Here is a 55,146-nt window from a genome sequence, read left to right as displayed (position 1 = left end):
ATCGCGGTGATCGAACGGCATGGCCGGAACGGCAACCGCGCCACGGGGTTCGTGCGGGGATTCGGTCTGAAACGGGGGGCGATCGGCTCGACCGTCTGCCATGATCACCACAATATCGCGGTGGTCGGCGCGGATTATGCCGACATGGCGCTTGCGGCAAACCGCCTGGGCCAGATCGAGGGTGGCTTCGTCGTGGTGGAGGGTGGAAAGGTCCTGGCAGAACTCGCCCTGCCGGTCGCCGGCCTGATGAGCCTGAAGCCCTTCGAAGCCGTACGCGACGACCTGACCGCCCTTCGGGCCGCCGCGCGGTCGCTCGGTGTGACCCTGGAGGAACCCTTCCTGCAACTGGCCTTCCTTGCGCTACCGGTGATTCCCCATCTGAAGATCACTGATCACGGCATGGTCGACGTGGACCGGTTCGAGGTGATCCCCTGATGCGTTCCGGCGGATGGGAAAGGGGGGCTGTCTGCCCCCCTCTTTGGCTGCGCCAAATTCACCCCCCGAGGGTATTTTCGCCAGGTTGAAAGACAATTTGAGCCAAACTTGCTTCACTTTGGCGCAAATATCCCGGGGGTGAGCCGCCTCAGGCGGCGAGGGGGCAGTGCCCCCTTGTTCCGGAAACGCCTTCGCGGTCGGAAATGACGAAGGCCGCCCCGAGGGGCGGCCTTTCGTGGTGGAATTTGGTGGAGCCAGGCGGGATCGAACCGCCGACCTCTTGAATGCCATTCAAGCGCTCTCCCAACTGAGCTATGACCCCACCGGAGAAGCGCGCCGTTCCCGGTGCGCGAAGGCTATTTAGGGTAGGTGGCAGGGGGCTGCAAGCGGAAAGTTGCGGCCCCCTCCGAAAAGATCAGACGTCTTCCTCGTCGCCCGCGACATCGGCCAGATCGTCCAGCGAGACGTTGTCGTCGGCATCGTCTTCCAGCAGATCGTCATCGATATCCGAATCGTCGGCGACGTCGGCCTCGAGCAGATCGTCATCGGTATCCAGATCGTCGACCAGCACGTCGTCGTCCTTGACGCTGGCGGCGCGGCTTACGACCGAGGCGGCCAGTTTCCGGCGGGCGCTTTCGATATCCACGATCTCGCCCGTGTAGGGGCTGACGATCGGGGTCCGGTTCAGGTCGTAGAACCGCTTTCCGGTGGTCGGGCAAACGCGCTTGGTGCCCCATTCTTCCTTGGGCATGGTCTTCCCCTTGGCTGATCGGATGTCTTGAGTCGTGGTCGCTTGCCACAAGCCGTTTCGGCTGTCAAAGCCTTTCGCACCCATTGTGGCGAAGCGCAAGGTGGCTATTCTGGCCCCGCAAATCAAGAACCGTCCATGCCCGTCATTCCCGGAAGCCCGCCTGTCGAGATCACCCTGCGCCGTTCGCCCCGTGCGCGGCGGTTTTCGCTGCGTGTGTCGCGGCTTGACGGCCGTGTGACGTTGTCGATGCCGGCCCGCGCCTCGGAGCGTGAGGCGTTTCAGTTCGCCTTGTCGCAGGAGGACTGGATCCGCCGCGCGCTTAAGTCCCTGCCCGATGTTCCGCCCGTCGCGCCGGGGGCCTGGCTTCCGGTCGAAGGTGTGCCGCGGCTGATCATGCCCGGAGAGGGGCGGTCGGTGCGGCTCGAGGGCGAATCGCTGGCCGTGCCGGGGCATGCCGATCAGGTGCCCGCGCGGCTTGCCGCCTTTCTGAAGGTGCGCGCCCGCGACAGGTTGGCCGAAGCCACGGACCGGCATGCCGCGGTGCTGGGCCTGGGGTATCGGTCGATCACGCTGCGCGACACCCGTTCGCGCTGGGGGTCCTGCACTGCCGAGGGCGGATTGATGTACAACTGGCGCCTGATCATGGCGCCCTTGCCGGTGCTGGATTACGTCGCCGCCCATGAAGTCGCCCATCTGGCCGAGATGAACCATTCTCCTGCCTTCTGGGCGGTGGTGGCCCGGCTTTATCCCGGCTACCAGACGCCGCGCCGCTGGCTGAAGACGCGGGGGACCGAACTGCATGCCTTCCGGTTCGGTTCCTGACCGGTCGGGGATTGACCCGGCCCCGGTCGCAATGATCAGGTGCGGGCTGTCATGCTGAAACCTGCACGCACCCCTGATGCCAATGCCTCCGCGCATGAACGCGTCTACCGCAGCCTGCGCACGCAGGTCATGCATGGCGAACTTGCCCCCGGGCAGGCGCTGACGCTGCGTGGCATCGGCAAGACTTTCGGCGTGTCGATGACCCCCGCGCGCGAGGCGGTGCGCCGCCTGGTTGCCGAGGGCGCGCTGACCCTGTCGGCCTCGGGCCGGGTCACCACGCCGGAACTGTCACCCGAACGGATCGAGGAACTGGCGGCGATTCGCGCGCTGCTGGAGCCGGAACTGGCCGCCCGTGCCCTGCCGCGGGCCCATTTCGCGCTGATCGACCGACTGGCCGCGATCAATGCCCTGAACGCCGAGGCCGTGGCAAAGCAGGATGCGGTCGCCTATGTGCGGACGAACCTGGAGTTTCACCGCACGCTTTATCTGCGCGCCCAGGCACCGGCGATGCTGGCCATCCTGGAAACCGTCTGGCTGCAACTGGGGCCGACGATGCGGGCGCTCTATTCCCGGCTTCGCCGCAACGAACCGCCCCAGCATCACCGCCTGATCCTTGCCGCGCTGCGCGCCGGGGACGAGCCGGGATTGCGGCTGGCGGTGCGAACCGATGTGACGCAGGGTCTGCGATATCTGGCGGGATGACGGATTTTCGTCGCGATGACGAATTCTGACGAAGAATTCGGCCACTTCGCGTGGGGCCGTCACCCTGTCTTGATCCCGATCAAGTCGATGGCCCGTGCCCGGGAATAGGCGAAGGGGGAACGCATCCGAGGAGGACCCCCATGTTCGATTTCCTTTCCGCCCTTTCCGCCCGTCGGCGCCAGCTTGGCGAGGTGCGCGCGCTGTCCGAGGCCGATCTGGCCGATCTGGGGATGACGCGGGCGCAACTGGAATTCTTCGTCACGGTTCCGCAAGAAATCCCCGACCGCATGGACCGGATGGCAGCGGTCTTCGGTCTGTCCCATGCCGATCTGCAGGCATCGGCGGCGGACTATGCGGCGATGATGCGGGCCTGCGCGGGTTGCGGCAGCCTCGGGCCGTGCCGGGCGTTCCTGTCGGGCGCCGAGGGCGGGCCGGAAGAGGCGCGCGGCTTCTGCCCGAACGCCGACGCCCTTGCCGCGCGCGCCGCGGTTTGACCCTTTCGCAGCGTCGCGCCGCCGACTAGGCTTCTGCAAGAAAACGCGGAGGCCCCCATGACCTTTCACATCGGTGCGAAACCTGGCGAGATTGCCGAAACCGTTCTTCTGCCGGGCGATCCCTACCGGGCCCGATGGGCGGCGCAGACCTTCCTGAAGGACGCAGTCTGCGTGAACGAGGTGCGGGGCATGCTGGCCTATACGGGCACCTGGAACGGGCATCGCGTGACGATCCACGGCACCGGCATGGGCATGCCCTCGCTGTCGATCTATGTGAACGAACTGATCCGGGATTATGGCGCGCAGACGCTGATCCGGATCGGGTCGGCAGGGGCGCTTCAGCCGCATGTGAAGGTCCGCGACGTGGTTCTGGCGCAGGCCTGCTGCACGGCGGGAAGCCCTTCGCGCACGATCTTTCGCGAACTGAACTTTGCGCCCACTGCGGATTTCGGTCTGCTGAAGGCCGCGTGGGAGGCCGGGCAGGGGCGCAGCATCGGCATCCATGCGGGGGCGATCTATTCCTCGGACACGTTCTATGACGAACGGCAGGACTTGTCCGACCAGATGCAGCGCCATGGCGTTCTTGCGGTCGAGATGGAAGCGGCCGAGCTTTACACGCTTGCCCGCCGCTACGGACGGCGCGCCTTGGCGGTGCTGACGATCTCGGATCACATCCTGACGCATGAAGCCCTGCCAGCCGAAGATCGCGAACGGTCTTTCGGTGACATGGTCGATATTGCCCTGACGGCGGCTTTCGCCTGAGGTCGCGCCATGCCCCGTCTTGCCCCCCGCCCCTGGGTGCCCGCCCGATGCGAGACCCGCGTGCAGCAGATTGCCGCCGCCGTCGCCGCGCCATCGTCAAAGATCGCAAACCGGATCGACACGCTGATCCGGCGCAATCTGGAAATCCACGATGCCGAATGCTTCAACCTGAACCCCGCGGCCAATGTAATGAACCCTGCGGCCGAGGCGGCGCTGGCGCGGGGTCTGGGTTCGCGCCCCTCGCTGGGTTATCCGGGCGACAAGTATGAAATGGGCCTTGAGGCGATCGAGGAAATCGAGGTGATCGCCGCCGAACTGGCGGCCGAGGCCTTTGCTGCCAGCCATGCCGAAATCCGGGTCGGATCGGGTGCTTTGGCCAATCTTTACGGCTTCATGGCGCTGGCCAAGCCCGGTGATGCGATCATCGCGCCGCCGCCGGCCGTGGGCGGGCATGTCACCCATCACCGGGCGGGATGCGCGGGGCTTTACGGGCTTGTCATCCATGCCGCGCCGGTCGATGCCGATGGCTATTCCGTCGATCTGGACGGATTGCGCGACCTTGCCCACCGGGTGCGACCGAAGATCATTACCATCGGCGGCAGCCTGAACCTGTTTCCCCATCCGGTTCCGGACATCCGGGCCATCGCCGACGAGGTCGGCGCGAAGGTCCTGTTCGACGCGGCGCATCAATGCGGGATCATCGCGGGCGGCGTCTGGGCCAACCCCTTGGCACAGGGCGCGCACCTGATGACGATGAGCACCTACAAGTCCCTTGGCGGGCCTGCCGGCGGGCTGATCGTGACGAACGATGCCGAAATCGCCGAACGGCTGGACCACATCGCCTTTCCGGGCATGACGGCGAATTTCGACGCGGCGAAATCGGCGGCTCTGGCGATCACGCTGCTGGACTGGCGCGAGCATGGCGCGGCCTATGCACGGGCGATGGTCGATCTGGCGCGCGCGTTGGCCGGGGCATTGGCCGAACAGGGCTTGCCGGTCTTTGCCGCAGATCGGGGCATGACCGACAGCCACCAGTTCGCCATCGAGGCCGCAGGTTTTGGCGGCGGTCAGGCGGCATCGAAACGGCTGCGGCGTGCGGGGTTCCTGGCCTGTGGCATCGGCCTGCCGCTGCCCGAGGTGGAGGGCGACCTGAACGGCCTTCGGATCGGAACGCCCGAACTGGTGCGCCGAGGCGTGACGCCCGCCGACGCGCCCGCCCTTGCCGCGCTGATCGCCGAGGGCCTGCGGTCGAACGACCCGGAAAGCGTGGCGCCGCGCACCCGCGCGATGCGGTCGCGCTTTACGGGCCTGCACTACATGAGGACGGAATGAAGAAACGGAAACTGGGCGCCTCGGGCCCGTCGGTATCGGCCATCGGGCTGGGCTGCCTGTCTTTCGGGGGCATCTTCGGCCCCACGACCACGGCGGAAAGCCTTGCCTGCCTCGATGCGGCGGTGGATCACGGCATCGACCTTCTGGATACGGCCAACATCTATGGCAACGGCATTTCGGAAACGGTGATCGGCGAATGGCTGCGGACGCGGCACCCGCAGGTGTCGATCGCCACCAAGGCCGGGATCGTGTCTGGCCCGCCCCGCGGCGTCGACAATGCGCCCGCCTACCTGCGGGCGGAACTGGAAGGCTCGCTGCGGCGTCTGGGGGTCGATCATGTGGCGCTGTTCTACCTGCACCGTCACGAACAGACCCGCCCGATCGAGGAGGTGGCCGAGACGATGGGCCGCCTGATCGACGAGGGCAAGATCGGCGGCTGGGGGCTTTCGGAAATCGCGCCCTACACGCTGCGCCGCGCCCATGCGGTGACGCCTGTCACGGCGGTGCAGAACGAATATTCGCTGTGGTCGCGGCAGGCCGATCTGGGGATGATCCGCACCTGCGCCGAACTGGGCGTGGCCTTCGTGCCCTTTTCGCCGCTGGCGCGGGGGGCGCTCGGGGTCACGATGCCCGATCCGGCGCTGATGGCGCCCGGCGAATTCCGCCTGAAGATCCCGCGCTTCCTGCCCGAGAACTGGCCGCTGAACCGCGCGATCCTGGAAGGCTTTCGCGCCTATGCCGCCGATCGCGGCGTGACCCCGCCCGCATTGGCCCTGGCCTGGGTGCTGGACCAGGGCGAACACCTGATCCCGATTCCGGGGACGCGGACGGCGGCCCATCTTGCCGATTGGGCCGGGGCTGCCGAAATCACCCTGACCGACGAGGACCGCGCCGCGATTGACCGTCTTTTGCCCGCGGGATGGGCCTATGGCGACCGTTACAGCGACGACCAGGCCTCGACCGTGGAACGTTACTGCTGATCGCCGATCCCGCAAGCGCGGGGGCAGGGCCGGATGCATCCCGCGGGGGCAGGCCGCCCCCCCCTGACCTGTCAAATCCCATGCGTCCGGTCATAGGCATTCGCGCCGGGCGGCACCCATCCGGCGGGCGGCTCCTTGGGCGCGAAGACCTCGACCAGAAGCGGATGGCAGGCCGCCGTGTCCGAGGAATGTTCCGCCGAACAATCCCCGCCCGGGCAGGCCGATAGGGCGCCCAGAAGGTCGATCTCGGCGAAGAATTCCAGATGGTCGCCGGGCCGCACCGGGCTTGCCTTCATGAAATACTGCCCGGTGTCGCGGGTGAATCCGGTGCACATGAAGACGTTCAGAACGTCATGCACATGCACCTCGGCCTGATGCGGCGGAAGGCCCGTCCGCGCGGACAGCGCGCGCGTCAGGTTGGAATGGCAGCAATGATGATACTGGCCGCCCTCGGACAGAAGCGCGTGCGTGTAGGGATCGCAGCGCGTGCCGATCACGTCATGAACCGACCCCCCGAAGGCGTCGAATGCGTACCAGTCCAGCGTGTCGTCGGTGATCGTGGCGATCGGGCGCATGTGCGGCAGGCAGGACCACATCCTGTCGCCCGTCGACAGGTGGGTGCCGTGCAGGGCGCGGGTCTTGCCGGAAAAGAACCGTTCGCCCAGATCATGCGCATTCCAAAGGTTCAGGTCGCCCACCTGCGGCCCTTCGACCGAGGTGATGCGGAAGAAATGCCCGGCGGGCACGTCGAAGGAACGCGCCTCGCGCGGAGGGACAAGGATTTCGGCGGTCCGGGTCCAGCCGTCACGGGCGGCGCGATAGGCGGCAAGGTCCGGCTGCGGAAGGCCTTCGACGGGGTAGCAGATCACCGGGGCGATGGCCTTGCGCGCGGCGGCATCTGCGGGGGCGGGGTGTTCGGGGGCCTGAAGCTTCATGGTCTTTCGTGGCTGAGGATGCACAGCCTACGGTGAAAGCCCGCGCCCCGATGGTCAATCGGCTTTTTCAGGATGATCGCGCAGGCAGTCATTCGGCGCGCGTCCATCGGGTCGGTGCATCAGCGCACCGCAGGCGGCACAGCGCCAGACATCCGCACCCGCCCGCCGATCCTGCCGCCAGCGACAGGACCGGGTCAGCGTCGAGCCACGCCGCGACACCCAGGCAAAGGCCAGCACGGCGATCAGAAGGACGACAAGCAGAATCGGCATCGGGTGGGCTTCCGGGCGGGGGTCGGCGACCGACGGCTTAGGCCCGCCGGTTGCCAAGGTAAAGACGGCGCCGATCTTTACCTGCCTGCGGATCGGGCAATCTGCCCAACAGATGGGCATTTGCGGGTCGCCCGCCCGCGCCCGCATCGCGTTTGCCGCGCGAACCGGTGAACCGTCCCCCGCCATCGCGCAGCATCCTTCGGGAAAGGATGGCCCGCCGGATGCTGCATTGCCCCGACCTCTCGCTGCCTGTCGCCGAACGCAGTCACGGCCGCGCGTCGGTTGCCATCGACCGCCGCGCAGGCCGCAACCGGCTGACCGATCTGGCGCAGCGGGGATCGGGCAAGGCCTTTCTGCCAAGGGTTGCAGGCGATGTTCCCCAGGTCGTATTCCTGAACACCTCGGGCGGGCTGACCGATGGCGACCGGATTGCCTACGACCTGCAGGTCGGTCCCGGCGCTTCCGTGCAGAGCACGACGCAGACCGCAGAACGCGCCTATGCCGGTCGCGGTGCGCCTGCGCGCGCAGAGGTGAATATCACCGTGGGGGCAGGCGCGACGGTCGACTGGCTGCCGCAGGAAACCATCCTGTTCGAGGATGCATGGCTCGACCGCGAGACGCGCGTGACACTTGCCCCCGACGCCGCCTGCCTGATGGCCGAGGCCGTTGTGCTGGGCCGCCGGGCGATGGGCGAGGCGCCCCGCGCCGCGCGGTTGACCGACCGGCGCATGGTCCTTCGCGAGGGCCGGCCCCTTTGGGCCGAGGCGATCCGGATCACGCCGGACTGGCTGCATCGCGCGTCATCCCCCGCGCTACTGGGTCAGGCGCGTGCCTTCGCTGTCATCGCGCTGATCGCGCCGGGGGCCGAAACGGCCGTAAGCCGGTTGCGCGCGGTGCCTGTGCTGGCGGGGGCAACGGTGGCCGTTTCTGGATGGGACGGCCGATGCATCCTGCGGCTGGCGGCTTCGGATGGCTGGCCGATGAAGATCCAGATGGCGCGGATGGTCCGGACGCTGGGGCGATGTGTCCCGCGGGTCTGGCAGGTGACGGGAGACGAGACATGAACCTGACCCCTCGCGAACGCGAAAAGCTGCTGGTCAGCCTTGCCGCGATGGTGGCGCGCGCAAGGCTTGCGCGCGGCGTCAGGCTGAACCACCCCGAGGCGGTCGCGCTGATCACCGATTTCGTGGTGGAAGGCGCGCGTGACGGGCGCAGCGTGGCCGACCTGATGCAGGCGGGCGCGCATGTGATCACCGCTGATCAATGCATGCCCGGCATCCCCGAGATGATCCATTCGGTCCAGGTCGAGGCGACCTTTCCCGACGGAACCAAGCTTGTCACCGTTCACCATCCGATCCGCTGAAAGGTCGTTTCCATGCTGCGTCTTGCCTGCCCCGCCCTTGCCACCCTGCTGTTCCCGGTTCTTGCCCACGCCCATGCCGGGGATCATTCCGAAGGGATGGTGGCAACCCTGATCCACGCGCTTCTGGAACCCGATCATCTGGCCGCCGCGCTGGCGGTTCTGGTGCTGCCCGTGGCGGTGGTGGTCCTTGCCCGGAAGGGGCGGCGCAAATGATCCCCGGTGAAATCCTGCCGGCCTCGAGCGAGATCGAGATCAACGCCGGGCTTCCGGTGATCAGCCTCATGGTGGCCAATACCGGCGACCGTCCGGTGCAGGTGGGCAGCCATTACCACTTTGCCGAAACGAACCCGGCGCTGTCCTTCGACCGGGCGGCGGCGCGTGGGCGGCGGCTGGACATCGCCGCGGGAACCGCCGTGCGGTTCGAGCCGGGCCAGACGCGCGAGGTGCGGCTGGTGCCCTACGGCGGCGCGCGCCGGGTCTTCGGCTTCAACGCGCAGGTGATGGGGGATCTCTGACCGATGGCCACCCGGATTTCCCGCCCCGACTATGCCGCCATGTACGGACCCACCACCGGCGACCGGGTCCGCCTTGGCGATACCGACCTGATCATCGAGGTCGAACGCGACCTGACGACCTATGGCGAAGAGGTCAAGTTCGGGGGCGGCAAGGTCATCCGCGACGGGATGGGGCAAAGCCAGTTCACCCGTGCCGAAGGGGCGATGGATACGGTCATCACCAATGCCCTGATCGTGGATCACAGCGGCATCTACAAGGCCGATGTCGGCCTGAAGGACGGCCGCATCCACAAGATCGGCAAGGCGGGCAATCCGGACACCCAGGGCGGTGTCACGGTCGTCATCGGGCCAGGGACCGAGATCATCGCAGGCGAAGGACGTATCCTGACGGCGGGCGGCTTTGATGCGCATGTGCATTTCATCTGCCCCCAGCAGGTCGAGGATGCGATCCATTCCGGCATCACCACCATGCTGGGCGGTGGCACGGGGCCTGCGCATGGCACGCTTGCCACGACCTGCACGCCGGGGCCCTGGCACATCGGGCGGATGCTTCAGGCTTTCGACAGCCTGCCGGTGAACCTGGGCCTTGCAGGCAAGGGCAACGCCAGCCGGCCCGACGCGCTGGTCGAGATGGTCCGCGCCGGGGCCTGCGCGATGAAACTGCACGAGGACTGGGGCACCACGCCCGCCGCGATCGATTGCTGCCTCGGGGTCGCCGATCAGATGGACGTGCAGGTGATGATCCACACCGACACGCTGAACGAAAGCGGCTTTGTCGAAAACACCCTGGCCGCGATCGGCGGGCGCACGATCCACGCCTTCCACACCGAAGGCGCCGGTGGGGGCCACGCACCCGACATCATCCGCGTGGTCGGGGCGGCGAACGTGATCCCGTCCTCGACCAACCCGACCCGCCCCTACACCGTCAACACGATCGAGGAACACCTCGACATGCTGATGGTCTGCCATCACCTGGACCGGTCGATCCCCGAGGACGTGGCCTTTGCCGAAAGCCGCATCCGGCGCGAGACGATCGCAGCCGAGGACATCCTGCATGACATGGGGGCGTTCTCGATCATCTCGTCGGACAGCCAGGCCATGGGCAGGGTCGGCGAGGTGATCACCCGGACATGGCAGACCGCCCACAAGATGAAGGTGCAGCGCGGGCGGCTTGAGGGCGAACAGGGCCAGAACGACAATCTGCGCGTGCGCCGCTATGTGGCGAAATACACGATCAACCCGGCCATCGCGCACGGGGTATCGGCGCATCTGGGATCGGTCGAGGAAGGCAAGCGCGCCGATCTGGTGCTGTGGTCGCCCGCCTTCTTCGGGGCGAAACCCGAAATGGTCCTGGTCGGGGGGATGATCGCGGTCGCGCAGATGGGCGACCCGAACGGGTCCATCCCCGTGCAGCCGGTCTATTCGCGCCCGATGTTCGGGGCGATGGGCCGCGCGCGCGAGGCGAGCGCCGTGACATTCGTTTCCGCCGCCGCGATGGAGGCGGACGTGCGCGGGCGGCTTGGCCTTGGCAAGGAATGTCTCGCCGTGGCCGGGACGCGCGGGATCGGCAAGGCCGACATGGTGCTGAGCGCCGCGACACCAACGATCGAGGTGAACCCGGAAACCTACGAGGTCCGCGCGGATGGCCAGATCCTGACCTGCGCATCGGCCACCGACCTGCCGCTGGCACAGCGGTATTTCCTGTTCTGAAGGACGACCGAGATGACCACGCCGCCGGTACCGTCACCCATGAGCCTTGCATCCGTCGCAACGGGGCAAGGCAGATATGTCAGTTGTATTGACCCAAGACGCGCATCATCTTCACCGGAGAGGGAGACAGGATTGAACCGGACGACAGGAGTTTGCCGTGGCACATCTGGATATCGCATCCCCATCCCGTCCTTCGCAGGGCGTCATCATGAAGACCCTTTCCGCCATCGGCGCGGCGCTGGTGCGGATGGCAGAGGCCGGCCCGCAGATGGATTCGGTGCGCAGGCTGAACGCGCTTACGGACGCGGAACTTGCCGCGCGCGGAACCAATCGCGCCGAAATGGTTGGCCGGATCTTCGCCAACAGAATCTGACCGCGCACCGCTTGTGCATTCGCGCCACCCTGAAAGGGGAGGACGCGACATGCTGAGGGACAGGTTGCTTCGCGCCCATTCGATCCGACGCGCGCTGGCGCCGGGCGAACCTTTCGACGGGGTCGTGCTTCTGGATTACGACGCGCGGATCCTGCGGCGAAAGCGGCTGCGGGAAACCAGCGGGCGGGATTTTCTGGTCGATCTGGCCGAAACCGTCAGCCTTGAGGACGGCGATGCCTTCGAACTGGAGGATGGCCGCCTGATCCGTGTCACCGCAGCGCCCGAGCCGATCCTTCAGGTGACGGGCGATCTGCCGCGTCTGGCCTGGCATATCGGCAACCGCCACACACCCTGCGAGATCCAGCCGGGCCGCCTGCTGATCCGTCAGGACCACGTTCTGGAACGGATGCTGCGCGGTCTGGGGGCAGTGGTCACGCCGATGTCCGGCCCGTTCCGGCCCGAGGGCGGGGCCTATGGCCACGGGCGCACGATGGGCCACGATCACGGCCATGACCACGATCACGGGCATCCGCATCCGCATGGCCCGCATGACCACCATTGATGACCTGCATCTGGTGCAGTGGCTTTCCCCGGCCTTCCCGATCGGGTCCTTTGCCTATTCGCAGGGTCTGGAAACAGCGATTGTCGATGGCGAGGTGCGGGATGCCGCAAGCCTGGCCGACTGGGTGGGAAATGTGCTGGTGCACGGCTCCGGGCGGGCGGATGCGATCCTTCTGGCCGCTGCGCGACGACCGGACGCCGACCTGACCCGGCTTTCGGATCTGGCGCTGGCCTATGCGACCTCTGCGGAACGCGCGACCGAGATGCAGGAACAGGGCCGGGCCTTCCTTGCGCAGATCCGGCCGATCACCGGCCGCGACCTGCCCGACATGCCGCTTGCCGTGGCGGTCGGGGCGGCGACGGCGGGCCTGTCGGTGCCCACGGAGGGGGTTCTGGCGCTGTGGCTGCACGGGCTTGCCGCGCAACTTGTGCAGGCGGGGGTCCGATTCATCCCGCTCGGGCAAAGCGCGGGGCAGGCCATCCTGTCGGGTCTGGCCACCGATATCGTTGCGCTGGCGCAGGAAGCCGCCGGGCTTGGCCCCGAGGACATCGGCGCGACCACCATCGGCGCCGATCTGGCCGCGATGCGGCACGAAACCCTGAACGTGAGGATCTTCCGGTCATGACCCGAACGAATGGCCCGCTGCGTGTGGGAATTGGCGGCCCGGTGGGCGCGGGAAAGACGACGCTGACAGAACGGCTGTGCCGGGCCCTTGCCGGGCGCTGTTCGATGGCGGTGATCACCAATGACATCTACACGCGCGAGGATGCCGAGTATCTGACGCGGGCGCAGGCCCTGCCCGCCACACGCATCCGCGGGGTGGAAACCGGCGGTTGCCCGCACACGGCGATCCGCGAGGATGCCTCGATCAACCTCGCGGCGGTTGCCGACCTGCGCGCGGCCATTCCCGACCTTGACCTGATCCTGATCGAAAGCGGGGGCGACAACCTTGCCGCGACCTTCAGCCCCGAACTCGTCGATCTGTCGATCTATGTGATCGACACCGCGGCCGGGCAGGACATTCCCCGCAAGAAGGGGCCGGGGGTGACGCGGTCCGATCTGCTGGTCGTGAACAAGACCGATCTTGCACCACATGTGGGCGTCGATCCCGCGCTTCTGGAGGCCGACACGAAGGCGGCGCGAGGGCCGCGCCCCTATGTGATGGCGGCGCTCCGGCACGGTGCCGGCGTGGATGCTGTTGTGGCGTTCCTGGAGGGCGAGGGCGGGCTTGACCTGGCCCCGCCTGCTGGCTGAGGCGGAACGGAAAACGCCCGGCGATGCCGGGCGTTTCCTGTCATTCCGTTCCGGGCGCGTCAGACGACGCGGCTGACCATCATCTTCTTGATCTCGGCGATCGCCTTGGCAGGATTCAGCCCCTTCGGGCAGGTTTTGGCGCAGTTCATGATCGTATGGCAGCGATACAGCTTGAACGGGTCTTCCAGGTTGTCCAGACGTTCGCCCGTGGCCTCGTCGCGGCTGTCGATGATCCAGCGATAGGCATGCAGCAGCGCGGCCGGGCCAAGGTACTTGTCGCCGTTCCACCAGTAGGACGGGCAAGAGGTGCTGCAGGACGCGCACATCACGCATTCATAAAGGCCGTCCAGCTTTTTCCGATCCTCGATCGACTGGCGCCATTCCTTGGCCGGGCGGTTGGTTTTGGTTTCCAGCCACGGCATGATCGAGGCATGCTGGGCATAGAAATGCGTCAGGTCGGGGATCAGGTCCTTGATCACCGGCATGTGGGGCAGCGGATAGATCTTCACGTCGCCCTTCACCTCGTCCAGCCCGTAGATGCAGGCCAGCGTGTTGATCCCGTCGATGTTCATCGCGCAGGAACCGCAGATCCCCTCGCGGCAGGACCGACGGAAGGTCAGCGTGGGGTCGATCTCGTTCTTGATCTTGATCAGCGCGTCCAGAACCATCGGGCCGCACTTGTCCATGTCGATGAAATAGGTGTCGACGCGCGGGTTTTCCCCGGTGTCCGGGTCCCAGCGGTAAATCTGGAACTTGCGCAGGTTCTTCGCGCCTTCCGGCTTTGGCCAGGTCTTGCCGGTGCGGACGGTGGAATTCTTGGGCAGGGTGAGTTGGACCATGGGTTATCCCTTCCAGTCATAGCGGGAATAGAGAGGCTGCCGCGGGGGCTGGCCGGATTTCTGAAAGACGCAGGCGTCATAGACTGCCGAAGGGTCGCGGCCCTGCAGGAAGTCCGAGGTGATGGTGACATTGACCTTGCCCCCGACACCGCCCGATCCGGCGCCGACGGCGACCATGCCGCGCGGGCGTTCGGCAAGGCGCGCGCGTTCGAAACAGGCGCGCTCGGCCTGTTCCACGGTCATCGGCCCGCATGCGGCCAGAAGGACCGAGGCAAGGCTCAGCATCGTTGCGGAGCGGGCCATCATCTGCGGCCTCATGTCGATATGGGCGGCAGCGATGCCGCGGAAAGACAGGCCTGCGTCGCAGGACGGTCGAGGATGGTGCGGATATTCGCCACGGTCAGCGTTCCGGCATAAGCCCCCACGTCGCGGGCCAGGGTGTTGCGTTCCCCGGCCGTCGCGTTGGTAACGATGCAGCGCGTGGCGGTATCCCTCTGAGCCTCGGACAACGACCCCTTGATCGCGGCGCGTACCACGCTTTCGGCGGCACGATCGGTGACCTTGGCGGCGATGTCCTGCGGCGCGCAAGCGGTCAGGGCCACGGCCACCGCCGCGCCCCCGATCCACCGGATGCCCGCCGCGACCGGCATCAGTAGACCCGCGCCTTGGGCGCGATCTTCTTCAGGTCGATCCCGCCTTCTTCCGGCTTGGTCAGCGGTTCAAGATGCACCGGCCGGTAGGCCAGCGACACCTTCGCCCCATCGACATAGGCCAGCGAGTGTTTGCGCCAGTTCGCGTCGTCGCGGTTCGGATAATCCTCGTGCGCATGGGCGCCACGGCTTTCCTTGCGCGCCTCGGCCGCCACGATCGTGGCCAGCGCGTTCGGCATCAGGTTGGTCAGTTCCAGCGTTTCCATCAGGTCGCTGTTCCAGATCAGGCTGCGGTCGGTGACCTTGAGGTCATCCATCTTCGCGGCCACCCCGGCCATCTTCTCGACCCCTTCGGCCAGCGTCTTGTCGGTGCGGAAGACGGCGGCATCAGATTGCATCGTCTTCTGCATTTCCAGACGCAGGTCGGCGGTGGGCACGGTGCCCTTGGCGTGGCGCAGCGCGTCGAAGCGCGACAGGCAGCGGTCGACCTCGGCGATGTTCACGGGCTGGTTGCGGTCCTTCGGGTTCACGATTTCGCCCGCGCGGATCGCGGCGGCGCGGCCGAACACCACAAGGTCGATCAGCGAGTTGGAACCAAGACGGTTCGCCCCGTGCACCGAGGCGCAGCCCGCCTCGCCCACGGCCATCAGGCCGGGGAAGACGGCGTCGGGATTGTCCTTCGTCGGCGCCAGAACCTCGCCCCAATAGTTCGTGGGAATGCCGCCCATGTTGTAATGCACGGTAGGCAGGACCGGGATCGGTTCCTTGGTCACGTCGACGCCGGCAAATATCTTGGCGCTTTCCGAAATCCCCGGCAGGCGTTCGTGCAGGGTTTCCGGCGGAAGGTGGTTGAGGTGCAGGTGGATGTGGTCGCCATCCGCGCCCACGCCGCGGCCTTCGCGGATCTCGATCGTCATGCAGCGGCTGACGACATCGCGGCTGGCAAGGTCCTTGTAGGTGGGCGCATAGCGCTCCATGAACCGTTCGCCGTTCGAGTTGGTCAGATAGCCGCCCTCGCCGCGGGCGCCTTCGGTGATCAGGCAGCCCGAACCGTAGATGCCGGTGGGGTGGAACTGCACGAATTCCATGTCCTGCAAGGGCAGGCCCGCACGCGCCGCCATCCCGCCGCCGTCGCCGGTGCAGGTGTGGGCCGAGGTTGCGCTGAAATAGGCGCGACCATAGCCGCCGGTGGCGAGGACCACCATCTTGGCGTTGAAGACGTGGATCGTGCCGTCATCCAGCTTCCATGCCACGACGCCGGTGCAGGCGCCGTCGGTGATGATCAGGTCCAGCGCGAAATATTCGATGAAGAACTCCGCCTTCTGCTTCAGCGACTGGCCGTAAAGCGTGTGAAGGATCGCGTGGCCGGTGCGGTCGGCTGCGGCGCAGGTGCGCTGCACGGGCGGGCCTTCGCCGTATTCGGTGGTATGGCCGCCGAAGGGGCGCTGATAGATCTTGCCTTCCTCGGTGCGGCTGAAGGGCACGCCGTAATGTTCCAGTTCGTACACCGCCTTTGGCGCCTCACGGGCGAGGTATTCCATCGCGTCCGTGTCGCCCAGCCAGTCCGACCCCTTCACGGTGTCGTACATGTGCCACTGCCAGCTGTCCGGCCCCATGTTGCCAAGGCTGGCGGCGATGCCGCCCTGCGCCGCCACGGTGTGCGACCGGGTCGGGAAGACCTTGGTCACGCAGGCCGTGCGCAGGCCCTGTTCGGCCATGCCAAGCGTCGCGCGCAGACCCGCACCGCCCGCGCCGACGACCACGACGTCATAATCATGCGTCTCGTAAGGGTAAGCAGTCATTTCGGTCCTCTCAAAGCGCGATCTTGGCCAGGGCGTAGAAGCCCACGGCGATCACAAGGTAGGAAAGCGCGGTCACGAAGATCACGGCCAGCTTGCGCGAAGTGCCGCGCGCATAGTCCTCGATCATCATGATGGCGCCCTTGTTGAAGTGGCGCATGCCGATGAACAGCACCAGCGCCGTCAGGATGCCGGGGAAGGGCCGCGCGAACACGGCCAGAACGGCATCGTGGCCTTGGCCCAGGGCACGGCCGAAGATGAACAGGAAGGTGGGCACGAGGAAGGCCAGGCCCACGGCCGAAATCTGCATGTACCAGTGATGTTCGGTCCCGGTGTGCGAGGCACCCTTGCCTTCGGCGCGCTTGCGGTCGGTCAGGTAACGCATGGGTGCCTCCTCAGACCAGAATGATGGTGATGACGGTCAGGACGACCGAGCCGATGATAACGCCCCAGCCCAGCTTTTCGGCCGTGGGAATGTCGAGCCCCTTGCCCGCGTCGTAGTAAAGGTGCCGCAGCCCCGCGAGGTAGTGATACCAGACCGCCCAAAGCGACCCGGTGAACACCAGATCCCCGAACCACGAGGTCGCCACCGCATCGGCAATCGCGAAGTATTCCGGTCCGACCGCCGCGGCAAACAGCCACCAGACCGCCAGAAGCACACCGACGATCAGCGCGTTGCCGGTGATCCGGGTCAGGATGGAGGTCAGCATTGGCAGTTGCCAGCGGTAGATCTGAAGGTGGGGGGACAGGGGCCGTTCGACCCGCTTCACGTTTGCCATGGGCTTTCCCTTCGTCTCGCAGGGTCCGGGTGCGTGCCGGGCCAGCTGGTTTTGGGTTTCTGAATAGCGGATTTTTCGGCCAAGTCACGCTTTCAAAGGCGACAATCGCGGCATGTTTACGGTATCACGCGAAGAAAGTTGCATTTGTGATCACGAATTTTCTGCGCGTGATCACAAATCCCTTCATCCGGCCGACTCACCGCATCTGGCGCGGCGCGTGGGGCCGTGCGGGTGCAGGCCTGCTACGCGCCCGGATCGGTCAGAGCGGCATCAGCGCCCAGTAATCGAGGTCGAGCAGCACCTCGGGGGCGTATTTTCCATCCTCGCCGCGCAGGGTGAAGGGGGCCGCGCCCTGCTTCACCGCCACAAGGCGCAGCCGGATCGCGCCCACGCCGGGTGCCGCGGTTTCCGCCTTGTCCAGCACTTCGGACCAGGCCTTGACGGTATCGCCCGCGAAACAGGGATTGGCATGGGCGCCGCCGTTCAGCGCGACTATCATCTGGGCATTGGCCAGACCGTTGAACGACAGGGCACGTGCCATGCTGATGACATGGCCGCCATAGATCAGCCGCTTGCCGTCGTCGCGGAAGGTCGCGTCGAAATGGACCTTGGCGGTATTCTGCCAGAGCCGGGTGGCGATCATGTGTTCGGCTTCCTCGATCGTTACGCCGTCCACATGGTCGATCTTTTCGCCCACCTCGTAATCGCCCCAGCGGTGCGGCTCGCCCGCCAGCGTGAAATCGTAGCGCGTGAAATCCAGGCCCGCCGGGATCACCAGATCCTTGGCATCGAGGGCGGGTTTGAGGTCCGGCGCCACGGGGGTGGAGGCGGGGGCGTCCATCCGGTTCTTGCGGACCATCACCCAACGGACATAGTCCATCACCACTTCGCCGCGCTGGTTCAGGCCGCGGGTGCGGACATGGACGACGCCCGACTTGCCGTTGGAATTCTCTTTCAGCCCGATCACGGTCGATTCCGACCGCAGCGTGTCACCCGGATAGACCGGGCGATGCCAGCGGCCCTCGGCATAGCCAAGGTTCGCGACAGCGTTCAGGCTGATGTCGGGCACGGTCTTGCCGAAGATGACATGGAACGCCGCCAGATCATCGAGGGGCGATGCGGGCAGGCCGCAGGTCCGGGCGAATTCATCGCTGGAATAAAGCGCCCCTCGCGCCGGGTAAAGCGCGTGATACAGCGCCCGTTCCCCGCCCGAAATCGTGCGGGGCACCGCATGGACGATGGTTTCGCCCAGAACGTAATCCTCGAAGAACCGGCCCGGATTGGTCTTCATCACTGCTCTCCCAGCTTGAGGTCGGGGCTGTAGGTTCCCGGCACCTCTTTCACGACGGCCTGTCCGCAGCGCATGATGCCCTTGGCTGCGTCGAAGGCGTAGGTCGGGCTGCCGTGCAGGTCCCAGCCCTTGTTCAGCGCCGCCGTGACCTTGTGGCAAAAGGCCGAAGTGTCGTCATCCGACAGAAAGCGATAAAGTTTCATCGGTTCATCCCCAGGGCGGAACGCCCAGCCAGTTGTGGATCAGCATGAGCGCCACGGTCGCGACCAGCGCGCCGACAATGGCAAAGACCTCGAACTTCGCGGGCTTCGGCGGCGGGGGCGTCCAGTCCGGTTGCGCGCGATTGATCAGGATCACCGACACGACCGCCCAGGCCAGAAGCCCGCCGAAAAGGATCACCGAAGCCAGATCGCCGTTGACCAGAAGATGCGCGACCGCCCAGGTCTTGAACCCCGTCAGCTGCGGATGCCGCACCTTGCGCGTGATCGCCGTCTTCATGCCGTCGGCGGCATAGAAATACAGCGCGAGGATCATCAGGAGGTTGTTCAGATGGGTCAGGAAGGCGGGGGGGTACCACAGGTCGATGTGGTCCACGCCGCGATAGCCCACGACCATCAGCACGACCGAGACAAGGATCAGGACCGCAACGATCCCTTTGCCCGCATTCCCCATCCGGGCGCGCGGGCCGGGGGCCAGCCGTTTGAAAAGATGCGCGGCCCACCAGAGCGCCACGCCAAGAACGATAAGGGTCATCGCACATCTCCCTGAAAGCGAACCGCCGTCAGGTTGCCCTCATTCGGCCAGCGCTGCAATCGCGTCGGCCTTGGCCAGCGTGGCAAGCGCGGTCACGATGTGCAGGTTTTCCACGATCTTGCCGTCGACCACGGCGACACCCTGACCCGCGGCCTTCGCGGCCTCGAAGGCGGCGATCTGGCGGCGGGCGAGGTCGATCTCGGCCTCGGACGGGGCGAAGGCCGCGTTGGCGATGTCAAGCTGCGCCGGGTGGATCAGCGTCTTGCCGTCAAAGCCCATGTCGCGGCCCTGTTCGCATTCGGCACGCAGGCCGTCCTCGTCCTTGAAGGCGTTGTAGACACCATCGACGATCACCCTTCCATGGGCGCGGGCGGCCAGCAGGCACAGGCCAAGGCCCGCCTGCATCGCCAGCCGGTCTGGGCGGAAACGGCTGTTGAGCTCCTTCGCCAGGTCGTTGGTGCCCATGACCATGCCGCGCAGGCGCGGATGGGCGGCAATGGCGCCGGCGTTCAGCATCCCTGCCGCGGTTTCCATCATCGCCCAGAGATCCGCGCCGGGGACCAGCCCGGCCACGCGGTCAAGGTCGTCGGGACCGTTCACCTTGGGGATCAGGATCGCGTCGATCCTGGCGCCCGCCGCGATTGCCCCGTCCATCGCATGGGCGTCCGCGGCGCCCCATTCGGTATCCAGCCCGTTGATCCGCACGATCCGGGCGCGCCGCCCGAAATCCCAGTCGCGCAGGACGCGCGCCAGCAGATCGCGCGCCGCCGGCTTTTCGTCGGGCGCGACCGCGTCTTCCAGGTCAAAGATGATCGCGTCGGCCGCAAGTCCCATCGCCTTTTCCAGCGCACGTTCCTTCGAGCCGGGAATGTAGAGGACAGAGCGATAGGGACGGGCGGTCATGATTCTCTCCCAAGCAAGATTGTTTCGTCTAAGACCACAGTCTTGGCATATTCGGCAAGGTGAAATTTCTGCAACGCAGAAACGGCGCGCGCTCCGTTAACCGCTTTTGCGTCCTCTGGCCGCAGCCTTTCCCGCAGGAAGGCATGGTTTCGGCAAGGGGCGCTGCCCCGGAAAGGAAATGCGGATGGAACGGGTCCTGTTTGCGCTGTCGCTGGGGTTTGTTGGCGTGATCCTTGCCACGGGGGCGTGTTTTGCCGCGCAATGCGGTCCGCGCGATCGTGTCGTCGGACAGCTTTCCGAACGCTGGGGCGAAAACCGGCGCAGCGTCGGGATCGCTGCGAACGGGCAGGTGATGGAGCTTTACGCCTCTGCCGAAACGGGGACATGGACGATTGTCGTGACGCTGCCCGACGGGCGGTCCTGCCTGATCGCCAGCGGCGAGGGGTTCGAGGCGGTGGCCGAAGATCTGCCCGCGAAGGGCAGCCCCGCCTGAGCCTGCTCCGCCTGAGCCTACCCCGTTTGGGCCTGCCCCGTCTGATCACGCAAGGCCGCGCAGGCCCTTCCACATCAACCAGACCGAGATGAACAGAAGCGCCCAGGTCACGATGCGGAAGAACAGCCTTTCGGGAATGATCCGCACCAGACGGACCCCACCGAACACCGCAAGGACGGCGGGAACGGCCAGGAAGGCCGCGACCTTCAGATTGCCGGGCGACAGCTGGCCGAGGTGCCAGTAGGGGATCAGCTTGATCGCGTTGACATAGGCAAAGGCGATGGTGCCCGTTCCGGCGAACACCGCCTTTTCCAGTTGCAGAGGCAGGACATAGACCTGATAGGGCGGCGCGCCCGAATGGCTGACAAAGCTGGTGAATCCGGTGACGGCCCCCCAGAACACCCCCGGTGCGACCTCTGCGCGACGCGGGGCCGCGGCGGCCTGACGCCGGATCAGCAGGTTCAGCGCAAAGACCGTGCCGATGGCGCCGATGATCGCGGTGACCAGCGGCTCGGGAACGATCCGCGCGGTGGCCCAGCCGATGCCTACCCCGACGGTCATGCCGACCGCCATGATCGCCACCACCCGTTTGTCGAACGAGTGGCGATAGGCATAGAGGCCGAAGATATCCGACAGCACATAGATCGGCAGCAGAAGCCCCGCCGCGGTCACGGGCGAGATGGCCAGCGACAGCACCGGCACGCCCATCATGCCCACGACAGGCAGGCCGCCCTTTCCGGCCCCCACCAGCATTGCCGCCAGCACTGCCAGCAGCCAGAACAGCGGCCCTTCCATGACTACTTCCCCCCGGCGGGCGAATCCCCCATGATCGCGCCGCGCCTGATTCTTTCGTCGGCGGCCTGGTCTTGCCCGGTCCCCGTGGCCGCATTAGCGCAAACATCGGCCCCGGAACAGCCCGAGCGCCACGCCGCAGCGCAGCGCGCTTGCGTGACGAGGGCGGAATGGATTATGGCATACCGCAGTATACAAACCCGACCGGAGACCGGATACCATGGCACGACCCAAGATCGCACTCATCGGCGCGGGGCAGATCGGCGGCACGCTCGCCCATCTCGCCGCGATCAAGGAACTCGGTGACGTTGTCCTTTTCGACATCGCCGAAGGCACCCCCCAGGGCAAGGCGCTGGACATCGCCGAATCCGGCCCTTCGGAAGGGTTTGACGGTTCGTTCAAGGGCACGAACGATTACGCCGACATCGCGGGCGCCGATGTCTGCATCGTCACGGCCGGCGTGCCGCGCAAACCGGGCATGAGCCGCGACGACCTGCTGGGCATCAACCTGAAGGTGATGAAATCGGTGGGCGAGGGCATCAAGGCCCATGCGCCGAACGCTTTCGTGATCTGCATCACCAACCCGCTGGATGCGATGGTCTGGGCGCTGCAGCAGTTCTCGGGCCTGCCCGCGAACAAGGTGGTCGGCATGGCCGGCGTGCTGGATTCGGCGCGCTTCCGTCATTTCCTGTCGGTGGAATTCGGCGTGTCGATGCGCGACGTCACCGCTTTCGTTCTGGGTGGACACGGCGACACGATGGTTCCGCTGGTCCGTTATTCGACCGTTGCGGGCATCCCGCTGCCCGATCTGGTCGCCATGGGCTGGACCACGCAGGAAAAGATGGATGCCATCGTCCAGCGTACCCGTGACGGCGGCGCGGAAATCGTGGGCCTGCTGAAGACCGGTTCGGCCTTCTACGCCCCCGCCACCAGCGCCATCGAGATGGCCGAGGCCTATCTGAAGGACCAGAAGCGCCTGCTGCCCTGCGCGGCCTTCTGCAATGGCGAATTCGGCCTGAACGGCATGTATGTGGGCGTGCCCACCATCATCGGCGCCGGCGGGATCGAGAAGATCGTCGACATCAAGCTGAACGCCGACGAGCAGGTGATGTTCCAGAAGTCGGTCGACGCGGTGAAGGGTCTTGTCGAGGCCTGCAAGGGCATCGACCCCTCGCTCGCCTGACCGATCGGGCCATGTAGCGCCGGGCGGACTGCGGTTTCATCTATGCCGCAACCGGCGCGAGTTATCTCGCGACAGCCAGGCGCGCGGCAAGGACGCTGCGTCTGGCCATGCCGCGCGCAAGCATCGACCTATAAACGAACATTCCGGTCGAAGATGACGTCTTCGGCCGGATTTTCCTTTTGGCGGACGATTTCCACCGGCGGAAGATCGAAGCGCTGCGCCGGTCACGCTTTGACCGCACGGTGGTTCTCGATTCCGATACCGCGGTTCTTTGCGATGTGTCGGAACTCTTCGACCTGCCGGATCGCGCCGATTTCGCCGCCGCGCAGGGGGGGCGCGGGTGGCGCAGTTGTAAATCGGTCCGGCCATCCTGCGCGCCTTTCCGATGCTGAACACCGGCGTTCCGGCGATGCGCCGCAACCGCCGGACGGGCCGGTTCCTGACCGATTGGGAAGCCCGGTTGTGCAACGAGGGGGCGAAGGTCGATCAGGGGCATTTCCGCGCGTGTCTTCACGAACACCGGTTGCCCTTCATCGTGATTCCACATGAATACAACATGATCTGGCCAGAGGCGCTGGATATCTGGCGCTGATCATTTCGGCGCGCCGAGCATCCCTCATGTCCGCGACCTCCATCGCCGCCCGCCGGGCGATGCGACCACGCCCTTTGCCCTGCCGGAACTTCTGCCTGACAGCCGCGCCGCACGGCTGGTCGAACTGATTTCCCGAGATCGGGACTGGCCAGCGCGCCCGACCTGTGACAAGGACAGGTGCCATGCCGACATCGTGCCAGAAGGCCTTGTGCGGCGCATCGGCCGGCTGCTTCGCGTGGTGACCCAATGACGGAAGACAGGACCCTGCAGGTTGAAGACCCCGCACCCGCGCGGGGGTTCGTTCTGGCCGCAACGGGCGAGGGCTATCGCAAGCTGGCGCGCCGGGCCGCGCGCACGGTGCGCAGCGTGATGCCCGATATCGCGATCGACCTGTTCACCGACAGCCCGCTTGACGATCCGGTGTTCGACCGTGTGCACCTCCTTGAGGCTGGCGGCCCGCGCCCCAAGATGGAGGCGCTGCGCCGGTCGCGGTTCGAACGGACGGTCTATCTGGATTGCGACGTGGTCATGGTGGCCCCCGTGCCGGAATTGTTCGAGGTGCTGAAAGAGACCGAGTTCGCCGGCGCGCACGAACTGTACGGCAGTTCACCCGTGCATCTGCAAAAGGTCCGCCGCGAGATCCCGCACGCCTTCCGGCAGGTGAACAGCGGGGTTCTGGGGGTGCGCAAGACCCCCCGGACCGAAGCCTTCCTGCAACGCTGGCAGGATGACTTTGTCGCGCTGAAACTGATGTTCGACCAGCCTCTTTTGCGCGAGCTGCTGTATGAGAACCGCGATGGGATGCGGGTCGTCATCCTGCCGATGGAATACAACCAGATGCACCCCGCCACCCTGCGGGTCAGCTCGAACCGCATGATGGCGCCCCGGTTCCTGCATCTGACCCGCCTGCACGAGGATGACAGCCATCAGGAACCGGTGGACCAGCCGTTCGATGTCGCGGCCCTGTTGACCCCGCCGATGCGCGACAAGCTCAATTCCCTGATCCGCACGGACCGCACGCTGGGGGCGGCCCGGGATTTCCGCACCTATGTGGGTGACACTTTCCGCAAGGCACCCTTCGTCTACCGGCTGGCGCGCAAGGTGCGGCGGTTCTTCACCTGATCCCGGTCCGGCCCGACCGGCATTGACAAGCCGCCACCCCGGCGGCCACATCGGCGCGACCGGAGGATGCCATGACCCGTTTTTCTGACGAACTCGAATCCCGCCTGACGCGATATTGCGCCATCGACAGCCAGAGCGACGAAAGCACTGGGCAAAGGCCCTCGACCCCGCAGCAATGGGACATGCTGCGCCTGCTTGAGGCGGAACTGACGGAAATCGGCGCGGCGGATGTGCGGCTGACGGAATACGGCTGCGTGCTGGCAACGATCCCCGGCACGGCCGACGGACCCGTGATCGGCTTTCTGGCCCATGTCGACACCGCGCCCCAGTTCAACGCGACCGGTGTGAAGCCGCGGGTGATCAAGGGCTACAACGGTGGCGAGATCACCTTTCCCGATGTGCCCGGACTGGTGCTGTCGCCCGAAGAATTCCCCTATCTGGCCGAAAAGGTCGGGCATGACCTTGTGACCGCATCGGGCACGACCCTGCTGGGGGCCGATGACAAGGCAGGCGTCGCCATCATCATGACAGCCGCGCGGCATCTGCTGAGCCATCCGGATGCGCCACGTCCGACGATCCGCCTGGCCTTTACCCCTGACGAAGAGATCGGAGGCGGCTTCGACGAACGGCTGGTGCACGACATGGCGGCCGACTTCGCCTATACCTTCGACGGCGGAGCCCTGGGCGAGATCGAGTATGAAACCTTTTCGGCCGATGGCGCGGTCGTCACCGTCAAGGGCGTGTCGATCCATCCCGGCTTTGCCAAGGGCAAGATGGTGAACGCGCTGCATCTGGCGGCGAAGATCGTCGATGCGATCCCGCAGGGCACGATGGTGCCCGAGGTGACAGACGGGCGCGACGGGTTCATCCATGTCTATGAACTGAGTGGGTCCTCGTCCGAGGCTGTTATCCGGTTCATCCTGCGGGATTTCGAACTTGATGGCCTCGCGTCCAAGGGCGCGTTGCTGCAAGAGATCTGCGCGACGCTTCAGGCCGCCGAACCGCGCGCCGCGATCACCTGCACGATCCGCCCGCAGTATCGCAACATGCGCTATTGGCTGGAAAAGGACATGACGCCCGTCGATCTGGCGCGCGCCGCCTGCCGTGCGGTGGGGGTCGAACCCGTTTCCGTGCCGATCCGGGGCGGCACCGACGGATCCCGGCTGACCGAGATGGGCCTGCCCTGCCCGAACCTGTTCACGGGGATGCAGAACATCCACGGCCCGCTGGAATGGATCTCGGTCCAGGACATGGAAAAGGCAACCGACCTCATGCTGAACCTTGTCGCCGGGGCGGCGCAGGGGTGAGCGGCTGGCCCTATCTGGCGGCGGGGTTCTATGATCGCGCGCTGACCGAAGGGCGGCACCGCGACATCGTCGGCGGACGTTGGGACGAAACCGGGCGCGCGCAGATGGCGATCCTGCGGGCCGAGGGGATGCAGCCCCATCACCGGCTGCTGGATATCGGCTGCGGTGCCCTTAGGCTGGGCTGCAAGGCGGTTCCGTTCCTTGAACCCGGTCACTACTGGGGCACCGACGCCTCGGGCGCGTTGATGCGGCGCGGCTGGGAAACGGAACTGGCGGACAGGGACAAGCTGCCTTTGTCCCATCTGGTCGAGGATGCGGATTTCAGCCTGACGGGCATACCCGAAGACATCGACTATGCCATCGCCTTCGGCGTCTTCACCCACCTGCCCGGCGATCCGCTGCGGCAGGTCATGGCCAGCCTCGCCACGCGGCAGCCTCGTCTGACGGCCTTCCTGTTCACCGTCTTCCTGGCCCCGGATGCAGAAGCAGGCGGACCGTTCCGGCAGGCGGACGGGGTCGTGACCCATCCTGACCGTGCCCCGCGCCACATGCGCGAGGCCGAGGTGTGCGCCGCCGTTGCCAGCGCGGGCTGGACCGTCGCGCGGCGCGAGGTAATGCTGCCGCGCGGCCAGATCCTGTTCGTGGCCCGGCCTCCGGCTGGCGCGGAAAGCCCCTGACGATTCGTCGTTTGCGATAACGGATTCAGCTTTGTGATCACACTTTTTCTTGCTGTGATCACAATTGTCGCTTTTCTGTCCCAAAACCCGCATTTTCCGGAAATCGCGTTTTGTGGCTGCCTTTTTCTGTGGCATGACGCCCCCAAATCACCACCAGACGGGACAGTTCCATGAACATCCACGAATATCAGGCCAAGGCGATCCTTCGCGCCTATGGCGCCCCGGTGTCGGACGGCCGCGTCGTCCTGAAAGCGGAAGAGGCAAAGACCGCGGCGGGCGAACTCGATGGCCCGCTCTGGGTGGTCAAGGCGCAGATCCATGCCGGCGGCCGCGGCAAGGGCCACTTCAAGGAAGCCGAGGCGGGCGAGAAGGGCGGCGTGCGCCTGGCCCGTTCGGTCGAAGAGGCCGAGGCCCATGCCAAGCAGATGCTGGGCCGCACGCTTGTCACGGTGCAGACCGGCCCCGCGGGCAAGCAAGTGAACCGGATCTACATCGAGGATGGTTCCGACATCGCCCGCGAGCTTTATCTCGCGCTGCTGATCGACCGGAAGACTAGCCGCATCTCGTTCGTGGCCTCCACCGAAGGCGGCATGTCGATCGAGGACGTGGCGCATGACACGCCTGAAAAGATCCTGACCTTCACAATCGACCCGGCCACCGGCCTTTCCGATTTCCACGGTCGCCGCGTGGCCTTTGCCCTCGGGCTGGAAGGCAACCAGGTCAAGCAGTGCGTGGCGCTGGTCAAGACACTCTACAAGGCCTTCGTCGAGAAGGACATGGAGATGCTGGAGATCAACCCGCTGATCGTGACGCCCGACGGCAACCTGAAATGCCTTGATGCCAAGATGGGCTTTGACGGCAACGCGATCTATCGCCACGCCGACATCGCCGCCCTGCGCGACGAGACGGAAGAAGACCCCAAGGAACTGGCCGCGTCCAAGTTCGACCTGAACTACATCGCCCTGGATGGCGAGATCGGCTGCATGGTGAACGGCGCGGGCCTGGCGATGGCCACGATGGACATCATCAAGCTTTACGGGGCCGAACCCGCCAACTTCCTGGACGTGGGCGGCGGCGCCACCAAGGAAAAGGTGACCGAGGCGTTCAAGATCATCACCTCGGACCCGAACGTGAAGGGCATCCTCGTCAACATCTTCGGCGGCATCATGCGCTGCGACGTGATCGCCGAGGGCGTGATCGCTGCGGTGAAAGAGGTGGGCCTGACGGTGCCGCTGGTCGTGCGTCTGGAAGGCACGAACGTGGAACTGGGCAAGGAAATCATCAACAAATCCGGTCTGAACGTCATCGCGGGCGACAACCTCGCCGACGCCGCGCAGAAGATCGTCAAAGCGGTGAAGGGATAATCCAATGGCCGTTCTCGTCAACGAAAACACCAAGGTGATCTGTCAGGGCTTCACCGGCTCGCAGGGCACATTCCACTCGGAACAGGCCATCGCCTATGGCACCAGGATGGTCGGCGGCGTGACGCCGGGCAAGGGTGGCACGACCCACCTGAACCTGCCCGTGTTCAACTCGGTACACGAGGCGCGCCATGTGACCGGCGCCAATGCGACGGCGATCTATGTGCCGCCGCCCTTCGCGGCCGACTCGATCCTCGAGGCGATCGACGCCGAGATGGAGCTGATCGTCTGCATCACCGAAGGTATTCCGGTGCTGGACATGATGAAGGTCAAGCGCGCGCTGGAAGGGTCGAAATCACGGCTGATCGGGCCGAACTGCCCCGGCGTGATCACCCCGGACGCCTGCAAGATCGGCATCATGCCGGGCCACATCCACCGCCGCGGTTCCGTGGGCGTGGTGTCGCGTTCGGGCACGCTGACCTATGAGGCGGTCAAGCAGACCTCGGACCTCGGCCTTGGCCAATCCTCGGCCGTGGGCATCGGCGGCGACCCGATCAAGGGCACCGAACATATCGACGTGCTTGAGATGTTCCTGGCCGACCCGGAAACCACCTCGATCATCATGATCGGTGAAATCGGCGGTTCGGCGGAAGAAGAGGCCGCCGAATTCCTGGCGTCCGAACGCAAGAAGGGCCGCTGGAAGCCCACCGCCGGGTTCATCGCCGGCCGCACAGCCCCCCCCGGCCGCCGCATGGGCCATGCCGGCGCCATCGTCTCGGGCGGCAAGGGCGACGCGGAATCGAAGATCGAAGCGATGAAATCCGCCGGCATCGTCGTCGCCGAAAGCCCCGCCCATCTGGGCGAGGCGGTGATGAAGGCGCTCGGAAAATAAGACGACACCGGCCCGTGCCCCCTGTCTGCGGGGCGCGGGCTTTCAACAGGTCAGGTGCAGCCATGAACGACCATTCCCCCAACGCCACGTATCACGCGCAATCCTTCATGGATGGCGCGAATGCCGAGTACATCGACCAGCTTCAGGCGCGTTTCGCCAATGATCCGAATTCGGTCGAGGCCGGTTGGGCCGAATTCTTCCGTGCCCTTGGCGAAACCGAGGTGGAAGCAAAGCGTGCCGCCGCGGGCCCGTCCTGGGCGCGCGCCGACTGGCCGCCGGTGCCGGCCGATGACCTGACCGCTGCGCTGACCGGCGAATGGCCGCTTGCCCCGAAAGAGGCAAAGGGCGCCGGCCAGAAGATCGCCGCCAAGGCCGCCGAGGCGGGGATCAGCCTTTCGGATGACCAGATCCGGCGCGCCGTGCTGGATTCGATCCGCGCGCTGATGATCATCCGCGCCTATCGCATCCGGGGCCATCTGATCGCCGATCTGGACCCGCTGAACATGCGCGACCAGACCCCGCATCCGGAACTCGAGCCGAAATCCTACGGCTTCACCGAGGCCGACATGGACCGCCCCATCTTCATCGACAAGGTGCTGGGTCTGGAAACCGCCTCGATGCGGCAGATCATGGACATCGTGAAGCGCACCTATTGCGGCACCTTCGCGCTGCAATACATGCACATCTCCGATCCCGAACAGGCCGCCTGGCTGAAGGAACGGATCGAAGGCTACGGCAAGGAAATTGCCTTTACCCGCGAGGGCCGCAAGGCCATCCTAAACAAGCTGGTCGAGGCCGAGGGCTTTGAAAAGTTCCTGCATGTCAAGTACATGGGGACCAAGCGTTTCGGTCTGGACGGCGGCGAAAGCCTGATCCCGGCGATGGAACAGATCATCAAGCGCGGCGGTGCGCTTGGCGTGAAGGAAATCGTCATCGGCATGCCGCACCGCGGCCGCCTGTCGGTTCTGGCCAATGTGATGGGCAAGCCCTATCGCGCGATCTTCAACGAATTCCAGGGCGGCAGCTTCAAGCCCGAGGATGTGGATGGCTCGGGCGATGTGAAGTATCACCTGGGCGCCTCGTCCGACCGGACGTTCGACGGCAACACCGTGCACCTGTCGCTGACGGCGAACCCCAGCCACCTCGAGGCGGTGAACCCCGTCGTCCTTGGCAAGGTGCGAGCCAAGCAGGACCAGCTGGGCGATGCCGAACGCCGTTCGGTCATGCCGATCCTGCTGCATGGCGACGCGGCCTTTGCCGGGCAGGGCGTGGTGGCCGAATGCTTCCAGCTTTCGGGGATCAAGGGCCACCGCACCGGCGGGACGATGCATATCGTGGTGAACAACCAGATCGGGTTTACCACTGCACCGCATTTCAGCCGCAGCTCGCCCTATCCGACCGACATCGCCCTGATGGTCGAGGCCCCGATCTTCCATGTGAACGGGGATGACCCCGAGGCCGTGGTCCATGCCGCCAAGGTCGCGACCGAGTTCCGCCAGAAGTTCGGCAAGGACGTGGTCATCGACATCTTCTGCTATCGCCGCTTCGGTCACAACGAAGGCGACGAGCCGATGTTCACCAACCCGGCGATGTACAACCGCATCAAGCGCCACAAGACCACGCTTCAGCTTTACACCGAACGTCTGGTCAAGGACGGCCTGATCCCGGAAGGCGAGATCGAGGACATGAAGGCCGCCTTCCAGGCGCGCCTGAACGAGGAATTCGAGGCCGGCAAGGATTACAAGCCGAACAAGGCCGACTGGCTGGACGGCCGCTGGAAGAACCTTTCGAAAGAGGGCCAGCAGTACAACGCCGGCAACACCTCGATCAAACCCGAAACCCTGGCCGAACTGGGCGGCGCCCTGACCCGCGTCCCCGAAGGTTTCGACATCCACAAGACCGTCGCACGGCAGCTTGAGGCCAAGAAGAAGATGTTCGACGACGGCCGCGGCTTTGACTGGGCCACGGCCGAGGCGCTGGCCTTCGGTTCGCTTCTGACCGAAGGCTTCCCGGTGCGTCTGGCCGGCCAGGACTGCACCCGCGGCACCTTCAGCCAGCGCCATTCCGGCCTGATCGACCAGGCGACCGAGGAACGCTATTACCCGCTGAACCACGTCCGCGCCGGTCAGGCGCGGTACGAGGTGATCGATTCGATGCTGTCGGAATACGCGGTCTTGGGCTTCGAATATGGCTATTCTCTGGCCGAACCGAACGCGCTGACGCTGTGGGAAGCCCAGTTCGGCGATTTCGCTAACGGCGCGCAGATCATGTTCGACCAGTTCATCAACTCGGGCGAATCCAAATGGCTGCGGATGTCGGGGCTTGTGGTCCTGTTGCCGCATGGCTTCGAGGGGCAGGGTCCGGAACATTCCTCGGCCCGCCCTGAGCGGTTCCTGCAGATGTCGGCGCATGACAACTGGATCGTTGCCAACTGTTCGACCCCGGCGAACTACTTCCACATCCTGCGGCGCCAGATCCACCGCGATTTCCGCAAGCCGCTGATCCTGATGACGCCGAAGTCGCTTTTGCGTCATCCGATGTGCATCAGCACCGCCGAGGATTTCACCACCGGCTCGACCTTCCACCGCATCCTGTGGGACGACGCCGAAAAGGGCAATTCGAACCTGACGCTGAAGCCCGATTCCAAGATCCGCCGCGTGGTGATGTGCAGCGGCAAGGTCTATTACGACCTTCTGGCCGAACGCGACGCACGCGGGGCCGACGATGTCTATATCCTGCGGGTGGAACAGCTTTACCCGTTCCCGGCGCAATCGCTGCGCGCGGAACTGGGTCGCTTCCCGCAGGCCGAGATCATTTGGTGCCAGGAAGAGCCCAAGAACCAGGGCTACTGGTCCTTCATCGAGCCGAACATCGAATGGGTGCTTGAACAGGTGGGCGGCGCGTCAAGCCGGGCCCGCTATGTCGGCCGCAGCGCCTCGGCCTCGCCCGCGACGGGCCTCGCCTCGAAACACAAGATGGAACAGGAAGCGCTCGTGAACGAAGCGCTGTCTTTCGAAGGGAAATGAGATCATGACCGTTGAAGTCCGTGTCCCCGCGCTCGGCGAAAGCGTCACCGAGGCCACTGTCGCCACCTGGTTCAAGAAACCGGGCGATGCCGTCGCCGTGGACGAGATCCTGTGCGAACTGGAAACCGACAAGGTGTCGCTGGATGTTCCCTCGCCCGCCGCGGGCGTCCTGGGCGAAATCCTCGCCAAGGAAGGCGATACCGTGACCGCCGCGGGCCTTCTGGCGACGCTGGTCGAAGGCGGGGCCGCAGCCGCGCCCGCGCCCGCCGCCGCCGCGCCCAAGGCCGAGCCCGCCCCGGCGCCTGCCGCCGCCCCTGCCGCGAAGGATGTCGAAGACGCCCCCGCCGCGAAAAAGGCGATGGCCGAAGCGGGGCTTTCGCCCGACAAGGTCCAGGGCACCGGCCGCGACGGCCGCGTGATGAAGGAAGACGTGGCCCGCGCGGTGGCGGCTGCCGCCGCCGCACCGGTGGCCGCCCCGGCTGCACCCGCCATCCCGCGCGCGCCGGTTCCTGCCGATGACGCCGCGCGCGAAGAACGCGTCAAGATGACCAAGCTGCGCCAGACCATCGCGCGCCGTCTGAAGGACAGCCAGAACACCGCCGCCATGCTGACCACCTACAACGAGGTGGACATGTCCGGCATCATGGACCTGCGCAATGCCTTCAAGGACCAGTTCGAGAAGAAGCACGGCGTCAAGATGGGCTTCATGTCCTTCTTCGTGAAGGCCTGCTGCCACGCGCTGAAGGAAGTGCCCGAGGTCAACGCCGAAATCGACGGCACCGACATCGTCTACAAGAACTATGTCCACATGGGCGTGGCCGTGGGCACGCCGTCCGGCCTTGTGGTTCCGGTGGTGCGCGATGCCGACCAGATGGGCTTTGCCGCGATCGAGAAGAAGATCGCCGAACTGGGCGCTCGCGCCCGCGACGGCAAGCTTTCCATGGCCGAAATGCAGGGCGGGTCCTTCACCATCTCGAACGGCGGCGTCTATGGCTCGCTCATGTCCTCGCCGATCCTGAACCCGCCGCAGTCGGGCATCCTCGGCATGCACAAGATCCAGGATCGCCCCGTGGTCGTGAACGGCCAGATCGTGATCCGCCCGATGATGTATCTCGCGCTCAGCTACGATCACCGCATCGTCGACGGCAAGGGCGCCGTGACCTTCCTCGTGCGCGTCAAGGAAGCGCTGGAAGACCCGCGCCGGTTGCTGATGGACCTGTGACGGGTGGATTGAAAACGCCCACTGCGGGCCGGCAGGTTGGGGTTCCACCCCACCGGCCTGACAAACACTCCGAAGGGCGGGTTTCGGCCCGCCCTTGAATTCAACGCAAGGGAAGCGACATGCCCCCCGAACTCACCGCCCTTGCCCTCGCAGGTCTTTTGCAGGCCGCCCAATACGTCCTTTTCGCGATCCCCGCGAACAAGGAACTTGGCACCCGCTACACCGGCGGCAGCCGGGATTTCCCCCCCGAAAAGGGCCTGTCGAAACGCACCGCCCGCCTGCAACGCGCGATGAACAACCACTTCGAGGGGCTGATCCTCTTCACACTCGCCGTCACCGTCGTTACCCTCGGCCAGCAGTCCAGCACCGTCACCCAGACCGCCGCCTGGGTCTACCTGGCCGCCCGTGTCCTCTATATCCCCGCCTATGCCCTCGGCTGGAACCCCTGGCGGTCCGCCATCTGGGCCATAGGCTTCTTCGCAACCCTCACGATGATCGTGGCAGCCCTGGTCTGACCCGTTCAACCTGATCCAAATACCCCGGGGGTCCGGGGGCAGCGCCCCCGGCCTGCACCCCGGCCCGACACCTGACAGGAGACCGAAATGGCAGAATTCGATGTGATCGTGATCGGCGGCGGCCCCGGCGGCTATGTCTGCGCGATCCGCTGTGCCCAGCTGGGCCTGAAGACCGCCTGCGTGGAAGGCCGCGATGCCCTGGGCGGCACCTGCCTGAACGTGGGCTGCATCCCCTCGAAGGCGCTTCTGAACGCCACGCACCACCTGCACGAGGTGCACGAAAACTTCGAAAAGATGGGCCTGATGGGCGCCAAGCCCAAGGTCGACTGGGCGAAGATGCAGGCCTACAAGGATGACGTGATTTCCGGCAACACCAAGGGCATCGAGTTCCTGTTCAAGAAGAACAAGGTGACCTGGCTCAAGGGTTGGGGCTCGATCCCCGCGGCCGGTCAGGTGAAGGTCGGCGACGAGGTCCATGCTGCCCGCGCCATCGTCATCGCGACCGGCTCGGAACCCGCCAGCCTGCCGGGCGTGCCGGTGGATGAAAAGGTCATCGTCACCTCGACCGGCGCGCTGGCGCTTTCCGCGGTGCCGAAGTCGATGGTGGTGATCGGCGCGGGCGTGATCGGGCTGGAAATGGGGTCGGTCTATGCCCGTCTCGGCGCCGAGGTCACGGTGGTCGAATACCTTGACGCGATCACGCCCGGAATGGATGCCGAAGTGGCGAAATCCTTCCAGCGCATCCTTGCCAAGCAGGGGCTGAAGTTCGTGCTGGGGGCCGCCGTGCAGGGCGCGGAAGCGGGCAAGAAGGGCGCGAAAGTCACCTACAAGCTGAAGAAGGACGACAGCACCCACACGATCGAGGCCGATGTCGTCCTGGTCGCCACCGGCCGCAAGCCCTATACCGACGGCCTCGGGCTGGAGGCGCTCGGCGTCGAGATGGAACCGCGCGGCCAGATCAGGACCGACGGCCATTTCGCCACCAACGTGAAAGGCGTCTATGCCATCGGCGACGCGGTCATGGGTCCGATGCTGGCGCACAAGGCCGAGGACGAGGGCATGGCCGTGGCCGAGGTGATCGCGGGCAAGCATGGCCATGTGAACTATGACGTCATCCCCGGCGTGATCTACACCACGCCCGAGGTTGCCTCTGTCGGCAAGACCGAAGAGCAACTGAAGGCCGAGGGGCGCGCCTACAAGGTGGGCAAGTTCAGCTTCATGGGCAATGGTCGCGCAAAGGCCGTGTTCCAGGGCGAGGGCTTCGTCAAGCTGCTGGCCGACAAGGAAACCGACCGTATCCTCGGGTGCCACATCATCGGCCCCGCGGCGGGCGACCTGATCCACGAGGTCTGCGTGGCGATGGAATTCGGCGCCAGCGCGCAGGATCTGGCCCTGACCTGTCACGCCCACCCGACCTATTCAGAAGCCGTGCGCGAGGCCGCACTGGCCTGCGGCGACGGCGCGATCCACGCCTGACAAAACAGAACGCCCGGGCCATGCGGCCCGGGCGTGATCCTTTCGCCTCGGCCCCGCGGCTTGCGCCGCGCGGCCTCAGGTTGCCTCCGGCGGGGGTATTGGGTTCAGGTTGAAAGGACATCCCGTTTCAACCTGATGGAAATACCCTCAGGGGGTGAATGGCCGAAGGCCAGAGGGGGCGGAACGCCCCCTTTGCCTATTCCGCAGCCATCGGGGCCTTTTCGACAAGCCCGACGATGTCCATCATGATCCGGTTCAGTTCGAAATCCTTGGGCGTGTAGACGGCGGCCACGCCCATGGCGCGCAGTTTGGCGGCATCCTCTTCGGGGATGATGCCACCCACCACCACGGGCACATCGGACAGGCCCGCCGCGCGCATCCGTTCCATCGTTTCGGCGATGAGCGGCAGATGCGAGCCGGAAAGGATCGACAGGCCCACGACATGCGCCTCTTGTTCGGCGGCGGCGGCGACGATCTCCGACGGCGTCAGGCGGATGCCTTCATAATGGATGTCCATGCCGCAGTCCCGGGCGCGGGCGGCGATCTGTTCGGCGCCGTTGGAATGGCCGTCGAGGCCCGGCTTGCCCACCACGAATTTCAGCGGGCGGCCGAGGCGGGAGGACACGGCGGCAACCGCCTCGCGGATCGGGTCGAGCCCCTCGGTCCGGTTCGAGGGGTTTTTGGACACGCCGGTGGGGGCGCGGTATTCGCCGAAGGCGCGGCGCACGACCGCCCCCCATTCGCCGGTCGTCGCGCCTGCCTTGGCCGCCGCGATCGAGGCGGGCATGACGTTCTGACCCGTGGCGCAGGCCTGGGCCAGCGCATCCAGCGCGGCCTTCACCGCTGCCTCGTCGCGCCCGGCGCGCCAGGTTTGCAGGCGTTCCACCTGATCGCGTTCGGCGGCCTCATCCACCACCATGATCGCGCCGTCGCCGGCCGTCAGGGGCGAGGGCGCGGCCTCGGTCCAGCGGTTCACGCCGACAACGGTGGTTTCCTTGGCCTCGATCCGGGCGATGCGTTCGGCATTGGCCTCGACCAGGCGGCCCTTCATGTAGTCGATGGCCGCCACGGCGCCGCCCATGGCGTCGATCCGGGCCAGTTCCTCGCGCGCGCCGGCGGCCAGGTCGGCGACCTTGCGTTCGACCGCCGGATTGCCGTCAAAGAGGTCGTCGTATTCCAGCAGGTCGGTTTCATAGGCCAGGATCTGCTGCATGCGCAACGACCATTGCTGATCCCAAGGGCGGGGAAGGCCAAGCGCCTCGTTCCAGGCAGGCAGTTGTACCGCGCGCGCGCGGGCCTTTTTCGAAAGCGTCACGGCCAGCATCTCGATCAGGATGCGGTAGACGTTGTTCTCGGGCTGCTGTTCGGTGAGGCCAAGGCTGTTGACCTGCACGCCATAGCGGAAACGGCGGTACTTCGCATCGGCGATCCCATAGCGATCGCGGCAGATTTCGTCCCAGAGGTCGACGAAGGCGCGCATCTTGCACAGCTCGGTCACAAAGCGGATGCCCGCGTTCACGAAGAAGGAAATCCGCCCCACCATGTTGGGGAATTCGGCGGGATCGACCTTGCCCTTCAGGTCGTCCAGCACCGCGATGGCCGTGGCCAGCGCGAAGGCCAGTTCCTGTTCCGGCGTCGCGCCGGCCTCTTGCAGGTGGTAGGAACAGACATTCATCGGGTTCCATTTAGGCAGGTGTGCCTGCGTGTAGGCGGCGACGTCGGTGATCATCCGCAACGAGGGTTTCGGCGGGCAGATGTAGGTGCCGCGCGACAGGTATTCCTTGATGATGTCGTTCTGCACCGTCCCTTGAAGCTGGCGGATGTCGGCGCCCTGTTCCTCGGCCACCGCGATATAGAGCGCGAGCAGCCAGGGGGCGGTCGCGTTGATCGTCATCGAGGTGTTCATCTGTTCCAGCGGGATCTGGTCGAACAAAGCGCGCATGTCGCCCAGGTGGCAGACCGGCACGCCCACCTTGCCGACTTCGCCGCGCGACAGTTCGTGATCGCTGTCATACCCCGTCTGGGTGGGCAGGTCGAAGGCCACCGACAGGCCGGTCTGCCCCTTGGCGAGGTTCGTGCGGTAAAGCGCGTTCGACGCCTTGGCGGTGGAATGGCCGGCATAGGTGCGGAACAGCCAGGGTGCGTCCTTCTGGGCGGTCATCGGGGGCCTCGTGAATCGGTTCGGCAATTTTGTTACGTTGCGGGGCCAGATAGGCGACATTTTCTTGCCTTTGTCAATTCGCTGCGTTGCGGCATGGGCGGATTTACCGCTGCCCTCCGACTGTCTAAGCTGGCCCGATGTTCGAAACCGTGGCGCTGCCCGTCTGGTTCCTTCTCCTGGTCGGTGTTCTGGCCGGGATTGCGGCGTTGGAGAGGATCATCGGGCCGGGCCTGCGCTGGCTGGTGCGCCGCCGCGTGGAACGGTTGGTCGAGCGGGTCAACGCGCGTCTGGACCGTCCGATCGAGCCGTTCAGGCTGATGCGGCGTCAGGACATGGTGGTTCGGCTGTCCTACGATCCGCTGGTGCTGGAGGCGGTGGCCGAACATGCCGCAGAGACCGGGGTGCCCGGCAGCGTGGCCTTCGAGGAGGCGCGGCGCTATGCGCGCGAAATCGTGCCCGGCTTTTCGGCGCTGGTCTATTTCGGGTTCGGCACGCGGGCGGCGCGGCGACTGTCGCGCATGCTGTATCGCGTGCGGATCGGAAAGGTCGATGCGGCGCTGGACCGGATCGACCGGCAGGCGACGGTGGTCTTCGTCATCAACCATCGCAGCAACATGGATTATGTGCTGGTCACCTGGCTTGTGGCTGGGCGGTCGGCGCTGTCCTATGCGGTGGGGGAATGGGCGCGGGTCTGGCCGCTGTCGTGGCTGATCCGGTCGATGGGCGCCTATTTCATCCGCCGCAAGTCGCGCAACGCGCTCTATCGCCGGGTTCTGGCGCGCTATGTCCAGATGGTGACGGCGGAAGGCGCGACGCAGGCGGTGTTTCCGGAAGGCGGGTTGAGCCTGGATGGCCGGGTGGGCGAGGCGAAGATGGGGCTTCTGTCCTACATCATCGGCGGCTTCGATCCGGGGGGGCGCGACGTTGTCTTTGTGCCGACCGCGATCGCCTATGACCGTGTGCTTGAGGATGTCACGCTCGTCGAGGCCGCGCGCGCGGGAGAGCGGCGGTTCCGCGCCCGACCGCTGGAGATCGCCGCATCGGTGGTGCAGGTCCTGTGGCGGATGTTCCGTGGCAGGTTCGACGGGTTCGGTACGGCGGCCGTGGCCTTCGGCGCCCCGGTTTCGTTGCGGGACCATCTGGCCCATGGGGGCACGGCCGAGTCGCTGGCGACCCGGCTGATGCAAGAAATCACGCTGTCGGTTCCTGTCCTGGCCCTGCCCCTGACGGCGGCGGTTCTGGCCGAGGGGCCGGTTGCGCGATCCGGGCTGATTGACCGGGCCGAAGGGCTGGCCGACCGCCTGCAAGACCTTGGGGCGGTGATGAAGCTGCCACCGAAGGGTGTTGCCGCCGGGGTCGAAGACGCGCTGGACCGGCTGGTGGCGCGGGGTCTGGTCGCGGAACGGGAAGGATCGCTGCACGTGATCCAGGCCGATCTGGTCGCCTTCTATGCCGCAGGCGTGCGCCAGCGGCTTCAGGCCGGGCCCGACAGACTGGCGGAGCCGGTCGAGGAAATAGATATTCAATAACTTGAATTTGTTTTCCGGGACTGATATATCAGGCGGCATATCGGGCCGGGGTGGCCTGAAGGGAAAGGGAATAAGGCCATGACCTTGGATCGTGCGATGTTTCGTTTTGCGGGTGTGATGGTGCTGCTCAGCGTGGCGCTGACCGTGTGGGTATCGCCCTATTTCGTCTGGTTCACCGTGTTCATCGGTCTGAACCTGCTGCAATCCTCGTTCACCGGTTTCTGCCCGGCGGCGTCGATCATGAAGAAGTTCGGCATCGAGGCAGGTTGCGCCTTCAAGTAAGGCAAGCCGTACATGCAATCCGGAGCGGGGGCCAACGGCCCCCGTTCGCGTTTCTGCCATCGGCGTACAGGCCGCGGCCGACAGGCGGAGCGACCTTGCGAAGGATGCGGCGCCAAAGCCGGTGCCCTTTGCCTCGCGACGTGCTATGCTGCGTTGCAGCAAGGAAAGGGAATCGCCATGGGCAAGGTGATCGTCGTCGCGCAGCAGAAGGGTGGCAGTGGCAAGACGACGCTGGCGGTCAATCTGGCGATCGCGCTGGTGCAGCAGGGCCTGAGGGTGGCCATGGTCGACAGCGACCCGCAGGGCAGCCTCGGGCGCTGGTTCATGGCGCGCATGGAACGGGACGGGGCCGCGGATGTTGAATTCGCCACGGCCTCGGCCTGGGGCGTGGCCTACGAATGCCGCAAGCTGCGCGCAAGCCATGATGTGGTGATCGTGGACACCCCGCCCAAGGCCGACAGCGACCTGCGACCCGCGCTTCGCGAGGCCGATCTGGTGCTGGTGCCAGTCATGGCCAGCCAGATGGACCTATGGGCGACGGATGGCGTCCTGGATCTTGTGGCGCGCGAAAGCGGACGGGCGTTGATCATCCTCAACCGGATGGCCACGGGCACGCGGCTTGCCGACCAGATCGCCGCCGCCGCCGAACAGGTCGCGCGGGTGGCCGAGGCGCGGCTGGCAAATCGCGTGGCCTATGCCGAAACGCTGGGGCAGGGGCGCGCGGCGGTGGAACAGCGCGGCCCGGCCGAACGCGAGGTGCGCGCGCTTGCCCAGGAGGTGCTGGCCGATCTGGCGCGCGACGGCGAACAGGGGGCGGCTGCCTGACGACCCGCGAGGCGCGGCGGCTGTCGGATCCAACCCCCGGGCGGATCCTTCCGGACGATCGACGACCGCCGACAACCATCGAGAGCGGCAAGTTTCCGCCGGTTTCCGGAGGGTGGCAATTTTCAGGCTTCTAACCGGGTCGGTTCCCCGGCTAGGTCATCGCCGTGAAATGTGCAGAATCCCTGAAGCCTGTTGACGCGGTATCGATGAACAAGAACAGCCTTGCCCGTTCCTGGGCCATTCGCCTTCCCATCCTTGCCCTTGCACTGGCCGGCTTGACCGCCTGCACCGACACAGTGGGCATGAGTGCCGGCACCATGGGCGGCTCCAAGGTCAGCGTGTCGTCGATGCAGGCCCCGCCCCGGACATTGACGCTGGCCTTGGCCGAACGCCGCGATTTCGCGGTTTCGACGGCCAAGGCGATGCGCGCCCGGGGGCAACGTGTCTGGTGCGTTCCCTTCGCGCGGAATGCCTCGGGGATCGACATCCGCGGCGATGCGCGGGAATGGTGGGGCAAGGCCAACGGCATCTATGATCGCGGGAATGAACCGCAGGTCGGCGCAGTCATGGCTTTCAGCGCCACCCGCAAGAACCCCCGCGGCCATGTCGCCGTCGTCTCGCAGGTCCTGTCGGATCGCGAGATCCTGATCGACCACGCCAACTGGACCCGCAACAAGGTCTCGCTGGGGATGAAGGTCATCGACATTTCGGACAAGGGCGACTGGAGCCGGGTGCGCGTGGAAAGCACGCCGGGCACCCTGGGCCGTCCCTATCCGGTTACCGGGTTCATCTACCCCGTCGAGGGCTGAGCCCGGGGCAGAAAGGCCGCGCGGACGCCCCCGCGTCGAAGCGCGGGCTGCATATCGTGGCATCGTCCACCGAGCCCCTTGGCTACGCCTCGTTCCCATACGTCTTTTCCTGCCCGCCGTGCAGTGATGCAAATCAATGCGCGGCCGCGTGATACATGCTAAAAAGCGAATACAGGAAACGCGCTGGAGGTGTGGGAGGAAGAACATGCCGAAAGCTCTATCGACGTTCATGGCGGTGCTGGTTGGTGGTTTCCTCACGAGTGCGGTTCAGGTTCAAGCCGATGATCTGGGCCAGACGCTTTACAACGATTACTGTGCCGTGTGCCACGGGGCGACGGGTCTGGGCGATGGCGACATGGCCAACCTGATGACCATTCCAGCCCCGAACCTTGTCCAGCTGTCGAAGGCGAACGAAGGCGCCTTCCCGATGCTGAAGGTGATTCACATCATCGACGGCAGGACGGGGGTGCGCGCCCACGGCGGGGCCATGCCACTGTTCGGGCAGGTGTTTTCGACCAACGGCGACGAGGGCATGATCGACTATGGTTCCGTGCTGGAGGCGCGGGGACGCGTGCTATCGCTTGCCATCTATCTGGAATCCATCCAGGAAAAGTGAAACCTGCGCTGCGGCGGTCGCCCGCCGCAGCCGCACGCGGTGAAGATCGGCCTCAGCGGGTGAACTTCTTGTACTTTACCCGCTTCGGTTCAATGGAATCCGGGCCGAGGCGGCGGACCTTGTCTGCCTCGTAGGCTTCGAAGTTGCCCTCGAACCATTCCACATGCGCGTCGCCCTCGAAGGCGAGGATATGGGTGCAGAGCCGGTCGAGGAAGAAGCGGTCGTGGCTGATGATCACCGCACAGCCGGCGAAATCCTCAAGGGCTGCTTCCAGCGCCTGAAGGGTTTCGACGTCAAGGTCGTTCGTCGGTTCGTCCAAGAGCAGGACGTTCCCGCCCGATCGCAAAAGTTTCGCAAGGTGAACGCGGTTGCGTTCGCCGCCTGACAGAAGGCCCACCTTCTTCTGCTGGTCGCCACCCTTGAAGTTGAACGCCCCGCAATAGGCGCGGGAATTCATCGTGGCGTCGCCCAGTTCCAGCACTTCCAGCCCGTCCGAGATTTCCTCCCAAACGGTCTTGTTCGGGTTGAGTGAGTCGCGCGACTGGTCGACATAGGCCAGTTTCACTGTTTCGCCGAAGGTGATCGTGCCCGCGTCTGGCGCCTCCTGCCCGGTCAGCATGCGGAACAGCGTGGACTTGCCCGCCCCGTTCGGCCCGATCACGCCCACGATGCCGCCGGGCGGCAGGGCGAAGGAGAGGTTTTCGATCAGAAGCTTGTCGCCGAAGGCCTTGGTCAGGCCCTCGATCTCGATCACCTTGCCACCCAGGCGCGGGCCGTTCGGGATGATGATCGTGGCCGAGGTGATCTTTTCGCGTTCGGACTTTGACGCCAGTTCCTCATAGGCGTTGATCCGCGCCTTCTGCTTGGCCTGACGGGCCTTGGCGCCCGCGCGGATCCATTCCAGTTCGCGTTCCAGCGTCTTCTGGCGCGCCTTGTCCTCGCGGGCTTCCTGTTCCAGCCGTTTGGCCTTTTGCTGAAGCCAGGCGGAATAGTTGCCCTCGTAGGGGATGCCGCGGCCGCGGTCGAGTTCGAGGATCCAGCCGGTGATGTCGTCCAGGAAATACCGGTCGTGGGTCACGATCAGGATCGTGCCCGCGTATTCGATCAGGTGCTTTTGCAGCCAGGCGATGGTTTCCGCGTCAAGGTGGTTGGTCGGTTCGTCCAGCAGCAGCATGTCGGGCGCTTCCAAGAGCAGCTTGCACAGCGCCACCCGGCGACGTTCGCCGCCCGACAGGGTTTCCACGTCGGCGTCATCGGGCGGGCAGCGCAGTGCCTCCATCGCGACATCGACCTGGCTGTCCAGATCCCAGAGGTTTTCGGCGTCGATCTCGTCCTGAAGGCGGGCCATTTCCTCGGCCGTCTCGTCGGAATAGTTCATCGCCAGTTCGTTGTAGCGGTCGAGCTTGGCTTGCTTGGCCTTCACGCCTTCCATGACGTTGCCACGCACGTTCAGCGCCGGGTCAAGTTGGGGTTCCTGCGGCAGGTAGCCCACGGTCGCGCCCTTGGCGGCCCATGCCTCGCCCGTAAAATCCTTGTCGATACCGGCCATGATCCGCAGAAGAGTGGATTTCCCCGCGCCGTTCACGCCCACGACACCGATCTTGACCCCCGGAAGGAAGTTCAGGCGGATGTTCTCGAAGCACTTCTTGCCGCCGGGATAGGTCTTGGACACGCCATCCATGTGATAGACAAATTGATACGAGGCCATTGGGGTGCTCCATTTCCGCTGTTGCGGCACATGTAGCGATATTGCAGACAGAGGGCAACGGAGGGGGACGTTGCCGTGCAGGGCTGGCCGATAGCGACGAAGGGCATGGTGATCGGCCTTCTGGGCGGGTCGTTCGACCCTGCGCATGAGGGGCATGCGCATATCACCCGCGAGGCGCTGCGCCGCTTCGGGCTGGATCGCGTCTGGTGGCTGGTCAGCCCCGGCAACCCGCTGAAGGTGAACGGCCCGGCGCCGATGGCCGAACGGATGGCACGGGCGCGTGCGGTGATGGATCATCCGCGCGTCGTTGTCAGCGACATCGAGGCACGGCTTGGCACGCGCTATACGGCCGAAACGTTGCGGCGGCTCATGGCGCGCTATCCGGGCGTGCGGTTTGTCTGGTTGATGGGCGCTGACAATCTGGCGCAGTTCCACCGCTGGCAGAACTGGGACTGGATCATGCAGAACGTGCCGATCGGCGTGCTGGCCCGGCCGGGTTCGGGCACCCGCGCACGTCTGGGGCGGGCGGCGCGCGAATATGCCGCCGAAAGGGTCCGCGAGCGGCAGGGCGAAAGGCTGGGCCATCTGGCGCCGCCCGCCTGGTGCTTTGCCGATGTGCCGTTGCGCAAACATTCCTCGAGCGCGATCCGGGCGCGGGGGGAATGGGGCGGAAGAGCCAAAGACCAGGGATGACGCGCCCGCCGGGTGACCGGGTTTTCGGGCCAGGGGCGGCGGAAAGGGGCGCTTTGCCCTCTCTTGGCCTTGCGGCCCAATCACCCCCGAGGGTATTTTGATCAGGTTGACGAGGATGAGGGCGTGATGGACCGGCGCGGATTTCTGGCAGGGCTTCTGGCAAGCGGGGCGGTTCATCCGGTATGGGCTGAGGGGGCGGTCGGGCTGGCCCCGGCAAGCTCTCCCTTTCCGCGCAGGCGCGGTGACGGCGGCGCGGTCAGCGTCCGTCCGGCCAGCGCCGAAGCCCTGATCCGCGCGGCCGAACTTGGCGGCGTTACCGGCTTTGCCGTGGCCGATGCGGCAACCGGAGTCGTGCTTGAGGCGGGATCGGCGGATGTGGCCCTGCCGCCGGCGTCGGTCGCCAAGGCTGTGACGGCGATGTATGTGCTGGACCGGCTCGGCACGGGACACCGCTATGCGACACGGCTTGTCGCGACGGGCCCGGTCGAGGGCGGACGGATCAATGGCGATCTTATCCTTGTGGGATCGGGCGATCCGGTGCTGAACACGGATCACCTTGCCGCGATGGCGGCGACGCTGGCCGAGCGGGGGGTGAAGGGCATCAGCGGTCGCTATCTCGTGCATGCCAGCGCCCTGCCGAACCTGCCCCTGATCGACGCAGACCAGCCCGAGTTCGTGGGCTACAACCCCGCGCTGTCCGGGCTGAACCTGAACTTCAACCGCGTGCATTTCGAATGGCGGCGCGGCCAGCAGGGTTATGCCGTGTCGATGGACGCGCGCAGCGAAACGCTGGTCCCGCCGGTGCGGATGGCGACGATGCGGATCGTGCCCCGCGAGGCCCCGCTTTTCACCTATGAGGCGGGCGCGCGCGAGGATCGCTGGACGGTGGCCAGCGGCGCGCTTGGCAAGGGGGGGGCGCGCTGGATGCCCGTCCGGCATCCGCAGGTCTATGCCGCCGAGGTGTTCCAGACATTGGCGAAAAGCCACGGGATAGACCTTCCCGCCGCCTCTGACGTGGATGAATTGCCCGCAGGGTCGACGCTGGTCGAGCATCTGAGCGAACCGATGGCGCCGATCCTGCGCGACATGCTGAAATTCTCGACCAACCTCACCGCCGAGGTCGTGGGGCTGACAGCCTCGGGGAAGGCGACCTTGCCTGCCTCGGCCGAACTCATGACAGCATGGGCAAGCGAACGGCACGGGCTTGCGGCGCGGTTCGTGGACCATTCCGGCCTTGGGGGCGCCTCGCGGATCACGGCGGGCGACATGGTCAGGGCGCTGGTCGCGAGCCATGCAACGCCTCTGCCTGGGTTGTTGCGCGATGTCGGGATGCGCGACGAGAAGGGCAAGGCGATCAAGGAACATCCGGTGCGGGTTCTGGCCAAGACCGGGACCCTGAACTTCGTGTCGGGTCTTGGCGGGTACATCATGCCGCCGTCAGGGCGGATCCTGGCCTTCGGGATCTTTTCCGCCGACGTGCCGCGACGCGAGGCGTTGCAGCTTGCGGAACGGGAAAGCCCCCCGGGTGGGGAAGGCTGGACCCGGCGCGCCCGCATCCTGCAGGGGCGGCTTGTCGATCGCTGGGCACGGCTTTACGCCTGATCCCGGTCTGGCGGTCCGAACGCCATCCATGCGGAGTCTGGTGCGATGGCGCCCCGTTTTGTCGTGAAACGGCGCTTTCTCCCCCTTGATCGAAGGGGTGGCGCGCGTCAAAAGCGGTACGGTGGTTCCTGTAGGTGGTGAATGGAGGCTGTGGTGCGCGGGTGGCTTGGTACGGGTGTCCTGGTTCTGGGCGTGGGCGTTCTGGGGTGGTGGGCGCGCGGACATGACGCCGCCCGGATCGAGGCCGGGATCGCTGAAGCCGCCGCCACCGTGATGGGGTCTTCTGTCCATGGGGCGGTCGCGATGGTTTCGGGGCGCGATATCCGCGCCATCGGCACCGCGGACGGCCCGGAAGAACGCGATGCCCTGCTCGCCGCGCTGGATACACTCGACGGTCGGCGCGCCGTTCACGACGAGCTTGTCGTCCTTGATCGGGTATCGCCCTTCACGATGTCGTTGGAAAAGTTGGCGGACGGCACCCTGCGGGCGGCAGGCCACGTGCCGACCGAGGCGGCGCGGGCGGATGTGCGAAGGCTGGCCGGGGATACGGCCGATACTCTGACGCTGGCCGCGGGCGCACCCGCAGGATGGTCGGACCTTGCGCGCAGCGGGATCATGGCGCTTGGGCCGACGAATTCGGGTACGCTGGAAATGGTCGATGGCGCGCTGATCCTGCGGGGCGAGGTGAACACCCCTATCCAGCAGGACGAGGTACTGGCCACGCTGGCCGGGTTGCCCGACGGCATGGCAACGGTCGAACTGACGCTGCTGGATGACGGCTCCCCCGCCGAATATACGCTGGATTACGACGCCGGCGCTGGTGCCAGGCTTACGGGCAAGCTGCCAGTCGCCGTGACGGCCGAGGCGGTCGCCGCCGCGCTTGGCCTGGGATCGGTTGCGGGCGAGGTGCGTACCGCGATCATGGGAGAGCCGGGCGACCTTGCGCTGCCCGAGGCCTTGCGGGCATGGCTGCCGCGCGTCGAAACTCTGCGCGTGACCAGGGGCATTGCCGGGGCGACCATCGAGGCGGGCGTGGCCACTGGGGTGAACCCCGAAGCGATCCGGGCGGAGATGCAGGCGGAACTGGGCAAATGGGCGACCGTCTCGGTCACCACCGCGCCCGCGACAGTCGCAGAAGGGGCCGAACGGATACACCAGCTGACCGGGCGCCGGGAACGACTTTCGGGCGGCTACTGGCTTGCCATTCCCGATTTCGCCGTGGGGCGCGAGACCTGTCAGACCGCGTCGGACACGGTCCTGAGGACGCGTAGCGTGAATTTCGTTTCGGGGTCCGACGTGCTGGATGCAGGCGCGATCGGGGTGCTGAACGAAATTGCCAGCGTCGTGCGCGAATGTGTGGTTGCCGGCGGGCTCAAGGCCGAAATCGGCGGGCATACCGACAACACGGGCGATTCTGCCTCGAACCGCAGGCTCAGCCAGCTTCGGGCGGCGGCGGTGCGCGGCGCGCTGATCGACCGCGGCATCCCGCGTGAGGCGATGGTGTCGCGCGGCTATGGCGCGGAACAACCTGTGGCCGACAACGCGACAGAGGACGGGCGGGCGAAGAACCGCCGAACGACAGTGACATGGTCGGAATGACCGGCTGAACGGAATTGGTGAGGGAGAGTAAGGCATGTTTCGCAATTGGGGTTTCCTGCTGGGCGAGATCTGGGTGCTGCTGCTGCTGGCGGCGCTGATCGGGCTTTTGGCGGGTTGGATCATCTGGGGCCGCAGGGCCGCACCGGCACCGGTCGGGCATGACAGCGGCGAGGCGGATCGCCTGCGCACGGCGCTTTCGGAATGCGAGGCGCGCGGCAAGGCACAGTCCCGGCGGCTGACGGCGCTTGAACGGGAACTGGACGACGCCGGCAACCGTCTGATGAAGGCCGAGACCCTTGCGAAGGAAGCGACGGACGCCGCGCCGCAGGCTCGGCCGTCGCCCGTGATGCCCCCGGTCGCGGACCTGCCGGATGAATCCGTGACGGAACCCGGCAGGACCATGGCAGTGGAAACGGTCAGGCCCGAAGCCCTTGCCGCGGCCCGCGGCGGTCAGCCCGACGACCTGAAGAAGATCAAGGGTATCGGGCCGAAACTGGAACAGCTTTGCCACCGGCTCGGCTTCTTCCACTTCGATCAGATCGCCGCCTGGACCGTGGCGGAAATCGCCTGGGTGGACGAGAACCTGGAGGGGTTCAAGGGGCGGGTGACGCGCGACGAATGGGTGAAGCAGGCAGCCATCCTGTCGGCCGGTGGCTCGACCGAATTCGCCCGGCGCGTGCAGGATGGCGAGGTCTACTGACCTTCGGGTCAAGGTGAAGGGGCCGGGCGGCGGCATGTGCCGCTGGCCCGTTGCCCATAGTTTCGCAGGGCCCGGTCAGGCGCGCATGTGACGGGCCCGCGCGCCCCATTCGATCGCGGCGGCATGCAGCCGGTCGACGTTCAGTTCATGCCGGATCTCTTCCAGCATCCTGAGTTCGACATCCCGCAGTTCGCCATCGGCGGCGGCAACGTCGCAGGCCAGCGCATAGGCGGTTTCGTTCAACTCTTCAGGCAGGGCATCGCGGATCAGCCCGAACAGCGCATCCAGCCCGTCCTCTTCCTCGAACAGGTCGAAGACGGTCTGCGCGATGGTCGAGATGCGGTCGGCATCGTAAGAGCCGAAGATCGGCATGTGGTTCACCATGCGCTGGATCGCCACCAGTTCGGCGGTGCGCATCTGTTCGTCCGAGGCCGATACCGCGATCATCACGGCCACCAGCGCATCCTGCGGAGACATGGAAGGAGGCGTATCTTGCATGTGCAAATCCTTTTGCGTTTGCGGCGAGATTATTGACGCCACAGCCCCGCGGCAATAGGAGACGGGGGTTGCGGCGGCACGGGGCTGCCGCAGGAACGAGGATCCGCCCATGTCTGCCCTGCGCGACGCCGCGATGAAATCGAAAGCCTGGCCCTTTGAAGAGGCGCGCGCGATCCTCAAACGCTATGAAAAGAAGGCCCCCGAAAAGGGTTATGTGCTGTTTGAAACCGGCTATGGCCCTTCGGGTCTGCCGCATATCGGCACCTTCGGCGAGGTGGCGCGCACGACCATGATCCGCCGCGCATTCGAGGTGATCAGCGACATCCCGACGCGGCTGATCTGCTTTTCCGACGACATGGACGGGATGCGGAAAGTCCCCGACAACGTCCCCCAGCAGGACATGCTGCGCGCCAACCTGCAAAGGCCGCTGACCAGCGTCCCTGATCCCTTTGGCGAATTCGAAAGCTTCGGCCATCACAACAACGCCATGTTGCGGCGGTTTCTTGATACGTTCGGCTTTGAATACGAGTTCATCAGCGCGACCGATTTCTACGCCTCGGGCCGGTTCGACGACACGCTGCGACTGGCGGCGGAACGCTATGATGCGATCATGGAAATCATGCTGGCCAGCTTGCGCGAAGAGCGCCAGCAGACCTATTCCTGCTTCCTTCCGATCCACCCGGAAACCGGGCGGGTGCTGTATGTGCCGATCAAGCATGTCGATGCGAAGGAGGCCACGATCACCTTCGACGACGAGGACGGTCGCGAATGGACGCTTCCGGTGACGGGCGGGCAGGTCAAACTTCAGTGGAAGCCGGACTTCGGCGCCCGCTGGGCCGCGCTTGGCGTGGATTTCGAGATGTATGGCAAGGACCATTCGACCAACACGCCGATCTATGACGGCATTTGCGAGGTTCTGGGCGGGCGCAAGCCCAACCATTTCACCTATGAACTGTTCCTTGACGAGGCGGGGCAGAAGATCTCGAAATCCAAGGGCAACGGGCTGACGATCGACGAATGGCTGACCTATGCCGCGACCGAAAGCCTGTCTTATTTCATGTATCAGAAGCCCAAGACCGCCAAGCGGCTGTGGTGGGACGTGATCCCCAAGGCGGTGGACGAATACCATCAGCAACTGCGCGCCTATCCCGATCAGGATGTCGACCAGCAGGTGAACAACCCGGTCTGGCACATCCACGGCGGCAATCCGCCGGAATCGCGGATGGTCGTGCCGTTCTCGATGCTCTTGAACCTGGCCAGTGTGGCGGGGGCCAGCGATGCCAAGGGGCTCTGGGGTTATATCCGGGCCTATGCGCCCGAGGCCAGCCCCGAGACACATCCCGATCTGGACGCCGCCGCGGGCTTTGCGGTGCGCTATTTCACCGACAAGATCGCCCCCACCCGCACGTTCCGGCTGCCCGATGATCGCGAGCGGTCGGCGATCGAGGATCTGCGCGGGCGGCTGGCCGGATGGCACGGCGGCGAACACGACCCCGAAGCGCTGCAATCGGTGGTCTTTGCCGTGGGCCGGGAACATGGGTTCGAGCCGCTGCGCGACTGGTTCAAGGCGCTTTACGAAGTGCTGCTGGGGGCCAGCGAAGGGCCGCGATTTGGCGGGTTCATAGCGCTTTACGGCGTCGAGCAGACCATCGCGCTGATCGACCGGGCGCTGAAGGGCGAGCTGGCCGCCTGAGCGGGCCCGCCTTGCCTGCCCTCCTGACCGGCAAAGATTGACGGGCGCCGCCTGCGGCCTAGCTTTCCTTGCAGCGATGCTGCAAGGAGCCTGCCGATGCTGCGCCCGTTCGTCCTGTCGCTGGGTCTGATCTCTGGCCTCCTGGCCCCTGCCGCCGCGCAGGACGTCGGGATAGAGTCGACGATCCGCAACCAGATCGAAGCCTTCATTGCGGACGATTTCGCCCGCGCCTTCACCTTCGCCAGCCCGAACATCAAGACGATCTTCGGAAGCCCCGAGAACTTTGGCCGGATGGTCACGCAGGGCTATCCTATGGTGCATCGCCCCGCCGATGTGACGATGCTGGAACAGCGCGAGGTTGCCGGGCAGACCTGGCAGCGGGTGATGATCACCGATCAGGCGGGCCGTTTGCATGTGCTGGATTACCAGATGATCCGGACGCCGGACGGCTGGCAGATCAACGGCGTGCAGCTTCTGCCTTCGGCCGGGGTCGGGGCCTGAACCCGCATCGGGCCGTTGCGAGACGCAGGTGATGGGCGCACGCCGGCGTCGGTTTCGATTAACGCGGCCTTGCTAATTGCCTTGCCCTGACGGGCGCGGGCCTTGGGCTTTCGTCCGGGGCTGTGCAATCAGGGCAAGGATTTTGCAGATGAACAAGGCGATTACCGACGGTCTGGCGCTGATGCCCCCGCCGTTTTCGAACGGGCTGAATGCCTGGTCGCGCGAGGATGGCACCCCCGGGACCACCAGCTATGCCGGAGCGGCGGATGCCGCGCAGGTGCCTTCGGATCAGGACTTCGGCGGCTGTCTGGAACTTCAGAAGACCGAAGCCACACAGCGCCTGCGCTACAAGGGCGAAACCCCGTTCGAGCCGGGCCTGTATCTTCAGGTCACGGTCCGGATCAAGGCGGTCGCGGGTCCTTTGCCGACGGTGCGGATCGCCGCCCGGCCCAGCCTTGCGAATGGCAACCTCGTGACCGGTGTCACCGCCACCGGCCCGGCGACCGACCTTTCCGATTATGGCGAGGTCGTCACCCTGCGCGCGATCATCGGTTCCGGCAACCGGCAGGGCGTCGCGATGGTCTGGGGCACATCGCCCGCCTATTTCCACATCGGGCTGGACCTGACCGGGCCAAACGGCGGCGTCGTGCGGATCGACGACATCGAGGTGGAGGATGTCACCAGCTATTACCACACCCAGATGCTGGGGCTTGTGGATGTGCGCGATTATGGCGCCGTGGGCAATGGCACGACGAACGACGCAGCCGCCTTCGAGGCCGCAGATGCGGCCGCCGACGGGCGGACGGTGCTGGTGCCCGAAGGGGTCTTCCGCCTGAATTCCAACGTGACCTTCGAGAACCCCGTGCGTTTCGAGGGCACGGTTTCCATGCCTGCGAATGCACGGCTGTCCTGCACCCGCAACTTCGAGCTCGATACCTATGCCGCGGCCTTCGGCAGCGAGCTTGAGGGGTTCCGCCGCGGCCTTCAGGTCCTGTTCAACTTCACCGATCATGTGTCGTTCGACCTGCGCGGGCGCCGCGTTGACGTGAACGCCCCGATCGACGTCGCGGCGCTGGCCGGGATCAACAGTTTTGCCCAGCGGAGGCTGCTGACCAACGGGCAGTTGAACGCGGTGGCGAACGCGGCCTGGAACACCGACACCGTCACGGTGACAGGCACCTATGCGACCAATGACCCCAACCGGATCACCGGGCTGGCCAACGTCGCCAATATCCCGGTCGGCGCGCAGGTCACGGGCACCGGGGTGGGGCGCGAGGTCTACGTCAAGGAACGCAACGTCGCTGCGGGAACGGTGACGCTGTCCCGCCCGCTCTGGGGCGCGGCGGGCACCCGGCCCTTCACCTTCCGGCGCTACCAGTACATGCTGGATTTCAGCGGCTTCGCGGATCTGCAGAAATTCGAGATCACCGACATGGAGCTGCTCTGCAACGGTCTGTGCAGCGCGATCATGCTGCCGGTGCAGGGCCTGACCTTCCGCCTGGCCGACAGCGTCATCAACCGCCCCAGGGATCGCGGGATATCGTCGATCGGGACGGGCTGCCAGGGCATCCTGATCGACCAGAACCAGTTCCTGTCGAACGAACAGGCGATGCCGTCGCAGAACCGCACGACCATCGCGATGAACGTCAACGCGAATGACGCCAAGATCCGTGACAACCGAATCGTGCGCTTTGCCCATTTCGCGGTTATCGGCGGATCGGGCAACATGCTGATCGGAAACCATTTCTTTCAGGGTGACGACCAGACGGACGGCATCCGCCAGGCAGGTGTGGTGTTCACGCTGACCAACCTCAAGACGCTGATGACCGGGAATTACATCGACAACAGCTTCATCGAATGGTCGAACGAACACGACCCGGCGCCGGGGTTCAACAACGAATTCTCGTTCGGCGGACTGACCATCAGCGACAACATCTTTACCGCAAATGACGTGGCGGCCTCGTTCCGATGGCTGGTGGTCAAGCCGCGCGGGCCGGGGCATTTCCTGAATGGCCTTGCCGTCACCGGAAACGCCTTCCGCACCATCAACGGCCAGATCGACCGGATCGAGAAAGTCGATACCACGAACGCCAACCTCGATTTCGGCAAGTTCCGCAATGTGGTGTTCGAGAACAACACGTTCAACGGGATCAACCAGATCACGGCCAGCCCGGTGGTCGTCAATCATGCGCAGAACACGGCGGATGCGTCATGGACGGTGAACGGTGCGGATTACCTGCCCTTCAACGGATGGGCGCGCGCTGTGACCGCGATCGTGGCAGAGGGGGCGATTACCTCGGCCGCGGGGACGGACCGGCATGACATGCCCCATGTGCAGGTGGAACAGGGGGCGGGCAACGACCGCGTCAACCTGCGTTGGCCCGTCCCGGTGCGGGGGCGGGTGCTGGTGACGGTGCGCTGCGACAATCCCTCATGATCGGCGTGATCCCGAACGCGGAAAAGGGGGCGGCCTTGGCGCCGCCCCTTCGTCATGCGCGCAGGTCTGTCGCAGACAGGCGGAACGCACGCCCGAAGCCGCCGTTCAAAAGCGCCGCGACCGGTTCCAGAACCACGAAGGAAAAATCCGCGAAATCGGCATAGAGCTTGGCCTTGGGGTGCGCCTTCAGGTAGTGCTCGCGCAGTCCTGGCCGGGCCGGATCATCCGCGGCCAGGAACCGCGCCCGCGCCTGCACCATCAGGCGCGGATGGGTCAGCGGGTCGCCCTTGGGCCCGGGTTCCCCCACCATGAAGGCCACTTCGGGCCGCTGGCGCAGGGCCCTGGTGTGATGGGCGAGTTCCGAAATCAGTGTGACCGGCAGGCCATCGGGACCAAGGCCAAAGGCGATGCGGCTGATCCCCGGCGTGCCCGTTTCTGGGTCCGTGAAGGCCAGCGCGGCAAATCCCGCGCCCGCCAGCAGTGCCCGTGCCTCGGCGCGGGCCTCATCTGTCGCATCGGCGACCGGGTCGGGCTTTTTCGGCATTTGTAACACCTGTGAAGTGGCACGGTTGACAGGCGGGCGGCGAGGGCGCTTTGCTGGCACCGGTCAATCGCTACAGGTGACAGATGTCGGACGCAAGCCGCGCCACGGACCGATGGGAACAGTTCACCCCGAAACTGTTCACCGTAGTGCGCGAAGGCTATGGCGTGGCGCAGTTCCGTGCCGATGTCATGGCCGGGCTGACGGTCGCGATCGTGGCGCTGCCCCTGTCGATGGCCATTGCGATCGCCAGCGGCGTCGGGCCGGAGCGCGGCCTTTACACAACGATCATCGGGGGGGTCCTCGTCTCGGCCCTGGGCGGATCGCGGTTCCAGATAGGCGGCCCGGCGGGCGCGTTCATCGTGCTGGTGTCGGCCTGCGTCATGGCGACCGGGCTTGAGGGTTTGATCCTTGCGACCTTCCTTTCCGGTTTCATGATGATCGCCGCCGGGGCCTTGCGGCTGGGCACCTACATCAAGTTCATACCCTATCCAGTGACCGTGGGCTTTACCGCCGGGATCGCGGTGATCATCTTCGCCAGCCAGATCAAGGACCTGTTCGGGCTGACACTGGCCGGGCCGGAACCTGCCGAGATCCTGCACAAGGTCGAGGCGCTGTGGTCCGCGCGGGGCAGCGTGACATGGGCGGCGGTGATGCTGGCGGCGGGCACGATTGCGGTGATCCTGGGGCTGAAACGCTGGCGGCCGCACTGGCCGGGGATGCTGATCTCGATCGTGCTGGCGGGCGTTCTTGCCTGGGCGCTGGCCCTGCCTGCCGAAACCATCGGCACGCGGTTCGGCGAACTGCCCCGTGTGCCGCCCGCACCGACGATCCCCTCGCTTGACTGGGCTGCCGTTCAGGCGGCGCTGCCCTGGGCGTTCAGCTTCACGCTTCTTGGCGCGATCGAGTCGCTTCTGTCGGCCGTCGTGGCCGACGGGATGACAGGACGCCAGCACCGGTCGAACGCCGAGTTGTTGGCGCAGGGCGTGGCCAACATCGGATCGGCGCTGTTCGGGGGCTTCTGCGTCACGGGCACCATCGCGCGCACGGCGACCAATGTCAGGGCCGGGTCGCGCGGGCCTGTCTCGGGAATGCTGCATGCGCTGTTCGTCCTGGCCTTCATGCTGATCGCGGCGCCGCTTGCGGCTTATATCCCGCTGGCGGCACTGGCCGGTGTGCTGGCGGTCGTGGCCTGGAACATGGCCGAGAAGGAAGAGCTGTGGAACCTCGTCCGGTCCTCGCGCGGGGATGCGATGGTGGTGATCGTGACCTTCCTTCTGGTCGTGTTCCGCGATCTGACCGAAGGTATCATCGTGGGTTTTGCCCTGGGCGGGCTGGTCTTCATCCGCCGCATGTCGGACGCGGCCGAGGTCGCGCCGGCGGGGCAACGGCGGGAACATGTGCCCGAGGCCGGGCAGGCATCGGACAGCGACGTGGTTTTCTACAAGCTGCGCGGGCCGTTTTTCTTTGGCGCGGCGGCGCGGCTGGGGTCCGTGCTGGAACGGATCGCCGACCGGCCAAACGCCTATGTGGTCGATTTCGCCGATGTGCCCTTTATCGATTCCTCGGGCGCGCGGTCGTTCGAGCTTCTGGCGCGGAAATGCGCCCGGCAGGGCGGCCATCTGGTGATTTCCGGGGCCAATCCCGAAGTGCGCCGCATCCTTCTGGCGCAGGGCGTGCGCGAACCGCATGTCAGCTATCGCGCGTCGCTGGACGAGGCTCTGGCCGAGTACGGGCATGGCGACAGCACTTGATTCGCCGTTAGCGCTAAGCCAGAGCGCAACTTTCTTTCGAAACCGACCCGTCCAGCGCAATTGCCGCCAAGGCGACTGCGTTTTTCTTGGGTCGCTCTGGCGCAAGACCACCAGATGATGGGCAAATCCGTGGTGTCGATCACCGAAGCGTGAACACGTAACGCGCTGAAAAACACGGCAAATATCCGGCAAAATTTACGCAATTTACAAACTTCACGTGAAACGCGAAAATTAATTTACAGAAAAACGCAATCAATAAAAAGGGT

At 65.6% G+C, this 55,146-nt stretch carries 59 protein-coding genes and 1 tRNA gene (1 of these 60 cut by a window edge); 41 read left to right on the top strand and 19 right to left on the bottom strand.

Translation table 11 applies throughout. From position 1 onward, the window contains the following. Positions 1 to 435 carry the 3' end of an adenine deaminase gene (ade, locus tag E7811_RS05160; RefSeq protein WP_136394236.1) on the top strand. 1,272 nt of this gene lie to the left of the window's left edge, so only the last 435 of its 1,707 coding nucleotides appear in the window; its start codon lies off the left edge, out of view; the stop codon is at positions 433 to 435. 246 nt (positions 436 to 681) lie between these two features. On the opposite strand, the gene E7811_RS05155 is transcribed toward ade, so the two are convergent. Together E7811_RS05155 and E7811_RS05150 are read right to left on the bottom strand one after the other, a co-directional pair. After that, positions 682 to 757, bottom strand: a tRNA-Ala gene (locus E7811_RS05155). 93 nt (positions 758 to 850) lie between these two features. Further along, positions 851 to 1,186 carry a TIGR02300 family protein gene (locus E7811_RS05150; RefSeq protein ID WP_136393484.1) on the bottom strand — a complete coding sequence of 112 codons (336 nt, stop codon included), beginning with the start codon at positions 1,184 to 1,186 and terminating at the stop codon, positions 851 to 853. Between the two features lie 135 nt (positions 1,187 to 1,321). Between E7811_RS05150 and E7811_RS05145 the strand changes: the two genes are divergently transcribed. The 6 genes from E7811_RS05145 (at position 1,322) to E7811_RS05120 (ending at position 6,278) form a co-directional block, all read left to right on the top strand. After that, a complete protein-coding gene (locus tag E7811_RS05145) occupies positions 1,322 to 2,008 on the top strand; it encodes a M48 family metallopeptidase (RefSeq protein WP_136393483.1) in 687 nt (228 codons plus the stop codon). 51 nt (positions 2,009 to 2,059) lie between these two features. Then, on the top strand, positions 2,060 to 2,710 hold the full coding sequence (locus E7811_RS05140; RefSeq protein WP_136393482.1) for a GntR family transcriptional regulator: 651 nt from the start codon (positions 2,060 to 2,062) through the stop codon (positions 2,708 to 2,710). A 140-nt stretch (positions 2,711 to 2,850) separates the two neighbouring features. Further along, on the top strand, positions 2,851 to 3,204 hold the full coding sequence (locus E7811_RS05135) for a DUF6455 family protein (RefSeq protein WP_136393481.1): 354 nt from the start codon (positions 2,851 to 2,853) through the stop codon (positions 3,202 to 3,204). A gap of 57 nt (positions 3,205 to 3,261) precedes the next feature. Next, the gene (gene deoD / locus E7811_RS05130; RefSeq protein ID WP_136393480.1) at positions 3,262 to 3,966 is read left to right on the top strand and encodes a purine-nucleoside phosphorylase; all 705 of its coding nucleotides are present in this window, start codon (positions 3,262 to 3,264) and stop codon (positions 3,964 to 3,966) included. 9 nt (positions 3,967 to 3,975) lie between these two features. Beyond that, a complete protein-coding gene (locus tag E7811_RS05125) occupies positions 3,976 to 5,298 on the top strand; it encodes a serine hydroxymethyltransferase (RefSeq protein ID WP_136393479.1) in 1,323 nt (440 codons plus the stop codon). Further along, complete coding sequence (locus E7811_RS05120) at positions 5,295 to 6,278, top strand: aldo/keto reductase (RefSeq protein WP_136393478.1); 984 nt, start codon at positions 5,295 to 5,297, stop codon at positions 6,276 to 6,278. Before E7811_RS05125 ends, E7811_RS05120 begins: the two co-directional genes overlap by 4 nt. A gap of 71 nt (positions 6,279 to 6,349) precedes the next feature. Here the strand turns inward: E7811_RS05120 and E7811_RS05115 are convergent, their stop codons facing one another. Both E7811_RS05115 and E7811_RS05110 read right to left on the bottom strand, forming a co-directional pair. Then, positions 6,350 to 7,213 (bottom strand): urea carboxylase-associated family protein, encoded by an 864-nt coding sequence (locus E7811_RS05115; protein ID WP_136393477.1) that lies wholly within the window; start codon positions 7,211 to 7,213, stop codon positions 6,350 to 6,352. A 54-nt stretch (positions 7,214 to 7,267) separates the two neighbouring features. Then, positions 7,268 to 7,483, bottom strand: coding sequence for a hypothetical protein (locus E7811_RS05110; RefSeq protein ID WP_136393476.1), 216 nt, complete (start codon positions 7,481 to 7,483; stop codon positions 7,268 to 7,270). Between the two features lie 209 nt (positions 7,484 to 7,692). Here E7811_RS05110 and E7811_RS05105 point away from each other — a divergent pair, with 209 nt between their 5' ends. The 9 genes from E7811_RS05105 to ureG all read left to right on the top strand — a co-directional run bounded on the left by E7811_RS05105 (position 7,693) and on the right by ureG (position 13,260). After that, entirely contained in the window at positions 7,693 to 8,547 is an 855-nt protein-coding gene (locus E7811_RS05105; protein WP_246020223.1) for an urease accessory protein UreD, read from the top strand. After that, positions 8,544 to 8,846, top strand: coding sequence for an urease subunit gamma (locus E7811_RS05100; RefSeq protein WP_136393475.1), 303 nt, complete (start codon positions 8,544 to 8,546; stop codon positions 8,844 to 8,846). Before E7811_RS05105 ends, E7811_RS05100 begins: the two co-directional genes overlap by 4 nt. Before the next feature lie 12 nt (positions 8,847 to 8,858). Then, positions 8,859 to 9,059 (top strand): hypothetical protein, encoded by a 201-nt coding sequence (locus E7811_RS05095; protein WP_136393474.1) that lies wholly within the window; start codon positions 8,859 to 8,861, stop codon positions 9,057 to 9,059. Then, entirely contained in the window at positions 9,056 to 9,361 is a 306-nt protein-coding gene (locus tag E7811_RS05090; RefSeq protein WP_136393473.1) for an urease subunit beta, read from the top strand. Before E7811_RS05095 ends, E7811_RS05090 begins: the two co-directional genes overlap by 4 nt. 3 nt (positions 9,362 to 9,364) lie before the next feature. Next, a complete protein-coding gene (gene ureC, locus E7811_RS05085) occupies positions 9,365 to 11,071 on the top strand; it encodes an urease subunit alpha (protein WP_136393472.1) in 1,707 nt (568 codons plus the stop codon). Between the two features lie 208 nt (positions 11,072 to 11,279). Then, a complete protein-coding gene (locus tag E7811_RS05080; RefSeq protein WP_136393471.1) occupies positions 11,280 to 11,444 on the top strand; it encodes a DUF1127 domain-containing protein in 165 nt (54 codons plus the stop codon). Between the two features lie 49 nt (positions 11,445 to 11,493). Further along, on the top strand, positions 11,494 to 12,006 hold the full coding sequence (gene ureE / locus E7811_RS05075) for an urease accessory protein UreE (RefSeq protein WP_136393470.1): 513 nt from the start codon (positions 11,494 to 11,496) through the stop codon (positions 12,004 to 12,006). Then, positions 11,954 to 12,631, top strand: a complete 678-nt coding sequence (locus E7811_RS05070) for an urease accessory protein UreF (protein WP_246020221.1) — start codon at positions 11,954 to 11,956, stop codon at positions 12,629 to 12,631. The genes ureE and E7811_RS05070 overlap by 53 nt, the downstream gene beginning before the upstream one ends. Then, a complete protein-coding gene (gene ureG, locus E7811_RS05065; RefSeq protein WP_136393468.1) occupies positions 12,628 to 13,260 on the top strand; it encodes an urease accessory protein UreG in 633 nt (210 codons plus the stop codon). The genes E7811_RS05070 and ureG overlap by 4 nt, the downstream gene beginning before the upstream one ends. A gap of 59 nt (positions 13,261 to 13,319) precedes the next feature. Here the strand turns inward: ureG and E7811_RS05060 are convergent, their stop codons facing one another. The 10 genes from E7811_RS05060 to E7811_RS05015 all read right to left on the bottom strand — a co-directional run bounded on the left by E7811_RS05060 (position 13,320) and on the right by E7811_RS05015 (position 20,274). After that, a complete protein-coding gene (locus tag E7811_RS05060) occupies positions 13,320 to 14,099 on the bottom strand; it encodes a succinate dehydrogenase iron-sulfur subunit (protein ID WP_136393467.1) in 780 nt (259 codons plus the stop codon). A gap of 3 nt (positions 14,100 to 14,102) precedes the next feature. After that, positions 14,103 to 14,405: a hypothetical protein gene (locus tag E7811_RS05055; protein ID WP_246020219.1), complete on the bottom strand. Its 303-nt coding sequence runs from the start codon at positions 14,403 to 14,405 to the stop codon at positions 14,103 to 14,105. Positions 14,406 to 14,413: 8 nt separating this feature from the next. Next, entirely contained in the window at positions 14,414 to 14,749 is a 336-nt protein-coding gene (locus E7811_RS05050) for a hypothetical protein (protein WP_136393465.1), read from the bottom strand. Further along, positions 14,749 to 16,551 (bottom strand): succinate dehydrogenase flavoprotein subunit, encoded by a 1,803-nt coding sequence (sdhA, locus tag E7811_RS05045; RefSeq protein WP_136393464.1) that lies wholly within the window; start codon positions 16,549 to 16,551, stop codon positions 14,749 to 14,751. Before sdhA ends, E7811_RS05050 begins: the two co-directional genes overlap by 1 nt. A gap of 10 nt (positions 16,552 to 16,561) precedes the next feature. Next, entirely contained in the window at positions 16,562 to 16,933 is a 372-nt protein-coding gene (gene sdhD / locus E7811_RS05040; RefSeq protein ID WP_136393463.1) for a succinate dehydrogenase, hydrophobic membrane anchor protein, read from the bottom strand. A 10-nt stretch (positions 16,934 to 16,943) separates the two neighbouring features. Continuing rightward, positions 16,944 to 17,327: a succinate dehydrogenase, cytochrome b556 subunit gene (sdhC, locus tag E7811_RS05035; RefSeq protein ID WP_136393462.1), complete on the bottom strand. Its 384-nt coding sequence runs from the start codon at positions 17,325 to 17,327 to the stop codon at positions 16,944 to 16,946. A gap of 259 nt (positions 17,328 to 17,586) precedes the next feature. Next, positions 17,587 to 18,618, bottom strand: a complete 1,032-nt coding sequence (locus E7811_RS05030) for a MaoC family dehydratase (protein WP_136393461.1) — start codon at positions 18,616 to 18,618, stop codon at positions 17,587 to 17,589. After that, on the bottom strand, positions 18,618 to 18,821 hold the full coding sequence (locus E7811_RS05025; RefSeq protein ID WP_136393460.1) for a DUF1737 domain-containing protein: 204 nt from the start codon (positions 18,819 to 18,821) through the stop codon (positions 18,618 to 18,620). Before E7811_RS05025 ends, E7811_RS05030 begins: the two co-directional genes overlap by 1 nt. 4 nt (positions 18,822 to 18,825) lie before the next feature. Beyond that, positions 18,826 to 19,371, bottom strand: coding sequence for an NnrU family protein (locus tag E7811_RS05020; RefSeq protein WP_136393459.1), 546 nt, complete (start codon positions 19,369 to 19,371; stop codon positions 18,826 to 18,828). Positions 19,372 to 19,410: 39 nt separating this feature from the next. After that, positions 19,411 to 20,274, bottom strand: coding sequence for an HpcH/HpaI aldolase/citrate lyase family protein (locus E7811_RS05015; RefSeq protein WP_136393458.1), 864 nt, complete (start codon positions 20,272 to 20,274; stop codon positions 19,411 to 19,413). Positions 20,275 to 20,458: 184 nt separating this feature from the next. On the opposite strand from E7811_RS05015, the gene E7811_RS05010 reads away from it, so the two are divergent. Beyond that, a complete protein-coding gene (locus E7811_RS05010) occupies positions 20,459 to 20,767 on the top strand; it encodes a hypothetical protein (protein WP_136393457.1) in 309 nt (102 codons plus the stop codon). Positions 20,768 to 20,812: 45 nt separating this feature from the next. On the opposite strand, the gene E7811_RS05005 is transcribed toward E7811_RS05010, so the two are convergent. After that, entirely contained in the window at positions 20,813 to 21,562 is a 750-nt protein-coding gene (locus E7811_RS05005; RefSeq protein ID WP_136393456.1) for a sulfite exporter TauE/SafE family protein, read from the bottom strand. A 217-nt stretch (positions 21,563 to 21,779) separates the two neighbouring features. On the opposite strand from E7811_RS05005, the gene mdh reads away from it, so the two are divergent. From mdh to lpdA, 11 genes are all read left to right on the top strand, one after another. After that, on the top strand, positions 21,780 to 22,742 hold the full coding sequence (gene mdh, locus E7811_RS05000) for a malate dehydrogenase (RefSeq protein WP_136393455.1): 963 nt from the start codon (positions 21,780 to 21,782) through the stop codon (positions 22,740 to 22,742). Positions 22,743 to 23,127: 385 nt separating this feature from the next. Continuing rightward, on the top strand, positions 23,128 to 23,334 hold the full coding sequence (locus E7811_RS04995; RefSeq protein WP_136393454.1) for a hypothetical protein: 207 nt from the start codon (positions 23,128 to 23,130) through the stop codon (positions 23,332 to 23,334). 246 nt (positions 23,335 to 23,580) lie between these two features. Further along, positions 23,581 to 24,456, top strand: a complete 876-nt coding sequence (locus E7811_RS04990) for a glycosyltransferase family protein (RefSeq protein WP_136393453.1) — start codon at positions 23,581 to 23,583, stop codon at positions 24,454 to 24,456. A 71-nt stretch (positions 24,457 to 24,527) separates the two neighbouring features. Beyond that, positions 24,528 to 25,763: a peptidase T gene (gene pepT, locus E7811_RS04985; protein ID WP_136393452.1), complete on the top strand. Its 1,236-nt coding sequence runs from the start codon at positions 24,528 to 24,530 to the stop codon at positions 25,761 to 25,763. Beyond that, positions 25,760 to 26,440, top strand: coding sequence for a class I SAM-dependent methyltransferase (locus tag E7811_RS04980; RefSeq protein ID WP_136393451.1), 681 nt, complete (start codon positions 25,760 to 25,762; stop codon positions 26,438 to 26,440). The genes pepT and E7811_RS04980 overlap by 4 nt, the downstream gene beginning before the upstream one ends. Before the next feature lie 170 nt (positions 26,441 to 26,610). Beyond that, positions 26,611 to 27,804, top strand: a complete 1,194-nt coding sequence (gene sucC, locus E7811_RS04975) for an ADP-forming succinate--CoA ligase subunit beta (protein ID WP_136393450.1) — start codon at positions 26,611 to 26,613, stop codon at positions 27,802 to 27,804. 4 nt (positions 27,805 to 27,808) lie between these two features. Beyond that, positions 27,809 to 28,693, top strand: coding sequence for a succinate--CoA ligase subunit alpha (sucD, locus tag E7811_RS04970; RefSeq protein ID WP_136393449.1), 885 nt, complete (start codon positions 27,809 to 27,811; stop codon positions 28,691 to 28,693). 62 nt (positions 28,694 to 28,755) lie between these two features. Continuing rightward, on the top strand, positions 28,756 to 31,719 hold the full coding sequence (locus tag E7811_RS04965) for a 2-oxoglutarate dehydrogenase E1 component (protein ID WP_136393448.1): 2,964 nt from the start codon (positions 28,756 to 28,758) through the stop codon (positions 31,717 to 31,719). 4 nt (positions 31,720 to 31,723) lie between these two features. Next, the gene (gene odhB / locus E7811_RS04960; protein WP_246020217.1) at positions 31,724 to 32,941 is read left to right on the top strand and encodes a 2-oxoglutarate dehydrogenase complex dihydrolipoyllysine-residue succinyltransferase; all 1,218 of its coding nucleotides are present in this window, start codon (positions 31,724 to 31,726) and stop codon (positions 32,939 to 32,941) included. A gap of 119 nt (positions 32,942 to 33,060) precedes the next feature. After that, entirely contained in the window at positions 33,061 to 33,456 is a 396-nt protein-coding gene (locus tag E7811_RS04955; protein WP_136393447.1) for an MAPEG family protein, read from the top strand. An 87-nt stretch (positions 33,457 to 33,543) separates the two neighbouring features. After that, complete coding sequence (gene lpdA / locus E7811_RS04950) at positions 33,544 to 34,932, top strand: dihydrolipoyl dehydrogenase (RefSeq protein ID WP_136393446.1); 1,389 nt, start codon at positions 33,544 to 33,546, stop codon at positions 34,930 to 34,932. A 196-nt stretch (positions 34,933 to 35,128) separates the two neighbouring features. Here lpdA and E7811_RS04945 read toward each other — a convergent pair whose 3' ends face one another. After that, on the bottom strand, positions 35,129 to 37,153 hold the full coding sequence (locus E7811_RS04945; RefSeq protein ID WP_281277024.1) for a protein meaA: 2,025 nt from the start codon (positions 37,151 to 37,153) through the stop codon (positions 35,129 to 35,131). A 77-nt stretch (positions 37,154 to 37,230) separates the two neighbouring features. Here E7811_RS04945 and E7811_RS04940 point away from each other — a divergent pair, with 77 nt between their 5' ends. From E7811_RS04940 to E7811_RS04920, 5 genes are all read left to right on the top strand, one after another. Beyond that, on the top strand, positions 37,231 to 38,622 hold the full coding sequence (locus E7811_RS04940) for a 1-acyl-sn-glycerol-3-phosphate acyltransferase (RefSeq protein ID WP_136393444.1): 1,392 nt from the start codon (positions 37,231 to 37,233) through the stop codon (positions 38,620 to 38,622). 78 nt (positions 38,623 to 38,700) lie between these two features. Next, on the top strand, positions 38,701 to 38,904 hold the full coding sequence (locus E7811_RS04935; protein ID WP_136393443.1) for a YgaP family membrane protein: 204 nt from the start codon (positions 38,701 to 38,703) through the stop codon (positions 38,902 to 38,904). A 177-nt stretch (positions 38,905 to 39,081) separates the two neighbouring features. Then, positions 39,082 to 39,729 (top strand): ParA family partition ATPase, encoded by a 648-nt coding sequence (gene parA / locus E7811_RS04930; RefSeq protein ID WP_136393442.1) that lies wholly within the window; start codon positions 39,082 to 39,084, stop codon positions 39,727 to 39,729. A gap of 206 nt (positions 39,730 to 39,935) precedes the next feature. Then, positions 39,936 to 40,538: a CHAP domain-containing protein gene (locus E7811_RS04925; protein ID WP_394345595.1), complete on the top strand. Its 603-nt coding sequence runs from the start codon at positions 39,936 to 39,938 to the stop codon at positions 40,536 to 40,538. Positions 40,539 to 40,743: 205 nt separating this feature from the next. Then, the gene (locus tag E7811_RS04920; protein WP_168732930.1) at positions 40,744 to 41,154 is read left to right on the top strand and encodes a c-type cytochrome; all 411 of its coding nucleotides are present in this window, start codon (positions 40,744 to 40,746) and stop codon (positions 41,152 to 41,154) included. Positions 41,155 to 41,206: 52 nt separating this feature from the next. Here the strand turns inward: E7811_RS04920 and ettA are convergent, their stop codons facing one another. After that, positions 41,207 to 42,862: an energy-dependent translational throttle protein EttA gene (gene ettA, locus E7811_RS04915; RefSeq protein ID WP_136393440.1), complete on the bottom strand. Its 1,656-nt coding sequence runs from the start codon at positions 42,860 to 42,862 to the stop codon at positions 41,207 to 41,209. A gap of 105 nt (positions 42,863 to 42,967) precedes the next feature. Here ettA and E7811_RS04910 point away from each other — a divergent pair, with 105 nt between their 5' ends. The 4 genes from E7811_RS04910 (at position 42,968) to E7811_RS04895 (ending at position 47,456) form a co-directional block, all read left to right on the top strand. Then, positions 42,968 to 43,555: a nicotinate-nucleotide adenylyltransferase gene (locus tag E7811_RS04910; protein WP_136394233.1), complete on the top strand. Its 588-nt coding sequence runs from the start codon at positions 42,968 to 42,970 to the stop codon at positions 43,553 to 43,555. Between the two features lie 126 nt (positions 43,556 to 43,681). Further along, the gene (dacB, locus tag E7811_RS04905; protein ID WP_136393439.1) at positions 43,682 to 45,157 is read left to right on the top strand and encodes a D-alanyl-D-alanine carboxypeptidase/D-alanyl-D-alanine endopeptidase; all 1,476 of its coding nucleotides are present in this window, start codon (positions 43,682 to 43,684) and stop codon (positions 45,155 to 45,157) included. 153 nt (positions 45,158 to 45,310) lie between these two features. Further along, on the top strand, positions 45,311 to 46,756 hold the full coding sequence (locus E7811_RS04900; protein ID WP_168732929.1) for an OmpA family protein: 1,446 nt from the start codon (positions 45,311 to 45,313) through the stop codon (positions 46,754 to 46,756). Positions 46,757 to 46,790: 34 nt separating this feature from the next. Continuing rightward, on the top strand, positions 46,791 to 47,456 hold the full coding sequence (locus E7811_RS04895; protein WP_136393437.1) for a hypothetical protein: 666 nt from the start codon (positions 46,791 to 46,793) through the stop codon (positions 47,454 to 47,456). A gap of 75 nt (positions 47,457 to 47,531) precedes the next feature. On the opposite strand, the gene E7811_RS04890 is transcribed toward E7811_RS04895, so the two are convergent. Then, positions 47,532 to 47,954, bottom strand: coding sequence for a tellurite resistance TerB family protein (locus E7811_RS04890; RefSeq protein WP_246020216.1), 423 nt, complete (start codon positions 47,952 to 47,954; stop codon positions 47,532 to 47,534). Between the two features lie 109 nt (positions 47,955 to 48,063). Here E7811_RS04890 and E7811_RS04885 point away from each other — a divergent pair, with 109 nt between their 5' ends. From E7811_RS04885 to E7811_RS04875, 3 genes are all read left to right on the top strand, one after another. After that, positions 48,064 to 49,647, top strand: a complete 1,584-nt coding sequence (locus E7811_RS04885; RefSeq protein WP_136393435.1) for a lysine--tRNA ligase — start codon at positions 48,064 to 48,066, stop codon at positions 49,645 to 49,647. A 96-nt stretch (positions 49,648 to 49,743) separates the two neighbouring features. After that, complete coding sequence (locus E7811_RS04880; protein ID WP_136393434.1) at positions 49,744 to 50,148, top strand: DUF4864 domain-containing protein; 405 nt, start codon at positions 49,744 to 49,746, stop codon at positions 50,146 to 50,148. A gap of 148 nt (positions 50,149 to 50,296) precedes the next feature. Beyond that, positions 50,297 to 52,585, top strand: a complete 2,289-nt coding sequence (locus E7811_RS04875; RefSeq protein ID WP_136393433.1) for a glycosyl hydrolase family 28-related protein — start codon at positions 50,297 to 50,299, stop codon at positions 52,583 to 52,585. A gap of 52 nt (positions 52,586 to 52,637) precedes the next feature. Here the strand turns inward: E7811_RS04875 and E7811_RS04870 are convergent, their stop codons facing one another. Beyond that, a complete protein-coding gene (locus E7811_RS04870; protein WP_136393432.1) occupies positions 52,638 to 53,129 on the bottom strand; it encodes a HugZ family pyridoxamine 5'-phosphate oxidase in 492 nt (163 codons plus the stop codon). 83 nt (positions 53,130 to 53,212) lie between these two features. On the opposite strand from E7811_RS04870, the gene E7811_RS04865 reads away from it, so the two are divergent. Beyond that, complete coding sequence (locus E7811_RS04865) at positions 53,213 to 54,880, top strand: SulP family inorganic anion transporter (protein WP_168732928.1); 1,668 nt, start codon at positions 53,213 to 53,215, stop codon at positions 54,878 to 54,880. Positions 54,881 to 55,146 lie beyond the last annotated feature (266 nt).

The sequence above is a fragment of the Aliigemmobacter aestuarii genome, from assembly GCF_004799285.1.
Taxonomy (GTDB): Bacteria; Pseudomonadota; Alphaproteobacteria; order Rhodobacterales; family Rhodobacteraceae; genus Aliigemmobacter; species Aliigemmobacter aestuarii.
The sequence above is the reverse complement of the archived record's forward strand: the minus strand, read 5'-3'. Positions and strand labels throughout refer to the sequence as shown.

Coding starts and splice junctions, on each gene's coding strand:
- E7811_RS05150 (WP_136393484.1), bottom strand. CDS start 1,186: ATGCCCAAGGAAGAATGGGGCACCAAGCGCGTTTGCCCGACCACCGGA.
- E7811_RS05145 (WP_136393483.1), top strand. CDS start 1,322: ATGCCCGTCATTCCCGGAAGCCCGCCTGTCGAGATCACCCTGCGCCGT.
- E7811_RS05140 (WP_136393482.1), top strand. CDS start 2,060: ATGCTGAAACCTGCACGCACCCCTGATGCCAATGCCTCCGCGCATGAA.
- E7811_RS05135 (WP_136393481.1), top strand. CDS start 2,851: ATGTTCGATTTCCTTTCCGCCCTTTCCGCCCGTCGGCGCCAGCTTGGC.
- deoD (WP_136393480.1), top strand. CDS start 3,262: ATGACCTTTCACATCGGTGCGAAACCTGGCGAGATTGCCGAAACCGTT.
- E7811_RS05125 (WP_136393479.1), top strand. CDS start 3,976: ATGCCCCGTCTTGCCCCCCGCCCCTGGGTGCCCGCCCGATGCGAGACC.
- E7811_RS05120 (WP_136393478.1), top strand. CDS start 5,295: ATGAAGAAACGGAAACTGGGCGCCTCGGGCCCGTCGGTATCGGCCATC.
- E7811_RS05115 (WP_136393477.1), bottom strand. CDS start 7,213: ATGAAGCTTCAGGCCCCCGAACACCCCGCCCCCGCAGATGCCGCCGCG.
- E7811_RS05110 (WP_136393476.1), bottom strand. CDS start 7,483: ATGCCGATTCTGCTTGTCGTCCTTCTGATCGCCGTGCTGGCCTTTGCC.
- E7811_RS05105 (WP_246020223.1), top strand. CDS start 7,693: ATGGCCCGCCGGATGCTGCATTGCCCCGACCTCTCGCTGCCTGTCGCC.
- E7811_RS05100 (WP_136393475.1), top strand. CDS start 8,544: ATGAACCTGACCCCTCGCGAACGCGAAAAGCTGCTGGTCAGCCTTGCC.
- E7811_RS05095 (WP_136393474.1), top strand. CDS start 8,859: ATGCTGCGTCTTGCCTGCCCCGCCCTTGCCACCCTGCTGTTCCCGGTT.
- E7811_RS05090 (WP_136393473.1), top strand. CDS start 9,056: ATGATCCCCGGTGAAATCCTGCCGGCCTCGAGCGAGATCGAGATCAAC.
- ureC (WP_136393472.1), top strand. CDS start 9,365: ATGGCCACCCGGATTTCCCGCCCCGACTATGCCGCCATGTACGGACCC.
- E7811_RS05080 (WP_136393471.1), top strand. CDS start 11,280: ATGAAGACCCTTTCCGCCATCGGCGCGGCGCTGGTGCGGATGGCAGAG.
- ureE (WP_136393470.1), top strand. CDS start 11,494: ATGCTGAGGGACAGGTTGCTTCGCGCCCATTCGATCCGACGCGCGCTG.
- E7811_RS05070 (WP_246020221.1), top strand. CDS start 11,954: ATGACCACGATCACGGGCATCCGCATCCGCATGGCCCGCATGACCACC.
- ureG (WP_136393468.1), top strand. CDS start 12,628: ATGACCCGAACGAATGGCCCGCTGCGTGTGGGAATTGGCGGCCCGGTG.
- E7811_RS05060 (WP_136393467.1), bottom strand. CDS start 14,099: ATGGTCCAACTCACCCTGCCCAAGAATTCCACCGTCCGCACCGGCAAG.
- E7811_RS05055 (WP_246020219.1), bottom strand. CDS start 14,405: ATGATGGCCCGCTCCGCAACGATGCTGAGCCTTGCCTCGGTCCTTCTG.
- E7811_RS05050 (WP_136393465.1), bottom strand. CDS start 14,749: ATGCCGGTCGCGGCGGGCATCCGGTGGATCGGGGGCGCGGCGGTGGCC.
- sdhA (WP_136393464.1), bottom strand. CDS start 16,551: ATGACTGCTTACCCTTACGAGACGCATGATTATGACGTCGTGGTCGTC.
- sdhD (WP_136393463.1), bottom strand. CDS start 16,933: ATGCGTTACCTGACCGACCGCAAGCGCGCCGAAGGCAAGGGTGCCTCG.
- sdhC (WP_136393462.1), bottom strand. CDS start 17,327: ATGGCAAACGTGAAGCGGGTCGAACGGCCCCTGTCCCCCCACCTTCAG.
- E7811_RS05030 (WP_136393461.1), bottom strand. CDS start 18,618: ATGAAGACCAATCCGGGCCGGTTCTTCGAGGATTACGTTCTGGGCGAA.
- E7811_RS05025 (WP_136393460.1), bottom strand. CDS start 18,821: ATGAAACTTTATCGCTTTCTGTCGGATGACGACACTTCGGCCTTTTGC.
- E7811_RS05020 (WP_136393459.1), bottom strand. CDS start 19,371: ATGACCCTTATCGTTCTTGGCGTGGCGCTCTGGTGGGCCGCGCATCTT.
- E7811_RS05015 (WP_136393458.1), bottom strand. CDS start 20,274: ATGACCGCCCGTCCCTATCGCTCTGTCCTCTACATTCCCGGCTCGAAG.
- E7811_RS05010 (WP_136393457.1), top strand. CDS start 20,459: ATGGAACGGGTCCTGTTTGCGCTGTCGCTGGGGTTTGTTGGCGTGATC.
- E7811_RS05005 (WP_136393456.1), bottom strand. CDS start 21,562: ATGGAAGGGCCGCTGTTCTGGCTGCTGGCAGTGCTGGCGGCAATGCTG.
- mdh (WP_136393455.1), top strand. CDS start 21,780: ATGGCACGACCCAAGATCGCACTCATCGGCGCGGGGCAGATCGGCGGC.
- E7811_RS04995 (WP_136393454.1), top strand. CDS start 23,128: ATGCTGAACACCGGCGTTCCGGCGATGCGCCGCAACCGCCGGACGGGC.
- E7811_RS04990 (WP_136393453.1), top strand. CDS start 23,581: ATGACGGAAGACAGGACCCTGCAGGTTGAAGACCCCGCACCCGCGCGG.
- pepT (WP_136393452.1), top strand. CDS start 24,528: ATGACCCGTTTTTCTGACGAACTCGAATCCCGCCTGACGCGATATTGC.
- sucC (WP_136393450.1), top strand. CDS start 26,611: ATGAACATCCACGAATATCAGGCCAAGGCGATCCTTCGCGCCTATGGC.
- sucD (WP_136393449.1), top strand. CDS start 27,809: ATGGCCGTTCTCGTCAACGAAAACACCAAGGTGATCTGTCAGGGCTTC.
- E7811_RS04965 (WP_136393448.1), top strand. CDS start 28,756: ATGAACGACCATTCCCCCAACGCCACGTATCACGCGCAATCCTTCATG.
- odhB (WP_246020217.1), top strand. CDS start 31,724: ATGACCGTTGAAGTCCGTGTCCCCGCGCTCGGCGAAAGCGTCACCGAG.
- E7811_RS04955 (WP_136393447.1), top strand. CDS start 33,061: ATGCCCCCCGAACTCACCGCCCTTGCCCTCGCAGGTCTTTTGCAGGCC.
- lpdA (WP_136393446.1), top strand. CDS start 33,544: ATGGCAGAATTCGATGTGATCGTGATCGGCGGCGGCCCCGGCGGCTAT.
- E7811_RS04945 (WP_281277024.1), bottom strand. CDS start 37,153: ATGTCGCCTATCTGGCCCCGCAACGTAACAAAATTGCCGAACCGATTC.
- E7811_RS04940 (WP_136393444.1), top strand. CDS start 37,231: ATGTTCGAAACCGTGGCGCTGCCCGTCTGGTTCCTTCTCCTGGTCGGT.
- E7811_RS04935 (WP_136393443.1), top strand. CDS start 38,701: ATGACCTTGGATCGTGCGATGTTTCGTTTTGCGGGTGTGATGGTGCTG.
- parA (WP_136393442.1), top strand. CDS start 39,082: ATGGGCAAGGTGATCGTCGTCGCGCAGCAGAAGGGTGGCAGTGGCAAG.
- E7811_RS04925 (WP_394345595.1), top strand. CDS start 39,936: ATGAACAAGAACAGCCTTGCCCGTTCCTGGGCCATTCGCCTTCCCATC.
- E7811_RS04920 (WP_168732930.1), top strand. CDS start 40,744: ATGCCGAAAGCTCTATCGACGTTCATGGCGGTGCTGGTTGGTGGTTTC.
- ettA (WP_136393440.1), bottom strand. CDS start 42,862: ATGGCCTCGTATCAATTTGTCTATCACATGGATGGCGTGTCCAAGACC.
- E7811_RS04910 (WP_136394233.1), top strand. CDS start 42,968: ATGGTGATCGGCCTTCTGGGCGGGTCGTTCGACCCTGCGCATGAGGGG.
- dacB (WP_136393439.1), top strand. CDS start 43,682: ATGGACCGGCGCGGATTTCTGGCAGGGCTTCTGGCAAGCGGGGCGGTT.
- E7811_RS04895 (WP_136393437.1), top strand. CDS start 46,791: ATGTTTCGCAATTGGGGTTTCCTGCTGGGCGAGATCTGGGTGCTGCTG.
- E7811_RS04890 (WP_246020216.1), bottom strand. CDS start 47,954: ATGCAAGATACGCCTCCTTCCATGTCTCCGCAGGATGCGCTGGTGGCC.
- E7811_RS04885 (WP_136393435.1), top strand. CDS start 48,064: ATGTCTGCCCTGCGCGACGCCGCGATGAAATCGAAAGCCTGGCCCTTT.
- E7811_RS04880 (WP_136393434.1), top strand. CDS start 49,744: ATGCTGCGCCCGTTCGTCCTGTCGCTGGGTCTGATCTCTGGCCTCCTG.
- E7811_RS04875 (WP_136393433.1), top strand. CDS start 50,297: ATGAACAAGGCGATTACCGACGGTCTGGCGCTGATGCCCCCGCCGTTT.
- E7811_RS04870 (WP_136393432.1), bottom strand. CDS start 53,129: ATGCCGAAAAAGCCCGACCCGGTCGCCGATGCGACAGATGAGGCCCGC.
- E7811_RS04865 (WP_168732928.1), top strand. CDS start 53,213: ATGTCGGACGCAAGCCGCGCCACGGACCGATGGGAACAGTTCACCCCG.